At 69.2% G+C, this 48,267-nt stretch carries 46 protein-coding genes (1 of these 46 running past the window's edge); 24 read left to right on the top strand and 22 right to left on the bottom strand.

All coding sequences use genetic code 11. The annotated features are described in order from the left end of the window. Positions 1-230: 230 nt before the first annotated feature. Both rho and VLK66_RS21870 read right to left on the bottom strand, forming a co-directional pair. The gene (gene rho / locus VLK66_RS21875; protein ID WP_325311612.1) at positions 231-1,484 is read right to left on the bottom strand and encodes a transcription termination factor Rho; all 1,254 of its coding nucleotides are present in this window, start codon (positions 1,482-1,484) and stop codon (positions 231-233) included. Between the two features lie 591 nt (positions 1,485-2,075). Further along, positions 2,076-2,783, bottom strand: a complete 708-nt coding sequence (locus VLK66_RS21870) for a queuosine precursor transporter (RefSeq protein WP_325311611.1) — start codon at positions 2,781-2,783, stop codon at positions 2,076-2,078. Between the two features lie 252 nt (positions 2,784-3,035). Here VLK66_RS21870 and VLK66_RS21865 point away from each other — a divergent pair, with 252 nt between their 5' ends. Then, positions 3,036-3,812 carry a gamma-glutamyl-gamma-aminobutyrate hydrolase family protein gene (locus VLK66_RS21865; protein WP_325311610.1) on the top strand — a complete coding sequence of 259 codons (777 nt, stop codon included), beginning with the start codon at positions 3,036-3,038 and terminating at the stop codon, positions 3,810-3,812. 169 nt (positions 3,813-3,981) lie between these two features. On the opposite strand, the gene VLK66_RS21860 is transcribed toward VLK66_RS21865, so the two are convergent. Together VLK66_RS21860 and VLK66_RS21855 are read right to left on the bottom strand one after the other, a co-directional pair. Continuing rightward, positions 3,982-4,857, bottom strand: coding sequence for an alpha/beta hydrolase (locus tag VLK66_RS21860; protein ID WP_325311609.1), 876 nt, complete (start codon positions 4,855-4,857; stop codon positions 3,982-3,984). A gap of 15 nt (positions 4,858-4,872) precedes the next feature. Then, complete coding sequence (locus VLK66_RS21855; RefSeq protein ID WP_325311608.1) at positions 4,873-5,553, bottom strand: HAD family hydrolase; 681 nt, start codon at positions 5,551-5,553, stop codon at positions 4,873-4,875. A 138-nt stretch (positions 5,554-5,691) separates the two neighbouring features. On the opposite strand from VLK66_RS21855, the gene VLK66_RS21850 reads away from it, so the two are divergent. Both VLK66_RS21850 and VLK66_RS21845 read left to right on the top strand, forming a co-directional pair. After that, complete coding sequence (locus tag VLK66_RS21850) at positions 5,692-6,435, top strand: hypothetical protein (RefSeq protein ID WP_325311607.1); 744 nt, start codon at positions 5,692-5,694, stop codon at positions 6,433-6,435. Positions 6,436-6,469: 34 nt separating this feature from the next. Beyond that, on the top strand, positions 6,470-6,784 hold the full coding sequence (locus tag VLK66_RS21845; protein ID WP_325311606.1) for a hypothetical protein: 315 nt from the start codon (positions 6,470-6,472) through the stop codon (positions 6,782-6,784). Between the two features lie 147 nt (positions 6,785-6,931). Here VLK66_RS21845 and VLK66_RS21840 read toward each other — a convergent pair whose 3' ends face one another. Genes VLK66_RS21840 through VLK66_RS21830 form a run of 3 tightly spaced genes read right to left on the bottom strand, consistent with a single transcriptional unit; the run spans position 6,932 to position 7,592 of the window. Further along, positions 6,932-7,171 (bottom strand): hypothetical protein, encoded by a 240-nt coding sequence (locus VLK66_RS21840; protein WP_325311605.1) that lies wholly within the window; start codon positions 7,169-7,171, stop codon positions 6,932-6,934. A 44-nt stretch (positions 7,172-7,215) separates the two neighbouring features. After that, positions 7,216-7,365: a hypothetical protein gene (locus tag VLK66_RS21835; RefSeq protein ID WP_325311604.1), complete on the bottom strand. Its 150-nt coding sequence runs from the start codon at positions 7,363-7,365 to the stop codon at positions 7,216-7,218. 47 nt (positions 7,366-7,412) lie between these two features. After that, complete coding sequence (locus VLK66_RS21830) at positions 7,413-7,592, bottom strand: hypothetical protein (protein WP_325311603.1); 180 nt, start codon at positions 7,590-7,592, stop codon at positions 7,413-7,415. A gap of 400 nt (positions 7,593-7,992) precedes the next feature. On the opposite strand from VLK66_RS21830, the gene fusA reads away from it, so the two are divergent. Beyond that, positions 7,993-10,101, top strand: coding sequence for an elongation factor G (gene fusA, locus VLK66_RS21825; RefSeq protein WP_325311602.1), 2,109 nt, complete (start codon positions 7,993-7,995; stop codon positions 10,099-10,101). Positions 10,102-10,188: 87 nt separating this feature from the next. Here fusA and VLK66_RS21820 read toward each other — a convergent pair whose 3' ends face one another. After that, a complete protein-coding gene (locus tag VLK66_RS21820) occupies positions 10,189-10,407 on the bottom strand; it encodes a hypothetical protein (protein ID WP_325311601.1) in 219 nt (72 codons plus the stop codon). Between the two features lie 163 nt (positions 10,408-10,570). On the opposite strand from VLK66_RS21820, the gene VLK66_RS21815 reads away from it, so the two are divergent. The 5 genes from VLK66_RS21815 (at position 10,571) to VLK66_RS21795 (ending at position 15,977) form a co-directional block, all read left to right on the top strand. Next, positions 10,571-11,461, top strand: a complete 891-nt coding sequence (locus VLK66_RS21815; RefSeq protein WP_325311600.1) for a DUF72 domain-containing protein — start codon at positions 10,571-10,573, stop codon at positions 11,459-11,461. Positions 11,462-11,529: 68 nt separating this feature from the next. Beyond that, positions 11,530-11,841 (top strand): type II toxin-antitoxin system Phd/YefM family antitoxin, encoded by a 312-nt coding sequence (locus VLK66_RS21810; RefSeq protein WP_325311599.1) that lies wholly within the window; start codon positions 11,530-11,532, stop codon positions 11,839-11,841. Beyond that, complete coding sequence (locus VLK66_RS21805; protein ID WP_325311598.1) at positions 11,834-12,271, top strand: type II toxin-antitoxin system VapC family toxin; 438 nt, start codon at positions 11,834-11,836, stop codon at positions 12,269-12,271. The genes VLK66_RS21810 and VLK66_RS21805 overlap by 8 nt, the downstream gene beginning before the upstream one ends. Next, a complete protein-coding gene (locus VLK66_RS21800) occupies positions 12,258-12,941 on the top strand; it encodes an oxidoreductase (protein WP_325311597.1) in 684 nt (227 codons plus the stop codon). The genes VLK66_RS21805 and VLK66_RS21800 overlap by 14 nt, the downstream gene beginning before the upstream one ends. Positions 12,942-13,184: 243 nt before the next feature. Continuing rightward, a complete protein-coding gene (locus tag VLK66_RS21795; protein ID WP_325311596.1) occupies positions 13,185-15,977 on the top strand; it encodes a M14 family zinc carboxypeptidase in 2,793 nt (930 codons plus the stop codon). A 105-nt stretch (positions 15,978-16,082) separates the two neighbouring features. On the opposite strand, the gene VLK66_RS21790 is transcribed toward VLK66_RS21795, so the two are convergent. Further along, positions 16,083-16,271, bottom strand: coding sequence for a hypothetical protein (locus VLK66_RS21790; RefSeq protein ID WP_325311595.1), 189 nt, complete (start codon positions 16,269-16,271; stop codon positions 16,083-16,085). 162 nt (positions 16,272-16,433) lie between these two features. On the opposite strand from VLK66_RS21790, the gene VLK66_RS21785 reads away from it, so the two are divergent. The 7 genes from VLK66_RS21785 to VLK66_RS21755 all read left to right on the top strand — a co-directional run bounded on the left by VLK66_RS21785 (position 16,434) and on the right by VLK66_RS21755 (position 25,088). Next, a complete protein-coding gene (locus VLK66_RS21785) occupies positions 16,434-18,236 on the top strand; it encodes a D-arabinono-1,4-lactone oxidase (RefSeq protein ID WP_325311594.1) in 1,803 nt (600 codons plus the stop codon). Positions 18,237-18,326: 90 nt separating this feature from the next. Continuing rightward, a complete protein-coding gene (locus VLK66_RS21780; RefSeq protein WP_325311593.1) occupies positions 18,327-18,917 on the top strand; it encodes a phosphoglycerate mutase family protein in 591 nt (196 codons plus the stop codon). Between the two features lie 639 nt (positions 18,918-19,556). Then, positions 19,557-20,636, top strand: coding sequence for a cytochrome c oxidase subunit II (coxB, locus tag VLK66_RS21775; RefSeq protein WP_325311592.1), 1,080 nt, complete (start codon positions 19,557-19,559; stop codon positions 20,634-20,636). A 116-nt stretch (positions 20,637-20,752) separates the two neighbouring features. Next, positions 20,753-22,699, top strand: coding sequence for a cytochrome c oxidase subunit I (gene ctaD / locus VLK66_RS21770; RefSeq protein WP_325311591.1), 1,947 nt, complete (start codon positions 20,753-20,755; stop codon positions 22,697-22,699). Between the two features lie 97 nt (positions 22,700-22,796). Beyond that, complete coding sequence (locus VLK66_RS21765) at positions 22,797-23,438, top strand: cytochrome c oxidase subunit 3 (RefSeq protein ID WP_325311590.1); 642 nt, start codon at positions 22,797-22,799, stop codon at positions 23,436-23,438. An 8-nt stretch (positions 23,439-23,446) separates the two neighbouring features. Further along, positions 23,447-23,848, top strand: coding sequence for a cytochrome C oxidase subunit IV family protein (locus tag VLK66_RS21760; protein WP_325311589.1), 402 nt, complete (start codon positions 23,447-23,449; stop codon positions 23,846-23,848). 346 nt (positions 23,849-24,194) lie between these two features. Next, entirely contained in the window at positions 24,195-25,088 is an 894-nt protein-coding gene (locus VLK66_RS21755; RefSeq protein WP_325311588.1) for a cytochrome c oxidase assembly protein, read from the top strand. Positions 25,089-25,513: 425 nt separating this feature from the next. Here the strand turns inward: VLK66_RS21755 and istB are convergent, their stop codons facing one another. From istB to VLK66_RS21735, 4 genes are all read right to left on the bottom strand, one after another. Further along, the gene (gene istB / locus VLK66_RS21750) at positions 25,514-26,338 is read right to left on the bottom strand and encodes an IS21-like element helper ATPase IstB (protein ID WP_325311587.1); all 825 of its coding nucleotides are present in this window, start codon (positions 26,336-26,338) and stop codon (positions 25,514-25,516) included. After that, the gene (gene istA, locus VLK66_RS21745; RefSeq protein WP_325311586.1) at positions 26,335-27,360 is read right to left on the bottom strand and encodes an IS21 family transposase; all 1,026 of its coding nucleotides are present in this window, start codon (positions 27,358-27,360) and stop codon (positions 26,335-26,337) included. The genes istB and istA overlap by 4 nt, the downstream gene beginning before the upstream one ends. A 388-nt stretch (positions 27,361-27,748) precedes the next feature. Next, complete coding sequence (locus VLK66_RS21740) at positions 27,749-29,068, bottom strand: pitrilysin family protein (RefSeq protein ID WP_325311585.1); 1,320 nt, start codon at positions 29,066-29,068, stop codon at positions 27,749-27,751. Continuing rightward, entirely contained in the window at positions 29,061-30,422 is a 1,362-nt protein-coding gene (locus tag VLK66_RS21735) for a pitrilysin family protein (protein WP_325311584.1), read from the bottom strand. The genes VLK66_RS21740 and VLK66_RS21735 overlap by 8 nt, the downstream gene beginning before the upstream one ends. A gap of 457 nt (positions 30,423-30,879) precedes the next feature. Between VLK66_RS21735 and asd the strand changes: the two genes are divergently transcribed. Continuing rightward, on the top strand, positions 30,880-31,827 hold the full coding sequence (asd, locus tag VLK66_RS21730; RefSeq protein ID WP_325311583.1) for an archaetidylserine decarboxylase: 948 nt from the start codon (positions 30,880-30,882) through the stop codon (positions 31,825-31,827). Between the two features lie 91 nt (positions 31,828-31,918). On the opposite strand, the gene VLK66_RS21725 is transcribed toward asd, so the two are convergent. Then, the gene (locus tag VLK66_RS21725) at positions 31,919-32,092 is read right to left on the bottom strand and encodes a hypothetical protein (RefSeq protein ID WP_325311582.1); all 174 of its coding nucleotides are present in this window, start codon (positions 32,090-32,092) and stop codon (positions 31,919-31,921) included. Between the two features lie 306 nt (positions 32,093-32,398). Here VLK66_RS21725 and VLK66_RS21720 point away from each other — a divergent pair, with 306 nt between their 5' ends. Continuing rightward, on the top strand, positions 32,399-32,698 hold the full coding sequence (locus tag VLK66_RS21720; RefSeq protein ID WP_325311581.1) for a hypothetical protein: 300 nt from the start codon (positions 32,399-32,401) through the stop codon (positions 32,696-32,698). Between the two features lie 73 nt (positions 32,699-32,771). On the opposite strand, the gene VLK66_RS21715 is transcribed toward VLK66_RS21720, so the two are convergent. The 6 genes from VLK66_RS21715 to VLK66_RS21690 all read right to left on the bottom strand — a co-directional run bounded on the left by VLK66_RS21715 (position 32,772) and on the right by VLK66_RS21690 (position 39,559). Further along, positions 32,772-33,347, bottom strand: coding sequence for a hypothetical protein (locus VLK66_RS21715; protein WP_325311580.1), 576 nt, complete (start codon positions 33,345-33,347; stop codon positions 32,772-32,774). 21 nt (positions 33,348-33,368) lie between these two features. After that, positions 33,369-34,124 (bottom strand): hypothetical protein, encoded by a 756-nt coding sequence (locus tag VLK66_RS21710; RefSeq protein WP_325311579.1) that lies wholly within the window; start codon positions 34,122-34,124, stop codon positions 33,369-33,371. A gap of 211 nt (positions 34,125-34,335) precedes the next feature. Next, a complete protein-coding gene (locus VLK66_RS21705; RefSeq protein WP_325311578.1) occupies positions 34,336-35,073 on the bottom strand; it encodes a MerR family transcriptional regulator in 738 nt (245 codons plus the stop codon). 326 nt (positions 35,074-35,399) lie between these two features. Continuing rightward, positions 35,400-36,068 (bottom strand): glycoside hydrolase domain-containing protein, encoded by a 669-nt coding sequence (locus VLK66_RS21700; RefSeq protein ID WP_325311577.1) that lies wholly within the window; start codon positions 36,066-36,068, stop codon positions 35,400-35,402. A 504-nt stretch (positions 36,069-36,572) separates the two neighbouring features. Then, positions 36,573-38,204 (bottom strand): M2 family metallopeptidase, encoded by a 1,632-nt coding sequence (locus VLK66_RS21695; RefSeq protein WP_325311576.1) that lies wholly within the window; start codon positions 38,202-38,204, stop codon positions 36,573-36,575. After that, complete coding sequence (locus tag VLK66_RS21690) at positions 38,201-39,559, bottom strand: dipeptidase (protein WP_325311575.1); 1,359 nt, start codon at positions 39,557-39,559, stop codon at positions 38,201-38,203. Before VLK66_RS21690 ends, VLK66_RS21695 begins: the two co-directional genes overlap by 4 nt. A 285-nt stretch (positions 39,560-39,844) precedes the next feature. Between VLK66_RS21690 and VLK66_RS21685 the strand changes: the two genes are divergently transcribed. After that, positions 39,845-41,029 carry a peptidoglycan-binding domain-containing protein gene (locus tag VLK66_RS21685; protein WP_325311574.1) on the top strand — a complete coding sequence of 395 codons (1,185 nt, stop codon included), beginning with the start codon at positions 39,845-39,847 and terminating at the stop codon, positions 41,027-41,029. 651 nt (positions 41,030-41,680) lie between these two features. On the opposite strand, the gene VLK66_RS21680 is transcribed toward VLK66_RS21685, so the two are convergent. Beyond that, positions 41,681-41,962, bottom strand: a complete 282-nt coding sequence (locus VLK66_RS21680) for a hypothetical protein (RefSeq protein WP_325311573.1) — start codon at positions 41,960-41,962, stop codon at positions 41,681-41,683. Positions 41,963-42,696: 734 nt separating this feature from the next. On the opposite strand from VLK66_RS21680, the gene VLK66_RS21675 reads away from it, so the two are divergent. After that, positions 42,697-42,852 (top strand): hypothetical protein, encoded by a 156-nt coding sequence (locus VLK66_RS21675; protein ID WP_325311572.1) that lies wholly within the window; start codon positions 42,697-42,699, stop codon positions 42,850-42,852. Between the two features lie 921 nt (positions 42,853-43,773). Further along, entirely contained in the window at positions 43,774-44,730 is a 957-nt protein-coding gene (locus tag VLK66_RS21670) for a hypothetical protein (protein WP_325311571.1), read from the top strand. A 642-nt stretch (positions 44,731-45,372) separates the two neighbouring features. On the opposite strand, the gene VLK66_RS21665 is transcribed toward VLK66_RS21670, so the two are convergent. Beyond that, positions 45,373-45,840 (bottom strand): efflux RND transporter permease subunit, encoded by a 468-nt coding sequence (locus VLK66_RS21665; protein ID WP_325311614.1) that lies wholly within the window; start codon positions 45,838-45,840, stop codon positions 45,373-45,375. 236 nt (positions 45,841-46,076) lie between these two features. On the opposite strand from VLK66_RS21665, the gene VLK66_RS21660 reads away from it, so the two are divergent. From VLK66_RS21660 to VLK66_RS21650, 3 genes are all read left to right on the top strand, one after another. Continuing rightward, complete coding sequence (locus VLK66_RS21660; RefSeq protein ID WP_325311570.1) at positions 46,077-46,679, top strand: hypothetical protein; 603 nt, start codon at positions 46,077-46,079, stop codon at positions 46,677-46,679. 439 nt (positions 46,680-47,118) lie between these two features. Next, positions 47,119-47,715 carry a hypothetical protein gene (locus VLK66_RS21655; RefSeq protein ID WP_325311569.1) on the top strand — a complete coding sequence of 199 codons (597 nt, stop codon included), beginning with the start codon at positions 47,119-47,121 and terminating at the stop codon, positions 47,713-47,715. 224 nt (positions 47,716-47,939) lie between these two features. Further along, a protein-coding gene (locus VLK66_RS21650) for a hypothetical protein (RefSeq protein ID WP_325311568.1) crosses the window boundary here: on the top strand, positions 47,940-48,267 show its 5' portion. The gene runs 308 nt beyond the window's last position; 328 of the gene's 636 nt are visible here — the first part of the coding sequence; the start codon lies at positions 47,940-47,942; its stop codon lies off the right edge, out of view.

Below are 48,267 nucleotides of genomic sequence, written 5' to 3'. Positions count from 1 at the left end.
GAACATCACCCGCTGCTCTGGTTCGCGTCCGCGCATCCATGCTCCCGGCCGAAGGTTACGGCAATTTACAGCCGTGCCGCTTCGACCGAAAGTGTACATTGCGATTTTTAGCAGCCTGTTAGGACTTAGGACTTAGGACTTAGGACTTAGGACTAAAAACAAGGGCCGGGCCCGCGGAAGCGGAGCCGGCCCTCGCCCGTGAAGCCCGTCGCGAAGGCAACGACCCGAAGTCATCCCCCCTTGGCCATCGAATCCAGGAAGTCCTTGTTGGCCTTGGTCTTCCGCATGCGGTTGAGCAGGAAGTCGATGGCTTCCGCCGGCGGCATGTCGGAGAGGAAGTTGCGCAGCAGGTAGACGCGCGTGAGCTCCATCTCCGTGAGCAGCAGGTCCTCGCGGCGCGTGCCCGAGCGGTTGAGGTCGATGGCCGGGAAGATGCGCCGGTCGGCGATGTGGCGATCGAGCACGAGCTCCATGTTGCCGGTGCCCTTGAACTCCTCGAAGATCACCTCGTCCATCCGGCTCCCCGTTTCCACCAGCGCGGTGGCCACGATGGTGAGCGAGCCGCCCTCCTCGATGTTGCGCGCGGCGCCGAAGAAGCGCTTGGGCTTGTGCAGCGCGTTGGCGTCCACGCCGCCCGACAGGATCTTCCCCGAGTGCGGCACCACCACGTTGTAGGCCCGCGCCAGGCGGGTGATGCTGTCCAGCAGGATCACCACGTCGCGGCCGTGCTCCACCAGGCGCTTGGCCTTCTCCAGCACCATCTCGGCCACCTGCGTGTGGCGGTCGGCGGGCTCGTCGAAGGTCGACGAGATCACCTCGGCCTTCACGTTCTCCTGCATGTCGGTGACCTCTTCGGGCCGCTCGTCGATGAGCAGCACGATCAGGTGCACCTCGGGGTGGTTCTCGGTGATCGCGTTGGCGATCTTCTGCATCAGGATCGTCTTGCCCGCCTTCGGGGGCGCGACGATCAATCCGCGCTGTCCCTTGCCGAGCGGGGCCACCAGGTCCATCACCCGCATCGACAGGTCGCCGCCCGTGGTCTCCAGGTGCACGCGGTCGTCGGGGTAGCGCGGGCGCAGGTTGTCGAAGGCGATGCGGTGCTTGGCCTTTTCCGGCTCGTCGCCGTTCACCCGCTCCACCTTCAGCAGCGCCAGGTAGCGCTCGCCCTCCTTGGGCGGGCGCACCTGCCCCAGCACCGTGTCGCCGGTGCGCAGGTCGAACCGCTTGATCTGGCTGGGGCTCACGTAGATGTCGTCGGGCCCGTACAGGTAGTTCCAGTCCTGCGAGCGCAGGAAGCCGTACCCCTCGGGAAGGACCTCGAGCACGCCCTCGCCGCGCAGCACGACCTCGGAGTCGAGCAGGTTCTGCTCGATCCGGTAGATCAGGTCCTGCTTACGGAGGCCGGAGTAGTTGGAGATGTTGAGCCCCTCGGCCATCTCGTGCAGCTCGGAGATGCTCTTCGACTTTATGGAGGTGATGTCCACGACTGGCTCCGATTACGTTATGCTGGCAGTCCGCGGCCGCGGGGCCCGGTGCCGCCGCGTCCGCTGGATTGTTCCGATGTAGCAGGGAAGAAAAACCAGGGAGGAGGCGCGGCACGCGCCCTGGAACCGGCAAGACTGATTTGTTCGTTGGGATCTGTGGCCCAACGTAACTGCCGGTACAAGCCGACGCAAGAGAAAACATCTGGCTACGCCAGCGTTTTCCCCGCTTCGGGGCACCGGCCCCGCGCTGCTCCCTGGCAGTGGTTGCGCGGGCGGGGCGCACGATCCGGGCCACCCTCGTTGCTCCCCGCCGCCATCCTCTGCCGAGTTGCATTTCAATCGCACGCCCTCCCCACCCGTCCGCGGCCGCGCGGTCCCGTTGCTGGTGAGGCATACCCTGCCGCCATCCACTTGTGCCCTGAGCCCGGCTCAGCCGGATTAGCGGAAGATGAAGCCACGGCGCGGGTTCCGCTGTGCTCCCGCACCTCGTAGCAGCGCGTTCACTTTCTGCATACCGGGCAGATAGAGCGCCGTGCCGTCCGAAGAAGAGACGCTCCGTCCGCACGGCGTTAAGGCTCGCGCGGGAGCGGGCTACTCCACCGAGAGCGAGAACGGGGTGAAGTCGGTGTCGCGGTCGAACCAGTCCTCGTGCTCGTGGCGCTTCAGGAAGGCGACGATGCGGTAGGTGAGCGGCGTGGCCACGGCCTCCCACGCGACCTTGATGACGTAGTTGGAGAGGACCACCTTCACGACCGTGGCCGTGTCCCACACGCCCAGGAAGGCGGCGGGGTAGAAGATGAGCGAGTCCACCGCCTCGCCCACGACGGTGGAGCCGATGGTGCGCATCCACAGGAAGCGGCCGCCGGTGCGCAGCTTCATCTTGGCCAGGGTGAACGAGTTGGCGAACTCCCCCGCCCAGAAGGCGACCAGCGAGGCCAGGACGATGCGCGGCGTCTGCCCGAACACCGCCTGCATCGTCGCCTGCCCCTGCCACCCCGGCGCCGCCGGCAGCGCCAGGATGATCCAGCTCATGAGCGAGGCGAAGATCAGCGCGCCGAAGCCGGCCCACACCACGCGCCGCGCCCGCGCGTAGCCGTACACCTCCGTCAGCACGTCGCCGAACAGGTAGCTGATGGGGAAGAAGAGCACGCCCGCGCCGAACACCACCGGCCCCACGTGCGTCGGCTTGCCCACGCCGATCAGGTTGGAGCACAGCAGCACGGTCACGAACGCCGCCATGATCAGGTCGTAGTACCGGTACCTGCGCGGCGCGTGCGGGGCGGTTTCGGAGCGGGGCATCTGCGGGCGATGGAGACGGAGATGGGGAGCGGTGGGTGTGAGAGCGTGCATCTTAGCCATCCCGCGGCGGGGGGGAAACGGCGGCCGCCCTGGCCCCCGCGTCCACGGCGCGCGAATCCCGGGAACCGATGGCGCCGCGGATCGTATACAGTCCCGTTGTGAAATGGAGACGGATGCGCTAAGTTGCTGCGCGGTCCCGATCTTGCTCCCGCAGGCGGGACCGTTTTCATATCCGTTGAAGAGGTTTTGAGGATGCAGCAACGTCCCGTCATCGGCATTCCCACGCAGACGCTCCAGTCCATCGACCGCATCCCCGAGGACCTTCCGGCGTCCTGGGTGATGAACCAGCGGTATTTCCACGCGTGCACCGAGGTCGGCGCGGTCCCGTGGATGGTGCCGCTCCTGGACGACGACCCGGAAACGCTCCGCGCCATCTACGACCGCCTGGACGGGATCTTTCTTCCCGGCGGCGTGGACATGGACCCGCGCTCGTACGGCTGCGCGGCCCACGAGCTGTGCGGCCGCACCGACCCGCCGCGCGACGCGGTGGAGCTGGCGTTCGCGCGCTGGGCCATCGAGGACGGCAAGCCGGTCTTCGGCGTGTGCCGGGGGATGCAGGTGCTGAACGTGGCGGCGGGCGGCAGCCTGGTGCAGGACTGCGGCACGCTGTACCAGGGCGCCATCAAGCACGACTACTTCCCCGGCGCCGGCTGGGCGCGCGACTACCTGGCGCACCCCATCCGCATCGCCGAGGGGTCGCGGCTGCACCAGGCGTTCGGGGTCACGGAGGCGCCCGTCAACTCCATGCACCACCAGGGGATCTGCGACCTGGGCGAGGGGCTGGTCGCCACCGCGTGGGCCACGGACGGCCTGGTCGAGGCGCTGGAGTCGGCGCGCGAGGACCACTTCCTGGTGGGTGTGCAGTGGCACCCCGAGATGCTGCTGGACACCGACGAGGGCACCCGCCGCCTCTTCGAGGCCTTCATCGAGGCCGCCAACCAGTACCACAACGCGGCGATGCTGGCCTGATCGCCGTCTCCGGACGATCGAACGACGAAGGGGCGCGAGCGAATCGCGCCCCTTCGTCGTTTCTCCAACCTCGCCAGATCTCACGCGGAGACGCATGGCCGGGCAACTCCGCGTCTCCGCGTCTCCGCGTGAGATCCAGCGATGCGGAGGAGTCGCGGAGAAGGATCGCCTACAGCTTGGAGTACTGCAGCTTGGGCGCGGGCAGCCGCGGGGGGACGGCAAGGAGGAAGCGCAGCGCCTGGTGAAGGCGGCGAGCCCAGGCGCGCTCGTTGTGGCGGCCGCCCAGCTCCACGTAGAACAGCAGGTCGTGGCCGCCGCGGTAGCCCTTCTCCTCGAGCAGCGCCTTCATCCGCCGCGTGTCGTTCAACTCCTCGCGCCCCTCGCCCGTCCCCACGTCCAGGTAGATGCGCCCCGGCGCGAACGGCCGCTCGCGCACCCAGTCGTAGATGCGGTGGCCGCCGAACCAGAACGCCGGGCTCATCACCCCCGCGAAGCCGAAGACCTCGGGGTTGCGGAAGAAGGCATAGAGGGAGATGAGTCCCCCCATCGACGAGCCGGCGACGCCCGTGGCCGCGCGCTCGGGGCGGGTGCGGAAGTCGGCGTCCACCATGGGCTTCACCGTCTGGACGATGAAGTCCACGTAGGCGTCGCCCTTCCCGCCCTGCTTGTGGCCGGCGTCGCGGAACGGGCTGTACTCGTCCAGCCGCGCCGGGGTGTTGGGAATGCCCACCACGATCGCCTCGATCCCCTCGGCGCTCACGTCCTCGAGCGTCTGGTCCACTTCCCACTCCTCGCCGAAGCTGGTGGCGCGGTCGAACAGGTTCTGCCCGTCGTGCATGTAGATGACCGGGTAGCGCCGGTCGCCGCGCGCGTACGACGGCGGAAGGTAGACCAGCAGGTCGCGCGCGTTGCCGAGCTGCGGGCTTTCCACCCCCGCCAGCACCTTCACGGTGCCGACCACGGTGTGCCCCTCCTCGGCGATCATGTGGTAGTCCTTCCACGCCCGCCCGGCGGACGCGTCCCGCGCCGTATCTTCCTGTGACATCTATCCTTCAGCCTTTCAGCACCAGCGTGCGAACGTCCGCGTGAGGTCCGCCGGATGGCGGAAGATCCAGTCGGGCGAAAGGGAGGCGATCCTGTTCACGAACCGTTCCGCCTCGCCCTCACCCGTCTTGGGCCAGAGCACGGCGGCGGTGCGCATTCCCGCCGCGCGCCCCGCCTCCAGGTCCACCGTCGAGTCGCCGACGTAGACGACCTCCGCGGGGCTTACCGCCATCTCGCGCGCGGCGGCCAGGAGGCCGCGCGGGTCCGGCTTGGGCGCTTCCGCATCGTCCTCCGTCACCACCACGGCGAAGGGGCCCAGCGCCATCTCCCGCTCGGTGACTTCCCAGGCGTGGCGCCCCTTGCCGGTGACGATGCCGAGCGGGTAGCCGGCGGAGCGCAGCGCGGCCAGCATCTCGCGCACCCCGTCGTACACGCCGTCGGCCAGCGCGCCGTGCAGCTCTTCGTAGTGGCGGCGGAACTCGGCATGGCAGGCGTCGCCGCGCTCGGGGCCCAGCAGCTCGCGCAGGAAGCCGCGCTCCGAGGTCGGGCGCAGCCGGGCGACGTCCTCGTCGGTCAGCCGGTGGCCCAGGAACGGCTCCAGCGCGCGCTGGTAGCTTTCCCCGTACAGCCGCCAGGTGTCGATGAGCGTGCCGTCCAGGTCGAACAGGATGGCGCGCGGAAGCGGTGCGGCGGTCATGTCTCCACCAGTTCTGGGGATGGGGATAAAGGTATCCGGCGCCGCGTCCGGCTGCGAGAGGGGCGCCTTGCCCGCATCCCCCCGCCTCGCCATCGTTCGGATGCCCGATCCAGACGCCCAGTCCGTCGACGTGCCGAGATGCGAATCATCCCCCCGCTTTCCATGCTCTTCCTTGCCGCCGCGCCCGCGCTGGCCCAGGCGCCCGTGGAGGTGCGCGCGGGCGACGCGATCGTGAACGCGTGGCGGGTGGAGGCGCGCACCGACACCTTCGCCATGGCGTTCGAGTCCGGCGGCGCGGCGCTGCTGGTGATCCGCACCGCGCACGCGGGCGAGGCGGCGGCGCCCACGCTGCTGCGCGTGGAGCGCATCTCCACGCTGGAGGGAACGGAGGTCAGCATGGACTCGTTCGCGGCGCGGCGGACGTCGCTGGTGCCCGTGTACGACGTGGAGCACCATCGCCGCAGCACGCGGACGCTCACCTTTCCTCCCGGGTCGGTGACGGGGAAGAAGGAGACGGGCGGGGTGCGCACGCCGGTGAACGCCACGCTCGACCCGCCGGCGTTCTACATGAACACCACCGACCTGATCCTGGCCTCGCTCCCGCTGGAGCAGCGCCGCGAGTTCCGTGTGGCCATGTGGGACCCGGACCACGGCGCCTACACGCTGCGCCTGCACCCCGCCGCCGCCGAGACCACGCGCACGGTGGACGGCGGCACCTGCGATGCCTGGAAGGTGGAGGTGGACGAGAGGAACGGCCGTTCCACGTATTGGGTGGAGCGGCGGACGCAGGCGCTGCTGGCCTACGTGGCCGAGGGGATGGAGATCCGCATCGTGCGCCACGCCGCGTGCCCGGCGTCGGACGGGCGGCGGGAGTCGCGCTGACGAATCGAACGAAAACCACGGGGAGGAGGGGACGATGGGGTTCGACCAGTATCACGAGCCGCCGAACGAGCTTCCGGACGAGGTGCGCACCTTCGCGCGCATGATCCTGTCGCTGATCGAGGAGGCGCAGGCCATCGACTGGTACGAGCAGCGGATGGCGGTGGAGAAGGACAAGGAGGCAAAAGCCATCATGCGCAACGCGCAGAAGGAGGAGTTCAAGCACTTCGGGATGGACTTGGAGTTCCTCCTGCGCAGGAAGCCGCAGTGGCGCGAGATCCTGCAGGGCATCCTCTTCCAGGACGGCGACATCGTGGAGCACGGCGAGGAGGCCGAGGAAGCGGTGGACTGAGCGAGGCCGGCGGAACGGGAAAACGGGCGGGGGACGGTGTGCTTGCCGTCCCCCGCCCGTTTTCGTCTGGCAGACGAGTTTCTCCGCGTGACGCCGTCTTTTCCTGATCGTTGGGCTCACCCGCGGTTCGGGCGAATCCAATCGGCGTCAATCGCAGGTGGCGTACGGGCCGGTGTTCGCACACTCCGGGCAGGTGCGTTGCGGCCGCGTGGTGACGATCTCCGCCAGCGCGCAGGTGGCGTACGGCGAGCTGTTGGCGCACTCCGGGCAGGTGTACGGCCTTCCGGTGACGTGCCCCGCCACGGTTCCGCGGCCGGCGGCCGGCACCGCCCCGGTGGGGAACGACTCCACGCGCAGGTGCTCGGGGCTCAGGGAAAGCTTCTTCATTTCGGTTCCTCGCTGGAAAAGAGGCGTCGGTCCGCCGAAGCGCGTCAGTCGTTCACCGGCGACGCGCACTCCGGGCAGGTGTAGCGGGGCACGGTGGTCACGATCCCCGGCGCCATGCCGTCGCGCGGCAGCTCCTCGGTGGGGAACGAGTCCACGCGCAGGTGGTCCGGCCTCAGCTTCATCGTCTTCTTCATCCCGGCTCCTCGTGGTGAAGGTGTGTGGACCGTCCGGAAGCGCCGCCTCAGACCACCGGTGGCGTGGCGCACTCCGGGCAGGTGTAGATCGGGTAGCAGGTGGGGTTCCCCGCCCTGGTGAATGTCACGTGCGCGTGGACCGTCCCGCGCTCCGGGGCGGCGTTGGAAGTGGCGGCGAACGATTCGACGCGCAGCGCGTCGGGGTGGAGACGGAGCTTGGCCGGCATGGAGTTCCTCCGTGAGCGGGATGGATGCGTCCGCCCTCGTGCGGTGGGATCACGACGGCTGGATGGACGCTGCGCGATGGCGCGAGGAGAACGCGTATCTCCGAAGAGTGCCGCGTCGCGCGCAGGACGTCAACCCCTGCCGGATCGATGTTAATCGGCCAGTGGGACGAGGCGGGGGAGCCCGGCGTGGACGTATGTTTTTTGCATCACGGGGATGCGAATCCGGCGGGGCGCGTCGGGTGTTTCCGCACGTCCGCCGCGCGTTTGCGTGGGGCGTGCTCCGCGGGCGCGCGGGCGGCGGGATCATCTCCCTTGACGCGGCAAGAGCGATGTAGACACGTTGCGTTTCCATCCCCTCGCGGGGACCTTCCAACCTTCTCCCCCCAAGCAGGAGGTGCACATGGCGTCAGCGCCCAGTTTCACAACCGACCGCATCCGCAACGTGGTGGTGGTGGGCCACGGCGGCAGCGGCAAGACCACGCTGATCGACGCCTGCTGCCACACCTCGGGCGCCTCGCGCCGCCACGGCTCCAGCGCCGACGGCACCGCGCTCACCATGTTCACCCCCGAGGAGGTGTCGCACGGCATCTCCATGAACACCTCGGTGGCCTACGCCACCTGGAACGACGCCAAGATCAACTTCGTCGACACCCCCGGCTACCTGGACTTCCTGGGCGAGACCAAGGCCGGCATCCGCGTGGCCGACGGCGCGCTGATCTGCCTTGCCGGCCCCAGCGGCGTGGAGGTGGGCACCGAGCGCGTGTGGGAGCTGGTGCAGGAGCGGCATCTTCCCGCCATGCTCTTCGTGACCATGATGGACCGCCCGAACGCCGACTTCGAGCGCGTATACCAGGATGTGAAGGAGCACCTGACGGCCAAGGTCATCCCCGTCGAGGTGCCCATCGGCTCGGGCGAGGGGTTCAGGGGGATCGTGAACCTGTTCGCCGACAGGGCCTACTTCTTCAAGGGCGACGGGAGCAGCGACGAGTACGACGAGCGCGACATCCCGCCCGAGATGAAGGAGACCGCCGACCGCTACTACGCCGAGCTGATCGAGACCATCGCCGCGACGGACGACACGCTGCTGGAGCACTACCTGGAGGGCGACACCATCACCCGCGAGGAGGCGATCCACGCCCTGAAGCAGGCCATGCTCCGCGGCGAGCTGTACCCGCTGCTCTGCGGCGTGCCCACCGCCGAGTGGGGCACGCGCGCGCTGCTGCAGCGCCTGGTGGAGCTCATGCCCAGCCCGCAGGAGCGCCCCGCCGAGGAGGCGCAGGGGCGCACCGGGAACGTGATCGAGCTGCGCAACCTGAACAGCGACCCGTTCGCCGCGCTGGTGTTCAAGACCACCAGCGAGCCGCACGTGGGCGAGCTGTCGTTCTTCCGCATCTTCGGCGGGAGCGTGAAGAACGGCGGCGAGGTGCTGAACGCCAGCCACGACAAGGCCGAGAAGCTGGCCCACCTCTCCATCGCCCAGGGAAAGGAGCGGGTGGAGATCGACGAGCTGCGCGCCGGCGACATCGGCGTGGTGGCCAAGCTGCGCGACACGCACACCAACGACACGCTGAGCGCGCCCAGCCACCCGCTCACCCTGGCCGGCGTCGACTTCCCCGAGCCCGACATCGCCGTGGCGCTCGAGGCGGCCAACCGCAACGACGAGGACAAGCTCTCGGTGGGGCTGCACAAGCTGCACGAGGAGGACCCCTGCTTCGCGGCCGAATACAACGCCGAGCTGGGGCAGACCATCGCGCGCGGCCTGGGCGAGCTGCACCTGGAGGTGCAGATGGAGCGGCTGAAGCGGAAGAACGGGGTCGAAGTGGTCATCAAGGCGCCGCGCATCCCCTACCGCGAGACCATCCGCGCCGCGGCCGAGGGGCACGGGCGGCACAAGAAGCAGACCGGCGGCCGCGGCCAGTTCGGCGACGCGCACCTGCGCCTGAAGCCGCTGCAGCGCGGCGGCGGCTACAAGTTCACCGACTCCATCGTGGGCGGGGTCATTCCCGGCAAGTACATCCCCGCGGTCGACAAGGGGGTGCAGGAGGCGGCGCAGCGCGGCTTTCTGGCCGGCTTCCCCATGGTGGACTTCGAGGCCGAGGTGTACTTCGGCAGCTACCACTCGGTGGACAGCAGCGAGATGGCGTTCAAGATGGCCGGCATCCTGGCCTTCCACGCGGCCGCCGAGAAGGCGCAGCCGGTGATCCTGGAGCCGATCATGGAGGTGGAGGTGTTCAGCCCCGACGAGTACGTGGGCGACGTGATCGGCGACCTGAACCAGCGCCGCGGGCAGATCCTGGGGATGGAGCCGGCGGGGCGCAGCCAGAAGGTGCGCGCGCTGGTGCCGCAGGCCGAGCTGTACAAGTACAGCACCACGCTGCGCTCGCTCACGCAGGGACGCGCCACGCACACGCGCAAGTTCCACAGCTACCAGGACGTGCCGCAGCACGAGGTACCCAAGCTCATCGAGCACGTGAAGAAGGAGCGCGAGGAGCTCGCCGCCGCGAAGTAGTCATCGCCGCGGGTTGGACGCGAGAAACGAATCGGGGTGCCCGTCCGCGGGCACCCCGATTTTCGTGGGTGGAGATTGGATTCGCGCTCAGCTGCCGCCGTCCGGCTCGGCCTCGCCGTTCTCGCCAGGGATGGGGACGTCGAAGGGGTCTTTCAGCACCACCGTGCCGTTTTCGCTGAAGACCATCGGCACCCCAGCGGCGCGATGGCGGCGCACAGCATCCGCGAAGGCGCGGCCGACCGCGCGGTCGATTGCGCGGTGCTCGCGCATCAGACGGTTGATGTCCACCTCGGTGCGCTTCGGCATCTCACTCACCTCGCTCGTACGCAAGTACCTGCCGCTGCAAGGCACGGCGGATCGGTTCGGGGCGGCGGGTGCGGAATCGTAAACGCAGCCCGATGCCGGACACAACAGCGCGGACCCGAACCTGCAACGCTTCCGCCACCGCATGACACCGGGCGGAGGAGCGATGGCGCGACAGAAGCGGGGCACGGGGCGGACGTTCGTGGGGATCTCGGGGTGGACGTATCCCGGGTGGCGGCGCGTGTTCTACCCCGAGGGGCTGGCGCACCGCCGCGAGCTGGAGTACGCCAGCCGGAAGCTGGACTCCATCGAGATCAATGGCTCGTTCTACTCCCTGCAGCGCCCCACCAGCTACGCCAGGTGGTACGACGAGACGCCGCCCGGCTTCGTGTTCGCGGTGAAGGGAAGCCGTTTCATCACCCACATGCTCAAGCTGCGCAACGTGGAGACGGCGCTGCCGAACTTCTTCGCCTCGGGCGTGCTGCGGCTGCGCGAGAAGCTGGGCCCCATCCTCTGGCAGTTCCCCGAGCGGATGCCGGCGGACTTCGAGCGCTTCGCCCGCTTTCTCGAGGCGCTGCCGAAGACCTCCGGCCAGGCGGCGGAGATCGCCGAGCGGCACGACGGTCGCCTCGACGGCCGTGCGTGGACGGAGGCGGAGGCGGAGATTCCGCTGCGGCACGCCTTCGAGATTCGCCATCGGGAGTTTCTCGGCCCCGACTTCGTCGCCCTGCTGCGCGAGCACAACGCGGCGCTGGTGTTCGCCGACACCGCCGGGCGCTGGCCGTATGCGGAGGACGTGACCACGGACTTCGCGTACGTGCGCCTGCACGGCGCCGAGCAGCTGTACGCCAGCGGCTACACCGACGAGCAGCTGGACTGGTGGGCCGCGCGCATCCGCGAGTGGCGGCGCGGCTGCCAGCCCGCCGACGCCACCTGCGTCGCGGACCTCGCCCTCGACACCGCCGCCGGGCGCGACGTGTACGTCTACTTCGACAACGACGCCAAGGTCCACGCGCCCTTCGACGCCATCCGGCTGAAGGAGCGTCTGAGTGGTTGAGTTGCGAACGAAGAGCTTGCGCTATTTCGAGGTAGTCATAAATTTATGTACAACATTTCTGAGGACGCATGTACGAACGAGATCCGAGTTCCAAGCCGCGCCGCGTGCGTGAGGCGGCGGCGCGTTGGGAAACACTTCCTCGGGAGCAGGAGTGGGTGTCCGCTGCCGACTTCAAGGCCCAGTGCCTTCGCCTCATCGAGGCGGTGCGGCAGGGCCAGCGAGAAGTTGTCGTCACGCGCTACGGAAAGCCCGTGGCCAAGCTCGTCCCGTATCCAGACGAGACCATGTCCTTCATCGGCCATCTGAAAGGTACGGTCGTCTCCCACGGCGACATCGTCAGCCCAATCGGCGAGGAGTGGGAGGCAGACACCGATGCGTAGTCTTCCCGAGCCTCCGCTGCTGCTCGACACGCATGTGTGGATCTGGGCGATGACCGGGGCGGAGGGAGATCTCGGGCAGAACGCACGATCCGCCATGACCGCCGCAGCCCGGGCAGGGCGGGTGCTCGTCTCCGTCATCTCCGTCTGGGAGGTGGGGATGCTAGAGGCGAAAGGACGAATCCACTTCTCGCTGGAGGTGGGCGAATGGGTACGCCGCGCGCTCGCGGCGTCCGGAACCACGCTCGCGCCGCTGACACCCGAGGTCGCGCTCGACAGCTCGCGGCTTCCCGCGCCGCTGCATGGCGATCCGGCGGACCGCATCCTCATTGCCACCGCGCGGCGGACAGGAGCGACCCTGGTCACGCGCGACGCCAAGATCCTCGAATACGGAGAGCAGGGGATGCTTTCGGTGATCGATGCCGGCCGCTGACGCCGCGCGTGGCCGCACGGCGCTCGTGCTCGGCGCGACGGGGCTCGTGGGTGGGCACTGCGTGGACCTGCTGCTGGCCGACCCGGCGTGGGAGCGGGTGACGACGATCGGGCGGCGCAGTATCGATCGCGAGCATCCGAAGTTGGTGCAGCGGCTGGCCGACCTGGGGCGGCTGGAGGAGGAGGCGGGAGATGCGTTCGCGGTGGACGACGTGTTCTGCTGCCTGGGCACGACCATCCGCAAGGCCGGCTCGCGCGAGGCGTTCATGCGCGTGGACCACGACTACCCGGTCGCCGCGGCCACGCTGGCCAGCCGGCGCGGCGCGCGCCGCTTCTTCCTGGTCTCCTCGCTGGGCGCGGACGCCGGGTCGCGCGTGTTCTACAACCGCGTGAAGGGCGAGGTGGAGCGCGACGTGGCCGCGGTGCCGTTCGAGGGGGTGGCGCTGGTGCGCCCGTCGCTGATGCTGGGCCCGCGCATCGAGCGCCGCATCGGAGAAAGGGTCGCGCAGGTGGTGATGCCGCTCTTCTCGCCGGTGATGCGGGGACCGCTGCGAAAGTACCGCGCCATCGACGCGCTGGCCGTCGCCCGCGCGATGGTGCGGCTGGCGCGCGCGAGCTTCACCGGCGTGCGCATCGTCGAATCCGACGAGCTCCAGCGGCTGGGCGGCTGAACCCCTTCGCATCTCCATCTACCGAAAAAGAAACGGATCTCACGCGGAGACGCGGAGACGCAGAGAACGCACCCCGGCGATGAGTTCTCTGCGTCTCCGCGTCTCCGCGTGAGATAACAGCAGCATCCGGATCGCGAGCGGCAGTGGACGGATTCGCGACGGTTTCTTGACACGCGGAAACACACCTTCGATTCTTCGCCCCACACAAAATCTCCCGACCGACCCCACTCTCCAGGAGAGCCGATGCCGAGAGCGTTCCGCGCGGCGGCCGTCACGGTACTGCTGGCCGCGTCCGGCCTGCACGCGCAAGTCCGCCTCACCACCCCGCAGGAGCAGTTCGGCCACGCCATCGGCGCCGACTACCAGCTCCCCAACTACACGCAGCTGGTGGCGTACTGGCAGAAGCTGGCGCAGCAGAGCGACCGCATGAAGCTGGTGGACATCGGCCGTACCGCCGAGGGGCGCACGCAGTACATGGCCATCGTCAGCAGCCCGCAGAACCTGCGCAATGCCGAGCACTACCGGCAGATCGCCGAGCGGCTGGCGCACGCGCGCGGCGTGGACTCGCTGGAGGCGCGGCGGCTGGCGCAGGAGGGGAAGGCGATCGTGTGGATCGACGGCGGGCTGCACGCCAGCGAGGTGCTGGGCGCGCAGCAGCTGATGGAAACGCTCTGGCAGCTCGTCTCGCGCAACGACCCCGAGACGACAAGGATCCTGAACGACTGTATCGTCCTGTTCGTGCACGCCAATCCCGACGGGATGGAGCTGGTCTCCAACTGGTACATGCGCGACACCGATCCGCAGAAGCGCACGCTGAACTATCTTCCCCGCCTGTACCAGAAGTACATCGGCCACGACAACAACCGGGACTTCTACGCCTCCACGCAGCCGGAGACGGAGAACATGAACCGGGTGATGTACACGCAGTGGTTCCCGCAGATCGTCTACAACCACCACCAGACGGGGCCCACGGGAACGGTGATGTTCGCGCCGCCCTTCCGCGACCCGTTCAACTACCTGTACGACCCGCTGGTCCCCGTGGAGATCGACCTGGTGGGCGCGGCCATGCACTCGCGCTTCGAGGCCGAGGGGAAGCCGGGGGTGACGATGCGGAAGGGGTCCAGCTACTCCACCTGGTGGAACGGCGGGCTGCGGACCACGGCGTACTTCCACAACATGATCGGGCTGCTGACCGAGACCATCGGCAACCCCACGCCGATGGACATCCCCTTCGTGGTCGGCCAGCAGCTCCCGCGCGCCGACCTGCCGATGCCCATCGAGCCGCAGCGCTGGCACTTCCGGCAGTCGATCGACTACTCGGTGACGGCGAACTACGCGGTGCTCGACGTGGCCAGCCGCTACCGCGAGACCTTCCTCTACCGCATCTGGCGGATGGGGGCGAACTCGATCGACCGCGGCAGCCGCGACAACTGGACGACGTACCCCGCGCGGCTGGACGCCATCGCCGACAGCATCCGCGCGCGCCGCGGCAACCCGGGCGCCAACGCGGTGATGGTGCCCGGCGGCCAGTTCCAGGGCGCGCCCAACCCGCAGGAGTCCGCCCGGCTGCTGGCCATGCTGCGCCGGCCGGAGCTGCGCGACCCGCGCGGTTACGTGATCCCCGCCGACCAGGCGGACTTCCCCACGGCCACCAAGCTGGTCGACGCGCTGCTGGAGAACGGAATCGAGGTGATGCGGGCGACCTCGTCCTTCACCCTCGCGGGGAAGACGTATCCCCGGGGCTCGTACGTGATCCGTGCGGACCAGCCCTTCCGGCCGCACCTGCTGGACATGTTCGAGCCGCAGGACCATCCGAACGACTTCCTGTATCCCGGCGGCCCGCCCATCCCCCCGTACGACGTGGCGGGGTGGACGCTGGCGTACCAGATGAACGTGAAGTTCGACCGCATCCTGGACGGCTTCACCGGCCCGTTCGAGCGCGTGCAGGGCTTCGACGCGCCGGTGCCGCCCGCGGAGGTCCCCCAGCCGCGCTACAACCCGGAGGGCTACGTCCTTTCCCCCACGCAGAACGACGCGTTCACCGCGGTGAACCGCCTGCTCGCGGCCGGCGTCCCGGTGAGCCGCATCGAGGCCGAGGGGCCGGGGAACGGCCTTCACGCGGGCGACTTCTACGTCCCGGCGCACGGGCGCGCGGTGCTGGACAGCATCGACGCGATGGCGCGCGGCCTGGGCGTGCACTTCCAGCCGGTGTCGCACGCGCCGCGGGGGATGCGCCCGCTCCGGCGGCTGCGCGTGGGGCTGTGGGACCGCTACGGCGGGTCCATGCCCAGCGGGTGGACGCGCTGGATCTTCGAGCAGTTCCGCTTCCCCTACCAGCTGGTGTACGCGCCCGAGCTGGACGCGGGGAACCTGAACGCGAAGTACGACGTGCTGGTGTTCGTGGACGGCGGCATCCCGGCGGCCGACCGGCAGGGCGGCGGGGGCGGGGGATTCGGGGGGATGCCGGATCCGGCGACGGTTCCCGCGGAGTTCCGCAACCAGATCGGCAGCGTGACGGTGGCGCGGACGGTGCCGCAGCTGCGCGCCTTCCTGGAGAACGGGGGGACGGTCGTCACCATCGGCGGATCGACGGCGCTGGCGCGGCACCTGGGGCTGCCGGTGTACGACGCGCTGGTGGAGCGCGCGGCCGACGGCACCGAGCATCACCTGCCGAACGAGAAGTTCTACATCCCCGGCTCCATCCTGCGCGTCGCGGTCGACCCGTCGCAGCCCGCCGCGTGGGGGATGGACGACCACGCCGACGTGATGTTCGACGAGAGCCCGGTGATGCGCCTGGGCGACGACGCGGCGGCGAGGGGGGTGCGCCGCATCGCCTGGTTCGACAGCGAGCGGCCGCTGCGCAGCGGGTGGGCGTGGGGACAGCAGTACCTGAACGGCAACGTGGCCGCCGCCGAGGCGGACGTGGGCCGCGGGCGGCTGTACCTGTTCGGCCCGGAGATCGCCTTCCGGGGCCAGCCGCACGGCACCTTCAAGCTCCTCTTCAACTCCCTCTACTCCGCCGCCGAGACGCGCTGACCAAGGGCGGGGGATGAAAGACGAGGGGCACGCGGCGACATTCGCCGCGTGCCCCTCGTCTCTTGATCATCATCGGGAGAGGGTTCGGCTCGCCCCACGGGTCTTTCACGGCCACTCGCACACCCCGATCGCGCGCCCGACCGGCTTCATCCACTCCCGGCTGGCCGGGTCGCGCTCGTGGAAGCGCGTGGTGCTGAGCAGCAGCTTGTACTCGCGCGAGGAGAGCGGGAGCTGGTCGAAGCCATGTTCGGCGTCCGGAAGAAAGGAGTAAAGGGCGGGGCGATGCAGATCCACTCACAGGAGTTGGTTGGCCGCGCGAGAAGCGTTTTCCCTCGGAGACGAAGTTGTCGGAAATGGAGTGGCTCAGGCTGAAGCTCCACGTTATCCTACGGACTCCTCCGTCCCACCCGCCGCGCTTCCGCGGCGCCTTTCATCGGATCACCACCGGAGAGGTTCATGAGCACGGATTGCATTACGAAGGGCAGCGACGGCTTCTACCATCCCGCCAGCGAGGACGAGCTGGTGTGCCTGGTGAAGCAGGCGTACCACGAAGGGCGCGAGCTGCGCGTGCGCGGCGCGGCGCATTCGGTGTCGCACGCCATCTACACCGACCCGCTGGGCACCCTCCGCAACCACGTGGAGCAGCAGACCCCGCCGCCGGGCGACAACCTGAACGTGATGCTGGACCGCTACATCGGCTTCCGCGTGGTCGACCGCGAGCGGCGGCTGGTGGAGTGCGACGCGGGGATCCACCTGGGGCGCGACCCGTCGGACCCCACCGGCACCTCCACGCAGGAGAACAGCCTGCTCTACCAGCTCTGGAAGGACTACGGCTGGACGCTGGGCGACACCGGCGGCATCAGCCACCAGACGGTGAGCGGCTTCACGGCCACCGGCTCGTCGGGCGGCTCGCTGCAGTTCTCCGCCAACGAGAACCTGTACGGCTTCCGCATGATCGACGGCACCGGCCAGGTCTACGAGGCCAGCCGCGACAGCGACCCCGACCTGTTCTGGGCGATGAGCCCCAACCTGGGGCTGCTGGGCGTGGTGTCGAAGATGACGCTGCAGTGCGAGGAGACGTTCAACATCAGCGGGCAGGAGGCCATCACCACCATCGACGACTGCGCGGTGGACCTGTTCGGCAAAGGCGACGGGCGGCCGACGCTGGAGCGGTTCCTGAAGGAGGTGGAGTACACACGGCTGGAGTGGTGGCCGCAGCGCGGCGGCGAGCGCATCCTGGTGTGGCAGGCGCAGCGGATGCGGCCGCAGCTGGGCTTCATCCCCGCGCGCTACGAGGAGTTCACCAACCGCCCCGCGGCCGCCGAGCTCGGCATCTCCATCTTCTACACCATCATCGGCAACCTGGACGACCTGTCGCGCGCCAAGGTCCTGCTGAAGCCCACGTGGGCGGAGCTGGGCGAGGCGCTGTCGCTGGTCGTGGAGGCGTTGCACCTTCCCGAGTGGGTGGCCAGGGCGGCGACCGCGGCGGCCGCGCTGGGGGTGGACGCGTTCATCGACGTGCTGATGCCCTTCGCGCACGAGATCAAGAGGAAGCTGCCGGACATCTTTCCCAAGGTGCTGGAGATCTTCGAGCCGCTGGACAGCACCAGGAAGGGAATGCAGAAGGGTGAGCCGCAGAGCTTCCGCGACTGGGCGTGGCAGGGGCTGCCGATGGACAACCAGGCCAGCGACGTGCTGGTGCCCACCGAGTTCACGGAGATGTGGCTTCCGGTGCAGCACGCCACGCGGGTGATGCAGCTGCTGAACGGCTACTTCACCGCCCCCGCGGGCGGCGACGAGGCGCTGGCGCGCACGGGCACGTACGCGTGGGAGCTGTACGGCGCCGAGCCCACGAAATTCTGGATGAACTGCTCGCACAGCGACGGCGCCGACGAGTGGAAGGACGGGGTGTTCCGCGTGGACATCTACTGGTTCGCCAACAACCCGGGCGACCCGGCCGAGACCTTCTACCCGCAGTTCTGGCAGCTGCTGCGCGACAACGGCATCCCCTTCCGCCTGCACTGGGGCAAGTTCCAGCCGGTGTACGCCGCCGGCGACCGCGGCTGGGTGGACTTCTTCCGCGCGCAGTTCCCGCGCTGGGACGACTTCCTGGCGCTGCGGGCGAAAAAGGACCCCAACAACATCTTCCTGAACGAGTACTGGCGCGCCCGCTTCGGGCTGTGGGACGCGCCGCGCCCGCGGCCGGTGCCCGAGGCCGTCTCGTTCACGGGGGCCGGCGAGGCGGGCCGGCCGGCTTGACGCGGGGGTGATTGCATGGGCGCGGGCGCGCGGCATACGTTACGTGCCCGCGCCTTCGCTTTCCATCCAGCCTTCCGACCCGGACCGACGATGAAATTCTTCCGCACCACGATCGTGGCGCTGCTCGCGGCGATGCTGGCGGGCACCGCCGCCGCGCAGCAGCCGGGCGAAACCACGGTGATCCTGGTCCGCCACGCCGAGAAGGCCGCCCCCGCCAGCGCGATGGACGGCGATCCGGCGCTCTCTCCCGCGGGCGAACAGCGCGCGCGGGACCTGGAAGCGCTCCTGCGCGGCCGCCACGTCGATGCGATCGTCACCACGCAGTTCAAGCGCACGCGGATGACCGCGCAGCCGCTCGCCGACTCGCTGCACCTGGTGCCCGAGGTGGTGCAGGCCGGCGCTCCGGACCACGTGGCCGCGGTGGCCGAGCTCATCCGCACGCGGCACGCGGGGCAGACGGTGCTCGTGGTCGGCCACAGCAACACGGTGACCGCGATCATCGCCGCACTGGGCGGGCCGGCGCTCGGCGACCTCTGCGACAGCGCGTACGGCAACCTCTTCACGCTCGTCATCCCCGCCTCGGGCGCGCCGCGGCTGAACCACGCCCACTACGGCGCCGCCGATCCCCCCGCCGCCGGCTGCGAGAACGGCATCCAGTCCGCCCACCCGCCGCATCCCTGATCGCCTCGAACCGGGGAAAAGCAGGGATCACGCAGAACGTGAAATCACTCTTCCAGGTCGGTAGCAAAGTCGTTGTCGACTTTCATCGTCGCTCGCCCGCTACATTCTTGATCTCACGCGGAGACGCGGAGACGCGGAGGATTCGTCACGACACGAAGTTCTCCGCGACTCCGCGTCTTTCGCGTGAGAAATCACCGTTGGGGAGACGCGGAGATCGAGGAGATCGCACTGAGTTCACCGGGTAGCGAGGATCGCTTCTGCCGAATCGACAAAACTTCTGGCTACTTACTTTGCGGGTTGGGATGAGGACACGGCGCCGGTCAGCCGAGGTGCCGTTGTCTGTACGCACTCACGCACTCACGCACCTCCGTCAGGCGTTCCCCCACACGCCCGTCCTCCGCCTCCCCACAGACGGTCCGGCCGCGCCCGGCGTAGATTCCCGCGCGCGCAAAGCCCGCCGCTGTGCCACGCGCGGCCCTGTGATTGCGTGGCGCGGGCCGGGACTGGCGGCCCACGGGCGCGGATTGTAGAATGCCCGGCTTCCGACGACCCGTCCCCCTCCGCCGTCCGTTTCCGGGCGCCCGAGTGGGGGCGGGCCGGACGCGTGCGCCGAAGACGAACGCCGAGAAACGACCGCCGATGAAGTCACGAGCGACCCTCGCCGGACCCCCCCGGGCAGCCGCCGCGCCCCCGCGCCCCTGGCGCGGCGCCTGGACGGCCGCGGTCCCGCTGCTGCTGGCCGGCTGCGGCGAAGACCACCTGCGCAAGTACCCGCAGACGACCTTCCACCCCACCACCGAGTTCGCCCGCATCTCCGACTGGCTGTTCATGCTGTCGCTGTACCTGGGCGTGGCGGTGGGGATCGCGGTGCTGGGCATCCTGGCGTACTTCCTGTGGAAGTTCCGCTACCGGCCCGGCGCGCCCGAGCCCAAGCAGATCCACGGGAACACGCGCCTGGAGGTGGCGTGGACGCTGATCCCGGCCATCATCCTGGCCGTGATCGCCATCCCCACGGTGAAGGCCATCTTCGACACACAGCCGGACCCCAGCACGCTGAAGGACGCCGTCACCATCGAGGTGATCGGCAAGCAGTGGTGGTGGGAGTTCCGCTACCCGCAGCCCAACGGCGACACCGTGATCACCGCGAACGAGATCCACGTTCCGGTGGGGCGCACGGTGCACCTGATCCTGAAGACCGACAACGTGCTGCACTCGTTCTGGGTGCCGCAGATGGGCGGCAAGCGCGACCTGATCACCAACCGCGTGAACCACCTGGTGTTCAAGCCCGAGGAAGCCGGCGTGTACTTCGGGCAGTGCGCCGAGTTCTGCGGCACCAGCCACTCGCTGATGCGCATGCGCATGGTGGCGCACGCGGGCGACGGCTACCAGCAGTGGCTGACGAACGAGAGCCATCCCGCGGTGGAGCCGGCGGCGGGCGACAGCGCGGTGCAGCTGGGCAAGCAGCTGGTGACCACCGGCGCCTGCGCCGGGTGCCACTACATCGAGGGCACGCCCATGGCCGCGCACATCGGGCCGGCGCTCACGCACTTCGGGCGCCGCCGCACGCTGGCCGCGGGGATCCTGGACAACAACGCCGAGAACCTCCACCGCTGGCTGGCCAACCCGCCGGAGGTGAAGCCGGGCTCCAAGATGCCCAACCTGAACCTGACGGACCAGCAGATCACCTACATCACCGCCTACCTGCAGTCGCTGCAGTAGGCCGCGGATAGCAGACGGCGAGCACCAGCGCGGCGGGGAGAGATCCGCCCGCGGACCCAGTCCGGCGTGGCCGGGGGAACCCACCCCCGGCGGCGCCCGAACCCGATGGAGCAGGAATGGCATCGACAGCAACGGTGGCCGCGCCCCACGCCCCGGCCGTGCACCACAAGGAGCCCACCGGGCTCTGGAGCTGGATCACGACCGTGGACCACAAGCGGATCGGGATCATGTACGGCGTCACCGCGTTCCTCTGGTTCCTGATCGCGGGGGTCGAGGCGCTGATGATCCGGGTGCAGCTCTTCGTGCCCAACAACCACTTCGTGAGCGCCGAGACGTACAACTCGCTGTTCACGATGCACGCGCTGACCATGATCTTCGGCGCGCTGATGCCGCTCACGGCCGCGTTCTTCAACTTCATCGTGCCGCTGCAGATCGGCGCGCGCGACGTGGCCTTCCCGCGGCTGAACGCGCTGAGCTACTGGCTGTTCCTGTTCGGCTCGCTCTTCCTGAACTTCGGGTGGCTGCTGAAGGCGGCGCCGGACTCGGGGTGGTTCGCGTACGCGCCCATCACCACCATGGCGTACTCGCCCGGGATGCACATGGACTTCTACGTCCTGGGCCTGCAGGTGCTGGGGCTGTCGTCCATCATCGCGTCGCTGAACTTCATCATCACGATCATCAACCTGCGCGCGCCGGGAATGCGGCTGATGCGCATGCCGATCTTCACCTGGATGACGTTGATCACCTCGGTGCTGATCGTGACGGCCATGGCTGTGTTCACCATCGCCGTGACCGAGCTGATGTTCGACCGGCTGTTCGGCACCAACTTCTTCAACACCGTGAGCGAGGGCGCCGACCCGCTCCTCTGGCAGCACCTGTTCTGGATGTTCGGCCACCCCGAGGTGTACATCCTCATCATCCCCATCATGGGAATGATCAGCGAGGTGCTTCCCACCTTCAGCCGCAAGCCGCTGTTCGGCTACAACGTGATGGTGTTCAGCGGGGTGCTGATCGGGTGGCTGGGGTGGGGCGTGTGGAGCCACCACATGTTCGCCACCGGGATGGGGCCCATCGCCGACAGCTTCTTCTCGCTGTCGACCATGCTCATCGCCATTCCCACCGGCATCAAGATCTTCAACTGGCTGGGCACGCTGTACGGCGGCAGCATCCGCTTCACCACCGCGCTGCTCTTCTCGGTGGCGTTCATCGCCATGTTCACCATCGGCGGGATCAGCGGGGTGATGCACTCGTCGGCGCCCAGCGACCTGCAGCAGAGCGACACCTACTTCATCGTGGCCCACATCCACTACGTGTTCTTCGGGGGCACGGTGCTGGGGCTGTGGTCGGCGCTGTACTACTGGTATCCCAAGGTGTTCGGGCGGCTGCTGGACGAGCGGCTGGGCCAGTTCCACTTCTGGGGCACGCTCATCGGGATGAACCTGACCTTCTTCCCCATGCACTTCGTGGGGATGTTCGGGATGCCACGCCGCACCTGGACGTACGGGCCGGAGCAGGGCTTCACCGCGTACAACCAGCTGGAGACGATCGGCGCCTTCATCATCGCCCTGGCCACGCTGGCGTTCGCGGTGAACCTGTTCACGGCGTGGAAGCGCGGCCGCATCGCCGGGCCCAACCCGTGGGGCGCGGCCACGCTGGAGTGGAGCATCCCGTCGCCGCCGCCGGCGTACAACTTCCGCGAGATCCCCGTGGTGCACTCGCGCATGCCGCTGTGGGAGGACGACCCCACCAAGCAGGGCGGAATCCCGCACGGGCGGGTGGAGGAGGAGACCGACGAGGTGACCATCGCCGGCCGGCAGGTGGCCGCGGTGCGCGACGTGCGCGACGAGAACAAGATGAGCGCGCACGACCTGGGCATTCACCTGCCGCCGCCGTCGTTCTGGCCCATCGTGCTGGCGGCGGGGATCAGCGCCATCTTCATCGGGCTGATCTTCCGGCAGGTGCCCGACACCTCGCCGTGGCACAACGCCTGGTACCTGATGTTCGCCGGCGTGGCCACGACCATGCTCTCGATCTACGCCTGGGCGTTCGAGCCGGGACACTGAGATCAGGGGACAGGGGACAGGGGACAGGGACGGCAAGGTTGTCCCTCCCCATCGTCCCCGCGGTCCCTGTACCCTGTAACCTGTACCCTTCGTGGTCATGGATTCTTCGCACGCGCTCGGCGCGCACGCCGCCAGCCCGGCGCACATCGACACCAGCACCGGGCTGGACAGCCGGAAGATGGCCTTCTGGACCTTCATCGGGTCCGAGTGCCTTCTCTTCGGCTCGCTGATCGCCACCTACATGGCGTACAAGGGGCGCAGCATCCACCCCCCGTACCCGCACGACGTGGTCATCAACGGGAAGGCCTACGAGGGGATCCTGAACATCCCGTTGACCTCGTTCAGCACCTTCGTCCTGCTGATGAGCTCCGTCTGCATGGTGGTGGCGCTGTACTACGTGCAGCGCGGCGAGCGGGGGAAGGGCACGCTGTGGCTGCTGATGACGGCGCTGGGCGGCTCGATCTTCCTGGGGTGCCAGGTCTACGAGTTCACCAACTTCTACCACGAGGGGCTCACACTGAAGAGCAACCTCTTCGGCAGCACCTTCTTCGTGCTCACCGGCTTCCACGGCGCGCACGTGACGGTGGGGGTCATCTACCTGATCACGCTGGCCACCATGTCGGCGCGCGGGCGGCTGGGCCCCGAGCGGGCGCTGAACGTGGAGATCGCGGGCCTGTACTGGCACTTCGTGGACGTGATCTGGATCGTGATCTTCCCCCTGGTCTACCTCATTCGCTGAGCGGCGAGATGACGAGCGAAACGCGCGAGATCGTGCACGACCAGCACTCGCACCCCGGGCTGGGCTTCTACATGGTGATCGGGGGCATCCTGATCGGCTTCACCGTGCTGGAGATCCTGGGGTACATCGGCGAGACGAAGCACATGTACTCGTCGGGGACCGCGGCGGCCATCATCCTGGTGCTGAGCGCGGTGAAGTTCTTCAGCGTGGTCGCGTACTACATGCACCTGAAGTTCGACAACAAGCTCTTCACCGGGATCTTCGTGTTCCCCGCGGTGCTGGGCACGCTGGTGATCGGTGGGATGATCCTGCTCTTCCACGTCGTCCACGGCGAGGCCACGCAGATCCACGGCGAGTTCGAGCTGAACGCGCAGAAGCCCACCGGGGTGGCGGCTCCCGCGGCGCACTGAGCGGAACCGCGGCGGGCCGGGGGTACTGGGGACGGGGGACGGCCTGCCGGCATGATTGGCGGGCGGTCCCCCGTCCGGTTCTTCCGGGCCCGCGCCGGGCGAATGAATTCGCGGCAGCAGGGCACAAGTCCGCCTTCGCGGACTCGGGCCTCGGCTTCCGGGCGGATGGCCGAACTCAGTGCCGGCCGAGGTGGAGCTGGCCTGTCGCACGAATGCCGGGGCGCAGTCCCGCAGGGACTTGGTGCTGTTGTTGCCGCGAATTCATTCGCCTTTCCCAGCCGGCTGGTCAGATGACTTCCCGGCCCGGGTAGCAGCGAAGCAACATCCTGAAGGAGCAGTCGATCCGATGCACGCCGTTTCCACCCTGGCCCTGCTGCACGCGCAGTCGTTCGACTGGCGGGTGTGGAAGCTGTACCCGAGCTTCATGGTGGGGTGGCTGCTGTTCGCGGCGCTCTACTTTCTCTGCATCGGGCCGCTGCGGCGGCGCTTCGAGGGGGCGGTGCCCGCCACGCCGCGGCAGGTGGCCAGCTTCTCCTTCGCGCTGGCGATGATGCTGCTGTCGCTGCAGGGGCCGCTGCACGAGATCTCCGACTACTATCTGTTCAGCGCGCACATGGTGCAGCACCTGGTGCTGATCCTGGCCATGCCGCCCTTCCTGCTGGCCGGCATCCCGGACTGGATGCTGCGGCCGGCGCTGAAGGTGAAGCCCATCCGCGTGTTCGCCCGTGCCATCACGCTGCCGCTGATCGCGTTCTCGCTGAACAACGTCATCTTCCTGGCCTGGCACTTTCCCGGGCCGTACGACCTGATGATGCGGCAGCACAACGTGCACATCGCCATGCACCTGATGATCATGGTCACGGGGACGATCATGTGGTGGCCGGTGATGAGCCCGCTGAAGGAGCTGCCCCGGATCGCCGCGCCGCTGCAGATGGTCTACCTCTTCCTGGTCGGCATCCCGATGATGATCTCGGCGGCGCTGATCACCTTCTCGGGGACGGCGCTGTACCAGTGGTACGTGCAGGCGCCGCGCATCTTCGGCATCAGCGCGCTGGACGACCAGCGCCTGGGCGGGGTGATCATGTGGGTGCCGGGAGGGCTGGTGCTGTGGATCGCCATCACCGCCGTGTACTTCCGCTGGACGCAGCGCGAGGTGGCCGAGGACGAGCAGGGCGTGCGCATCCGCCCGCCCGTGAGCCGCGCCGGGATGATCGTCCCCCCGCCGTATCCGAATCCCTGACGGCCGACGAAATCACGATCGCACGACGGACGACGACGTCATCCTGAGCCCGGCCATTCCGCACCTGGTCAGACGCCACACCGACGTCATTCTGAGTCGGACACCGCGCTTCGCGCGACCACGATGGATGAAAGGGAGGCGTCCTCCAGAGCGGAACCGGCTGCCGGGCCCAACAGCCTCGCGCAGTTTGCGAGGCTTCCCGTAGTTGTTGCTGCGACGCTGCGACTTCAGTCGCCGGTGGGGGCCAGGCCGCGAACTTTCTGTTCGGACCGGGCACGACGAAATCTGCCTCCACGCCGAAGCCGGCAGGCCGAAGGATCCATAGCCGGCGCCGCATGTCAACGCCGGGTGAAAGTCTGACACTTCTGGCGGCCGAAAATCTGACAGCCGGGAGTGGGTGACGAGCCCGAGTCGTCGCGTCGAAATCAGAGGGTGGAGGTGCTCGCGGTGGGAGTCGGGGCGGAGCCCCGACTCCCACCGCGTTCGGCCGCCTGGCCGGCGGTGGCGTGGTGGCGCATCCGGTAGCTGTTGCCGCGTACGTTGACGATGTGGCAGTGGTGGAGGAGCCGGTCGATCAGTGCCGCCGCCATCACCTCGTCGCCGAAGATCTCGCCCCACTCCTCGAAGCTCTTGTTGCTGGTGAGCACCGTCGAGGCGCGCTCGTACCGGCGGCTCATCAGCTGGAAGAAGAGCATGGCGCCGGTGCGGCTGATCGGCAGGTACCCGATCTCGTCCACCACCAAGAGTGAGGGATAGGTCAGCGTCTTGAGCCGAGGCACCAGCTTGCCCGCGGCCTGCGCCTCCTCCAGCGAGCGGATCAGCTCGGCCAGGCTGCCGTAGTAGACCCTGCGGCCGTTCTCCGCCGCGGCGATGGCGAGGCTGATGGCCAGGTGGCTCTTGCCCACGCCGGGCGGTCCGAGGAAGACCACGTTCTCCTTCCTCTCCACGAAGCCGAGCTCGTGCAGGCTCTCGATCTGCTCACGCTTCAGGCTGGGCTGGAACGCGAAGTCGAAGCCGGCGAGGGTCTTCACCGCGGGGAGCCGGCTAGAGCGCATGGCGGCCTCCAGGCGGCGCGCGTTGCGCAGCGCGATCTGCGCACCCAGCACCCGCTCGATCGCTTCGGCCGCGGTCACCGCGCCGGCGTCGATCCCGCTCAGGATCTCGTCCAGCGACTCCAGGGCGCCAGGCATCTTCAGGTCCGCCAACTGGGCACGGATGCGGTCGCGGCGCGACAGGGGTGCGCCCCTCATGCGGCACCTGCCGCGGCTGCGTACTCGGCCAGCGAGCGGCGCTGCACGTGGATCTCGGCTGCCACGGGCGCGGCTGCCTGCGGATCCGGCACTGGCGCGGGCTTCTGCGGCAGGAGGACGAGCGAGCGGTAGGCCCGCTCGGCCAGAGGCTGCAGTACGTGCCGCTCGTCGCGCTCGAAGCGCTCCCTCGGCTGCTCCTTCGTGGTCGCATGCAGGCGCACGTTTGCCGTGCGCTCCTGCCAGCGCTCGCGCTCCGCGTCCAGGTGATCATCGCCCAGGAACTCTCTCCCGTAGACGAAGTTTTCGCGCACGTAGCGGATCGGCCGCTCCACCTTCCCCTTCGTCTTCGCCCGGTAGGGCCGGCAGGCGCGCGCCTTGAAGCCCCAGTGCTTCGCGAAGCGCAGGAACTCCTCGTTGATCACCAGCTGCCCACCCAGCAGCCGCAGGTCCCGGGTGATCACCGACTTCATCTGGTCGAACAGCAGCTCGCGCGGCACACCGCCGAAGAACGCGAACGCCTCTTCCAGCCCGCGGAACAGCGTCCGCATGTCCTGCCGCTCGAAGAAGCGCAGCCACAGCAGCCGGGAGTACCCGAGCACCACCACCAGTGCGTAGCGCTTCCCCCAGGGGAACTTGAACTCGCCGAAGTCCACCTGCGCCTGCAGCCCCGCCGGCGTCTCGAAGCGCACCACCGGCTCCGGCGCCTCCCGCGGGCGCACGGTCCTGACAAACTCCTTCACCTGCGTGTAGCCGCCCGCGTATCCGGCGGCCCGCACCTCCTCGAGCAGCCGCACCGCCGACAGCCGGGGATACGCCTCCAGGCGCGCCACGATCATCGCCCGGTACGCCTCCAGCTTCGTCGGCACAGGCGGCCGCGGCTTGTACCGCACCGGCTCCGCATCCAGGTCGCGCTCCAGCTGTCCTGAACGGATCAGCTGATGGATGGTCTGGCGGCTTATCGCCAGCCGGCGCGCTATCTCGCTCTTGCTGAGTCCTTCTTCCAGATAGTGTCTGAGCAGCATCCGCTTCTCTCGTCCGATCACGGGCTCCTCCGCTTGGGGTGGAGGAGCCAACCTGTGGGATCGGCCGCCCGCGCGCTCACCTCACGCGCAGACCGCCACGAGTGCGATGCCGACTGTCAGATTTTCGCCCGCCGAAAGTGTCAGATTTACGCCCGCCGCTAAAACCCTCACCCCGCGCCGGAGGGCGCGACCCTCTCCCGTCCCGGGAGAGGGTGGCTCTCCAGCATCCCCAAGATCCCGCAACTTCTTCGCACACAAGTGCTTGTGGCAGCGCGCCGATGCCGGCCAGCCACCTCTCCCGGTACGGGAGAGGTGGACGGCCTGAGCCGGCCGGAGAGGGCGCGGTGCCAGTCCAGGCGCGCCTCCAACCTTCCATCCTCCGCGACCGCTACCCCTCCATCCCTCCGCCCACCACCACCCGCACCAGCCGCTCCGGATCGAAGTGTTCGCGCGCCATCCGCGCCACGTCGGCGGTCGTCACCGCCTCGACGGCGGCGGGGAAGCGGTCCCACCAGTCGTGCGGCAGCCCGAACGCCTCGATCGTGGACAGGCGGCTGGCCACCCCCGCGGGCGTCTCGAACATCCGCGGAAGGGAAAGCATCAGCGCGTCCTGGGCGCGGCGGAGCTCCGCCTCGTCCACCGGCTCCTCGGCCAGGCGCCGCATCTCGCGCAGCATCTCGCTCACCGCGTCGGCGGTTACGCCCACGTCGACGGCCGTCTCCGCCACCCATCCCCCGGCGACGATCCCGGCGGAGAACGACGAGCGCACGCCGTACGTCCACCCCTTGTCCTCGCGCAGGTTGGCGCCCAGGCGGCCGGTGATGGTGCTGCCGCCCAGCAGGAAGTTGGTCACCCCCGCGCGGATCCAGTCGGGGTCGCGGCGCGCCATCCCCCCGCCCGCGATGCGGATCTCCGACTGCGCCGCATCTTCCCAGGGCTGGTAGACCAGCTTTCCGGCCATCGGCGGACGGGGCGGGGCGGGGGGGTACACCACCGGCGGCGCATCTCCCGTCCACCCCGCGAACCCCGCCTCCAGCGCCTCGCGCAGCTCCCCCGCATCGAACTCCCCCGCGGCCACCAGGAAGGCGCCGCCGGGGCGATAGCGCTCCGCGTGGAAGGCGACCAGCGCCTCGCGCGGCACGGCGCGGATCCCCTCCTCGGTGCCGAACGAGGGGATGCCGTACGGGTGCCCGGCGCCGAACACCTCCAGCGCCGCGCGGTCGTCGGCCACGTTCGCCGGCTCGTCGTGGCGGGCGACCAGCGCGTCCAGCGACTCGGCCCGCACGCGCTCCACCTCGTGCTCGGGGAACGACGGCCGGCTGGCGATCTCCGCCAGCAGCCCCACCCCCTCGCGCAGCGTCTCCGACAGCAGCACCAGCTCGATCTCGGCGAAGTCGTGGCCCACGTGCGGATGCACCGCGGCGCCGAGCAGGTCCAGCCGCGCGTGCAGCTCCTCCGCCGCCAGCGACGCCGTTCCCTCGGCCACCAGGTGGCCGACGAGCGAGGCGGTGCCCGCGTACCCCGGCGGGTCGGCCATCGCGCCGGCGGGAAGGACGAGGCGCAGCACCACCTGCGGCACGCCGTGGCGAGGCGCGGCGATCACGCGCAGCCCGTTCGCCAGCGTCCACCGCTGGGGGACGGGAACGCGCGGCGCGGGCGGCGGCCCCAGCCGCGGCGCGGCGAGGACGGCGAGCGTCGATTCACTCATCGCCATCCTCCTCGTCGTCGAAATCGTCATCTCCATCATCATCGTCATCCGGCGCGGCCGAGCCGGGCGCGGGGACGACGGCCAGGGTGGCGCCGCGCTCCGCGTCCAGCCACTCGGCGGCGGCGCGGCGCACCTCGTCGGGCGTCACCTCGGCGTACAGGTCGAAGACGCGCTCCAGCGCCTCCGGCTCGCCCAACACGGTGGCGGCGTAGGCGAGCGATTCGGCGCGCTCCTCCACCGTGGCCAGCTCGCCCACCTGGTCGCGGCGCACGCGGCGGACGGCGCCCAGCACCTCGTCGTCGGTCACGCCGTTCGCCGCCACATCGTCCAGCACGCGGCGGATGGCCTCCTCCAGCGTCTCCGGCGCCACCCCCGTCCGCGCGGTGGCGACGACGCCGATCACCCCGCAGACGGCGGTGGGATAGAGATAGGTGTCCACCTCCTGCGCCAGCCGCCCCTCGCGGATCAGCGCGCGCTGCAGCCGCGAGCTGTCGCCGTCGGCCAGGAGATAGGCCAGCACGTCGAGGGCGACCCACTCGCGCGTCCCGTACGGCGGCGTGGCCCACGCCTGGTAGACGCGCGGGAAGCTGACCTCGTCCTCCATCACCTCGCGGCGCACGGCGGCGGCGGGCGCGGGGTCGGGCGGATGGATGGGCGGGGGGATGGGCGGCCCGTGCGGCAGGTCGCCGAAGTAGCGCTCGGCCAGCGCGGCCGCCTCGTCGGCGCCGATGTCGCCGGCGAAGACCAGCACCGCGTTGCCGGGCGTGTAGTAGGTCGAGTAGAATCCGCGCGCGTCGTCCAGCGAGATGCGCTCCAGGTCGGCCATGTAGCCGATGGTGGGCCAGGCGTACGGGTGTCCCTCGCCGAAGAGCATCTGGTGCAGCCGCTCGTCGGCCAGGCCGTATGGGCGGTTCTCGTACGCCTGCTTGCGCTCGTTCATCACCACCCCGCGCTGCACCTCCAGCATCTCGCCGGTGAGGCAGGGGAGGAAGAAGCCCATGCGGTCGCGCTCCAGCCAGAGCGGAAGCTCCACCGCGTGCGAGGGCACGGTCTCGTAGTAGTTGGTGCGGTCCAGCCAGGTGGAGCCGTTGTTGGTGCCGCCCACGCGCTCCAGCAGGTCGTCGAACTGCCCCTTGGGCGCGTGCAGCGAGCCCTCGAACATCAGGTGCTCGAGGAGATGCGCCAGGCCGGTGCGGCCGGGGGTCTCGTGGCGGCTGCCCACGCGGTACATCAGGTGCACGGCCACGATGGGCGCCGCGCGGTCCTCGTGGCAGACGATGCGCATCCCGTTGCCCAGCGTGAGCGTGCGCACGGGAAAGCGCAGCGCGGAAGTCGGTGCGGTGGTGTCGGTCACGTGGTCCAGTCGTTCTCGTTCGGTGTCGCCGGAGGTCCGGGCGGAACCCGCAAGAGCCGGGCGCGCGAATCTAACACCCGCCGGGCGGCGGCGCGCGGGAACCGAACGTGCGAGGGTGCGAAACCGAAGTGCGGGAGTGCGAAAGTGCGGAAGTGCGGAAGTGCGTTGAGGGTACGGCGAGCCGCGCTGCATTCGTGTGATGCGGGACTTGCGTGCCAGCCGCGGGCCCCTCCCCCGATAACGGGAGAGGGTAAATTCGGCGAGGCGCGCGGGCCGTTGCGCATCGTCGCGTCTGGCGCGATGCGTGGCCCGAGGCAGCTTCGTAGCGCGCTCCGCGGCTTCCCTCGCGATGAGTTCTCCCCCTCCCCCAGTCGGTTTGGGGGGAGGGGGCCGGGGGGTGAGGGCGGCGGCGCCAGGCGAACGCGAAATCCATGGTCCTGTGAAGAATTCGATCCCGATGCCCGAGTCCGACCGTCCCCACCCCGCGCCCGCCGAGATCGCGGAGAACCCCGAGGTCCCCGGCGCGCGTGCGCGGGCGATGCTGGGCGCGCTCCGGCGACTGCCGCAGGGCGCGCTCAGCCGCGCCTTCGGCCGCCTGGCGGACGTGCCGCTTCCCAAGCCGCTGCGCAAGCCGGTGCTGGGCGGGTTCGCGCGGATGGTGGGCGCCGACGTGGGCGAGGCCGCGCAGCCGCTGGAAAGCTTCGGCTCGCTGAACCGCTTCTTCGTGCGCGAGCTGAAGCCCGGCGCGCGCGCGTGGCCGCACGACCCGCGCGTCGCCGCGTCGCCGGTGGACGGGGCGACGGGGCAGATGGGGCGCGTTTCGGGGGGAAAGCTGATCCAGGCGAAGGGGCGCGACTACTCGCTCCGCGACCTGCTGAACGAGGACGGGCAGTGGGAGCGCTTCGACGGAGGCGCGTTCGTCACCCTGTACCTGAGCCCGAAGGACTATCACCGCATCCACGCGCCCTGCGACGGGACGATCCCGCGCGCGCGCCACGTCCCCGGCGCGCTGATGCCGGTGAACCTCCCCGCGGTGATGCACCTGCCCGACCTGTTCGCGCGCAACGAGCGGCTGCTGTGCTACCTGGACGGGCCGCTGGGGCGCGTGGCGGTCGTGGCGGTCGGTGCCTACAACGTGGGCCGCATCTCTGCCGCGTTCGACCGCGAGTGGAACGCCGCGCCCGGCACCGGCGGGTGGATCACCAACCGCCGCGGCATGGAAGCCGCGACGAAGACGTACGATCCGCCTGTCTCCATCCGCCAGGGCGACCACATCATGACCTTCCACCTGGGCTCCACCGTGGTCCTCGTCTTCGAGCCGGGACGCGTGGAGCTGTCGCCGGAGCTCTCCCTCGGCAGCGCCGTACGCCTGGGGATGGAGATCGGGCGCGCGCCGGGAAGCTGAGCCGCGCCGGTGGACGGATCGCCAGATCGCGAAAAGAAGCACCCCGGCGGATGCACGCCGGGGGGCTTCTGCTTTCATCGCGCAACGGGCCTCAGATCTCGCAGTCGACGTTGTTGCTGCTGGGCTTGCAGCAATCCGCCGTGTGGCCGGCGCAGGTATTGATGGACTCGCACTGCCAGTTCCCCGTGGCGCAGTAGGGCCAGCACTCGGTGCCGATGTACGAGTTGCAGCTGTCGAAGGTCGGGTCCGATTCAGCATCGCGCACGGTGCCGGCCTCCGCACGCGCATCGGAGGGAGCCGAACGTGTCCACGTTCAGCGATTCGAGCCGCAGCGTCAGCTTCTTCTTCATGCGATGGTCCTCCGGGTGCGGTGGATGCCGGGATGACGATTGGCCGCCGCGTGAGGGCGACGGAGGCGAGCGGCCGGACATCTGGCCCCGGCTATGATGCCGCGCGTGCGGTGACGGTGCAATTCTTTTGCATCTGGACCATCGCTCTTGTTGGCGGGAAGCGTAAGCGGAAGATTGGGAGATGAGGAGCGGCCCCCCATCTCCCACCCTGGAGCAGACCGATGAAAAAGCTGACGCTGGCGCTGGAGGATCTCGCCGTCGATTCGTTCGACACCGCCCCGGTGCGTGGCGGGCGCGGGACGGTGGAGGCGCGTTCGGGGACGACGTACGCGGACGAGAGCTGCAACGGCACGTGCGCGTGGACGTGCTACCCCGCTACCTGCGCCACCTGCGATTACGCGTGCGGCGGCTCGGGGGTGAGCTGCGGCGGAGGATGCGGCAGCGGAGGCGCCACCTGCGGAAGCACGTGCGACTATGCAACGTGCGCGCAGCCCGAGAGCTGCTGGATGAACATCTGCTGACACCGCGGTTCGGCGTCATACGAGGGCGCCCTCTCCGGACCGCCGGGAGAGGGCGCCTTCGCCAGCATTGCGCTCATTCTTCGGCGCGTGAGCCTGCCGGGTGCACGGGTGGCCGGCCATGATCGGGCAGGGGTCCCCGCTTCCACCTTCCCTCGCGCCGCCGCCGCAGTATCCCCCACCGCCAGCGGACGCTTCGGCGCTCCTCCGCTTCGGCCGCGGCACCCGCCAGCGGAACGATGTCGAGCACGACCCGGGGATGAGCTCGGAGCGCGGCCGCCGCGGCGCCCGGCGATCCGGGCGCCAGGGCGTGCGGGAGCACCCGGATCCCGAACACCAGCATGGCGAACGTGCCGGCAAGGAACGAGATGAACTGGATAGCCGAGAACGCGCGCGCGAGCCCGCCGATGTCGGCCAGCTCCGGCTTGAGCCCTCCACCCGGCATGAGCTGGCCGGTGAGCGCGCTCATGGCACAGACGCCGGCCACGGCCGAGATGGTGTGCGAAACCCAGGTGGCGATGAGCCACTGCCTCCAACGCGCGGTCAGGAACGGCCGGCTCCCCAGGAACGTGATGGTGATGGCGAGCACGCCGGTGGAAAGCGTGATCAGCTGCTTCGCGTGCTCGTTCGCCAGCTGGAAGCCCAGCTCCACATGCGGGTTCACCATCGAACGTCAGCAGAACGGATAGAACGGGCAGAACTTGCCGAGCGCGACGTTCAGCTCCTGCTGGCCCACGGCACCGGACTGCCGGGAGCGTGAGGCGGCAAGGCTCGCGACGAATCGCGAAAGTCCCTGTTCCGCACTGCCCACCTGCGCCTCGGTTCCGTCCGATGCCAGCCGGAGCGCCGCCCTGTCCACGATCTGCTGGAGCTGCGCGGCCGCCGCGGGGTCCAGCACCAGGCGGTAGCGGGTCAACTCGGCCGACGCGGTGCCCCGCAGGCGCGAAGCTGTGCGCTGGGCGCCGCCACCCTGTCCGCCCCCGGCCGCGCCCGCCGGCGCGGACATGCCGGTCCCGCCGCTCATCGCGCCGCTGCGGTCCCGCGGCGGCGCCTCGATGATCCGCGCCACGAGCATGGCGGCGAACTCCTGGTCCCATTGGCCGTTGCCTCTGCGGACCGTGGCCTGCACCACGGTCGCCTGGCCGCGCGGCCGCACCTCCACGCTCACGCTCCCGTCCGCGGCCGCGCCGCGGAACACGGCGCTCGAGCCGCTCGCCTGGCGCCCCTGGAATGCGATGCCCGTTTCCGCGAAGGCGCGGCGGACGCGCAGGTCGGTTTCCGCCATGGAGCTCCACGTCCATCCGGCCGCCCCGCTCTCGGTCAGAGAGACGGACGGCGCGCTGGACTGTGCCGCCAGGCACCCGGCCAGCGGCGGCGTGGCCAGGAGGATGCCTGCAAGGGCGATGGGGAAGGTCGATCGGTGAAACATGCGTCCTTTTTCCCGCGAAATGAATGAGCCGATTTACCACGGCAAGGATGCGCGCGTTCGTTCCCGCGGTCAAGCATTCCTTTCCGATGTTTAGCGTCGTTGCAGTGGCACCGATTGCCACGTCCGAGGCTTGACGATGGCCGCGCGCACGCCCCGGCGGGAGCAGCTCCCGCCGGGGCGCCGTCGTATGCGCGTGCCCAGGCAGGAGTCGCTACGACTGCTTCCCCGCCTCCAGCGCGCGCTGCACGTAGGCCATCATCTCGCGCACGGGCGCCGTCTCGATGCCGTGGATGGTGGTCTCCTGCTGCCACATGGTGTTCAGCGACCCCAGGATCTCCGGGTTGCCGCCGGTGAAGCCGCGCACCAGCTCCATCCAGCGCGCGGCCAGCGCCTGCACCTTCGGGTCGGCGGGGTCGGTGCCGCGGTCCATCTCCGCGCGCACCTCGGCCATCAGCCGCTCCCACTCGCCCTCCACGGCGCGGATCTGGTCCTGCCCGATGGTGTCGGCGCGGGTCTTCAGCTCCTCGCGCTGCTCGGGGGTGAAGTACTTGTCGAACATGGTCGTTGCCTCGATGGTTCGGATGAGCTCGTCGGCGGAGACGGTCTCCGCGCGGTCCAGCTGGGCGGCGATGCGTTCCAGGCGCTCGCACAGGCGGCGCTGGGCGTCCATCTGCTCGCGCAGGCGCTTCAGGTGGAGCGCGATGGTTTCGCGCGGCGAGACGGCGCGGCGGTCCAGCATCCCGCGGATCTCCTCCAGCGGAAACCCCAGCTCCCGCAGCGACGTGACCTGCTGCAGCCGCGCGACGTCCCGCTCGGCGTACAGCCGGTGCCCGGACGGCGTGCGGCGCGACGGCCGCAGCAGCCCGATCTCGTCGTAGTGGTGCAGCGTGCGCACGGTCAGCCCCGTGGCGCCCGCCAGCTCCCCCACCTTCCATCCATCCCGCGCCATCCCGCCCTCCTTCGGTTTTTACTGCGTCTCGTGGCCACGACGGAAGGCTAATACCTCACGCCACGTGAGGTGCAAGGGGGATGATGGCTGAGGGCGAAAATGCGACTGAAGTCGCGGCTGCAACGGCACACACTCCGCCTGCGCGGAGTCCCTCTCACGCCCGATGCCATGGGTGTCGAACCGAACCATCCCGGCAGTCCGCGAAGGCGGACTTCGGGCCGTTGTTGCCGCGAATTCATTCGCCCTTGGATGCAGGGCATGTCACGAACGCACGAAGCCCCGGCAGGATTTCTCCCGCCGGGGCTTCCGGTCTCCGCCGACGCCGTTCAGCCGAGCGGCGACAGCCAGACGGGCACGCCGCCCATGTGGTCGCCGGTGATCACGTCCTCGTCGAAGGTGGACGGGTCCAGGCCGGGGAGCGCGCCGTGCGAGCGCTGCGTCATCTGCGTGCCGCGGTTGGCCGGCACCTGGTCGTTGTTCAGGTTGAACGAGCGCCAGTAGTGCTGGAAGGGCAGCTTCCAGAGCTGCGTGGGGTTCAGCCCCGGGTTCCAGCCCACGTACAGGCCGGGCACGTACCCGGCCGCCTTCACCGCGGCGTACCAGGCGCGGCAGTACGCGTCGGTCTCGCTCGCCGGCGTGCTCGTGGCCACGCCCTCCAGGTCGCACCACAGGTTGATCCCCGGCGGCAGGCCGATGCTCTTCGCGTAGGCCACGCCGTTGTTGCCGTTCTGCGTCCCCTTGGCCGCCGAGGGTGTCCACGCGTTCTCGCTCTCCACGTACTGCACGGCCATCAGCGACAGGCCGGCGTTCAGGATCATCTGCGCCTCGGTCTGCGTCAGGTCGCCCGCGTGGGCCACGGCGCGGCGCACGTAGCGGATGGCGAAGGTGTAGTTGCGCTGTTTGGCCGCCTGCAGGGCGGCCTGGGTGACGGTCGAGGCGGTGTCGAAGCCGACCTGCCCGACCGCCGCGTTCGTGACGGTGCCGATCAGAGACATGGGATGATAGGGGGATGGAGGATGAGATCCCGCGCCTTCGATCCGTCCGGGGTGGGGGAGACGGATGGGGATGAAGATGCGCGGTGGCAGATACTACGCTGTCGCCCTCAATCAAACGCCCGCGCGGCCCGGACGGAAGGGATTCGATGCAGACCTTCCTCCGTCGCCGATCGGCATCGGGGAGAATCGATCGATCCGCGGCGGGTTCGGTGCGAAACCAGCGGCGGCGCGACGCCTCCTGCATCGCGCCCTCTCCGGCCGGCCGAGGCCGTCCACCTCTCCCGTACCGGGAGAGGTAGCTTCCCAGCATCGGTGCTTCAATCCAGCATCAGCGTGAGCCAGGTCTGCTCATTGCCCCGATGGCCCGGGAGCCACCCTCTCCCGGAACGGGAGAGGGTCGCGCCCTCCGGCGCGGGGTGAGGGCGCGATGCCGCGGAAACGCGAAGTGCGCCGCCCCCGAACCGGGGCCAGCGCACTCACGCACTTCCGCACTTCCGCACTTCGTCACCCGCCCACGAACTCCTCGACGAAGTAGCGCGGCGACAGCGGCTCGCCGGTGGCGTGCACCAGCAGCTCGTTCCAGTCCAGCGACGCGCCGGGGGCGAAGATCTTCTCGCGCAGGAAGGCGCCCACCTCCGCGTGCCCGGCGATGCTGCGCCCCGCAGGCACCCCGCGCCGCGCGCGGGCGGAGATCTGCGACGCCATCAGCTCGCCCAGCAGGTAGTTGTGGTAGTACACGGGCGACAGCGACAGGTGGATCTTGCTGGCCCAGTCCGGCGCGTCGCGCCCGTCCGGCCGGCGGATGAGCTGCAGCCGCTCCACCAGCTCCCACCAGACGGCGTTCAGGTCCGGCCGGTCCGGGTCGCGGTACAGCTCGCGCTCGAAGTACGCCATCACCAGCATCCACCGCGCGGACACCAGCATCGCCGCGCGCTGCTGCGCCTCCACGTCCTTCGCCTCGCCGGGCGCCAGCCGCGCGGCGGGCACCTCGCGCAGCCACGCCGGGTCGCGCGTGAGGCGGCCCATGTACATGGCGATGGCCTCGGTGGAGAGCGTGTGCGAGATGGTGCGCAGGAAGAAGGGCAGCTCGCGCGGGACGTAGCGGTCGTACGCGGCGTGCCCCAGCTCGTGCAGGATGGTGCTGGTCCACTTCTCGTTCGGGCGCATGTTGCACAGCACCCGCACGTCGCCCTCGCGGTCCAGGTCGATGCAGAAGGCGTGCTGGTCCTTGCCCTCGCGCTCGTACAGGTCGCTGTTCGCCAGCACCTCGTCCACCGGCAGCCCGATGCCGCGGAAGAACTCCCGCGCCAGCGCCACCGGGTCCAGCGCGCCGAAGTACGCGTCCAGGTCCACCGAGCCCGTGATCGCCGGCGCCTCCTGGGCGAAGAAGTCGTCCCAGTGCCAGGGGCGCAGTTCGTCCGGCCGGACGCCGAAGCGCCGGGCCAGGTGCCCGTCCATATCCGCGCGGAAGCGGCGGAAGGGCTCGTCGGTGCGGTCGCGGAACTCGTCCAGCACCGCGAAGAGCCGCTCTTCCCCCAGCTCCTGAAGGTGCAGCTCCATCGCGTAGTAGTTGGGGAACCCCTGCGAGCGCGCGGCGGCGTTGCGGCGGCGCACCAGCTCCAGCAGCGGCCCGGCCACCTCGCGCCCGATCTCCTTCGCCGCCTCCCACGCCTCGCGGCGCACCCCCGGGTCCTCCGCCTCCTGCAGCGCCTCCAGCAGCTCGTTGTTGGAGAGCCGCCGGCCGCGGAGCGTCGACCGGAAGGTGTGGAACACGTGCTCCAGCTCGGCGCCGCGGCGCACCAGGTCCTCGATGGTCTCGCGCGGGAGCTGGTTGCGCGTGAACTCGTGGTCCAGCAGCACCAGCTGGCGGCGGAGCAGGGCGTCTCCCACGCGGGCGGCCAGCCACTCGCGCACCTTCCTCGCGTCCCCGGCGTCGGCGAACACCATCGCCACGGCGGCGCGGGCGCGGGTGGCGCGCTCCAGCGCGTCGTCGCCGGCGCCGACCGCCGCGTCCCAGCTGGCCAGGTGCGACTCGCGCATCAGAGGCGCCACGCGCGCCTCCAGCTCCGCCACGAAGGCGCGCGCCTCGCCGTCGGCGGACGGGGCCAGCGCCGCGGTGGACTCCGTCTCGGTCATCTCAGCTCGTCGTACAGCGCCGCGATGGCCTCGGCGCCGCGGTGGAAGTTGTCGACCGACATCCATTCGTTGGGCGCGTGCGCGTTCTCGCCCGGCAGGCCGAAGCCGATCAGCACCACCGGCGCGTGCAGCGTGTCCTCGAACGCCTTCACGATGGGGATGGAGCCGCCCTCGCGGATGGTTACCGGCTCGCGCCCGTACGCCTTCGCCAGCGCGCGGCGGGCGGCCTCGAAGACGGGGCCGCTCGGCGCCGCGTACCAGGGCTGGCCGCCGTGCAGCGCCTCGACCTCCACGGTCACGCCCTCGGGGGCGAGCGACTTCACATGGTCGGTGAACATCCGCTCGACCTCCTGGTGGTCCTGGTCGGGAACCAGGCGCATGGAGATCTTGGCCATCGCGCGGCAGGGGAGCACCGTCTTCGCCCCCTCGCCGGTGTAGCCGGAAAGGAGGCCGTTCACGTCCAGCGTCGGGCGCACCCAGATGCGCTCCAGCGGGCCGTATCCCGCCTCGCCGCCCAGCTTCGGAGCGCCCACCTCCTCGCGCAGCCCTTCTTCCTTGAACGGCAGCCCGGCGATCATCCGCCGCTCGGCGTCCTCGATCTCCATCACCCTGTCGTAGAAGCCGGGGATGGTGACGCGCCCCTGCTCGTCATGCAATTGGGCGATGATCTTCGCCAGCGCGTTGGCGGGATTCACCACCGCGCCGCCGTACGCGCCGGAGTGGAGATCGACCGACGGCCCCTGCACGCGCACCTCCATGTACGCCAGCCCGCGCAGGCCGATGGTGATGGACGGCAGCCCGGGCGCGAACATCGTGGTGTCGGAGATCATCACCGCGTCGCAGCGCAGGCGCCCGGCGTTGGCCGACAGGAACTCGGCCAGGTTCGGCGACCCGATCTCCTCCTCGCCCTCCACGCAGAAGACCACGTTCACGGGGAGCGAGCCGTTCGCCGCCAGGTGCGCCTCCACGGCCTTCATGTGGAGATACACCTGCCCCTTGTCGTCCACCGAGCCGCGCGCGAACAGCTTGCCGTCGCGCACGGTGGGCTCGAAGGGGGGCGACAGCCACTCGTCCAGCGGCTCGGGCGGCTGTACGTCGTAGTGGCCGTAGATGAGGAGCGTGGGCGCGCCCGGGGCCCCGCGCCACTCGCCCAGCACCACCGGATGGCCCGCCGTGGGGACGACCTCGACGGTGGTGAGGCCGATGGCGCGCATGCGGCCGGCCAGCCACTCGGCGGCGGCGGCGGTGTCGGCCCTGTGCTCGCTCTTGGCGCTGATGCTGGGAATGCGCAGCAGCTCGTTCAGCTCGGCTACGCTCTGCTCGCGGTTCTGCTGGAGATAGTCGTTGACGGACATCCGGCTCCGTGCGTCGGCGAAGGTTCGCTCGCTCGCCCGCCGCTTTCCGGCGGGTGATGGGGAGACGGCGAATATAACCGGCTGTAATCGATCCGCTACGTGCGTCCGGGTACGGGTAGCGAACGGCGGCGGCCGCGGGGGCGCGGCCCCGCGGCCGAGCTCACATTCCGTACGGCGGAACGATCCATGCTCTTCCCGGGGGTGACTCAATATCGCCACTACCCGATGAGGAGGAAGCTTATGATATCGAGACGGACAAGGCCCCTGCTGCGATCCCTGGCCCCGGTGCTCCTGGCCGTGCTCTCCGCGACCGCCGCCGAGGCGCAGGCCACCGCCGCGGGGAGAGGGCGAGTCGTGCTGCCGGAGGGGAGCGTGATCATCGTGCGGACCACCGCGCCGCTGGAATCGAACACGGCGCGGGTGGGGCAGGCGTTCGAGACCATCGTCGCGGACACCGTCCGCGCCGACAACTTCACGGTGATCCCGGCCGGGAGCCGGATCCGCGGGGTCGTCACCTTCGCCCAGCCGGCCGATCGCCAGCGCTCGGGCGTCATCGAGGTGAACTTCGACCGGCTGACGCTGCCGGACGGCGCGGTGCTCCCGCTGAGCGGGAAGCTGACCAGCACCGACGCCGCCGAGCGGCGCCAGATCGAATCGGACCCGAACGCGCGCGTCGTGCTGGTGGGCGGACGCGGCGGAGTGGGGGCGACCATCGCGGGGGCCGGGTCCGAGAACACCCCGGCGTCCGGCATCCTGGCGGCGCTGGGCACGCTGCTCTCGCAGGCCCGCGACGTCCGCGTGCCCCGGGGCACCCCGCTGGCCGTGCAGCTGGAGCAGAGGCTGGTGCTGAGCCGCCGCGGCGCCGCGCGGTCGCCCGATTCCTACACCATCTACACGGCGGAGGACCGCATCCGGGCGGCGCAGCAGGCCCTCGCGCGCCAGAACTACTATCGCGGCGCGGTCACCGGGCAGCTCGACGATGCCACGCAGCGGGCGCTGTTCGAATTCCAGGTGGACAAGGGGATCATCGCCACCGGGAACCTGGACGGCCGCACCGCGCAGGCGCTCGGCATCAACGCCACCGCGCCCGGCGGCGCCACGGGGAGGGCGGTTCTCTCGGCCGAAGAGGCGTCGCTCCTGCGCCGGGCGGGGCAGGCGCTGGTCGGCCGCTACCGGCAGGACATGGCGGTCTCCACCACGGGGCGGCTGGATGCGGGCCGCGCCTACGACGAGGGCGACATGGAGCTGTGGTTCGCGCTGTCGGCCTTCGCGGACAACAGCTCGCTGTACGAGCAGCTCGTGCGCGTGCCGGGGAACGCCTCCGGCTCGGAGGCGGCGGGCAGGGCGCTGGTGGGCGCGGCGCGGCGGGTGGACGCCGCCATGCAGGGCGCGGGCGCGTCGCAGGCGGTCCAGAGCGCCTGGGCGTCCATGCGCCGCCAGCTCGCCGAGCTGGATCCCGCGTACAGGTAGACCGCGGGGAGCGGAAGGCAGCATGACGAAGGACGGCAGCCGCGGGAGCGCTCTCCCGCGGCTGCCGTCGTATCATGGGGGTAATTCGGCCGATCGGCTGTGCATTTCTCGACCGGGCGAACAGCAGGGCATCACACGGAATCAGGGAAGGAACAGGTGCGGACGACTCGTGTCGCGCACCTCGACGGGATAGCACCGTTCAGCGCGGCCAGCACTCAAGTTGGTCGTGTCCATCAGGCTTGCGGCGTTGAGGGTCAAACAGCGAAGGCCGCAACAAGCACCAGGTCGTGTCCCACAACGAGGAGGGTAGCAAACTCGGACCCGCGCGGGGGCGCTTCGGCCACGAGGAAGTAGAATCCGCCCGCCGCGAAGAACGTGTAGGGCCGCCCGCCGATGATCCTGCGGCGGCTCGTATCCGGCTGCAGGTCTCGCTGTCTTTCGGGTCGGAGAGCGCCCGGACGTCCGCCGCGGTCGCAGTGATGGCATAACGTTTCCGCACACCCGCGACAACGTGCGAGCCGAGGAACCGCGTGAGGATTGCACGCGTCCCCGGCGCTTCGCGCGGGCATTCCCCAAGCGGCCCGGCAGCCGGGCTCGACGTCCCACCGCCCAGCAGGGCCAGCCAGATCGGCACGAGCACGCAGGCGGCGTTCACGGCTCCTCGCTCAGTTCCTGTCTTACCTTCTGCACCCATCCCGGCGCGAACATTTTCGCCGTCGCGTACGCCTGGTCCACCGCGTCGAGAAGCAGTCGCACCCCCGCGTCGGGGTTCGGAAGCGTTCCCACGAATCGGCGGAGCTGGACGGCAACCGTGGCTGGAGGCGTGCCGCCAATGCCGGTGTTGCGCTCGGCCCATGCGCGGAGCCGATTCAAAGTTTTGCCGTAGGGCTGCGTCCCCGCGACGATGAAGTTGCTCAGTCCCGTGGGCGACATGCCGAGTTCCTCAGCCACGCCGCGAAGCGTACGGGAGCCGACTGCATCCCGCAGTGCGGCTCGTAGCCGGTCCACCTCACCGGGCCTGCCCCGGTCGTGTCGATTCGCCATCGGCGTGGAACTCAATGCCGCATGGCGGGCCACTCGGCCCGAAGTTCATCCACCCATGGCGGAGGCGTAATCCCGCAGTCGTGATAAGCCGATTCCGCAACGCGGCCGAGCGACCGCAGCACATCCTCGCGATCGCCGCGACCGAGACCGGGCAGCGCCCACTCTATCAAACTGCGCGCGGCTCGCAGACTGAGTCCCGGTTCCGCCGCGCCGGAATCGGGGAAACTCATGCGGCGAGCGGCTCCGGCTCGCCAAGAACTGCGATCATGGCTCACGTTCATTTCTGTGAAGGCGGGCCGCGTACTGTACGAGGCCCGGCGGGCGTGCTCCCCGGAATCCGTCATACATCCCGAGCAGCCGGCCCACCAAGGCGCGGGCGCAGGCATCGCGCTCCAGGCTGGGCGGCCCGCCGCAGAGGCCGAAAACAAACGCCTCATAGTCCGCGGCGGTAACCCGGAAGCGTCCCACCAGACACTTCACCCGCCCGAGATGAGCCGGGCGCCGCCGTACCGAGGCGAGATCTCCGGTTCCGAGCGCCGAGGCGGCGCCGCGTTCCTGATCCGCTCGCGCAGCTCGCGCGCGTTGGCGTCGAGTTCCGCCAGCTCGGCCTCGTCGTACCGGGGATGAAGGAGAAGGCGGGCGATGCGCCGCGCTACGTGCGCAAGTTCCTGTTCCAGCTCGGAAACGGCCTCAGCCCCACTCATCGCATCACCCTGCCGCAGTTGAGTTTGGGGGCGGGCCGTTGCCAGGCATCGCGCGTCCTGCTGGCTCGGATGTGAGCAGCTGGTGAGAAGGATTCGCGACCGCGCCCCTGTCGTCCGTCCATTTCAGCAGCGGAGGCCGCCGAGCTATCCCCACATCCCCCCGCCGTTGCCTGCGGCGGGCTCACGTCTGGAGCCTCACGGGCAGTCGAACCAGCCATTCGGCAACCCCTTGCCCGTGAGCCTCATGAATGTCCGCGAACTCCCGTACGGCATCGTCACGCTGGTCCGACGGGATGTCGTCGAAAACGCCGGACAGCATCGCGGCGAGGGCGTCCGTATCGTCCCGAAGGGATTTTCGACTTGGCACCCGCGCGCCCCCGAGTCCGCCAATGGTGGCGAGCCGCTCCGAATGGTGGCGAACCGGCCCCGAAATCACGGCAGGAAAGATGTTCCGCTGTACGCCCGACAAGTAGCCGTCCGCCTTTGACGGGAAACGGGAGCGGGCGGCAAACGGCAATGGCTGAAGCAAAATCCTCCCGGAAAACGACAGTTAGCAGGGGCTTGTCCGCGAGTGTCTACAGTGCAGACTATCTCTGGCGCACGATTAATTGAGGCAGTAATCTTCGTCCTGGACGCGCATGGGTGGTCCGCTCCTACTCTGATATGCGAGATTCAACGCGAATCGTCCCTCCACTTCCTGACTGGCCGCGAACGGAGTCCGAGATTCTGAGCGAGCTGGATTTCAGGCCGCTTGGAGTCGAACTCTGGCTTGCGGTCCGTAAGGGAAGATTGTGGGCTGAAACGGCAGCTCCTGACCGTGAGCACCTATTCCCCCGGAAGCTATCCGGGGAGGCCCGCGCACGTCATCGGGCAGCGGTTTCGGGCGCACCCGAACTGCGCGAGCCGCTGCACGTTTTTCGCTGCGTAAGCGACCGCAGCGAGCGTGTAGACGCAGATGAGCTTGCTCGTGCGTGTGCGCGCATTGCTGATTGGGCCATGGATCGATCCCTATTATCAACTGCATGTCAGTTTGCGCTCGCTGCCGCGCACCTGCTGCCAGACAACCCGGAATTCAGCAACTTGGCGGGCCTCATGTTCCGGCGCTCTGGAGACTTTGGTAGGGCAGAGGCGTGCTATCCCCGTGCCATCATTTTAGGCCAGAAGCAGCGAAACTGGGTCGAGTACATCTGCGGTCACATCGGAACGGCCGCGCTCCTGTACACGACGGGAGTCAATCTCAAGCGCGCTGTTCGTCACTTGAAAACCGCAGCGCGGATGGCCCGGAAGGAGGGGATGCTGTGGCTTGCTGGTCATGCTGTGCACGACTCTATGTTGCTTATGCTGGAGCGCGGTGACTTTGAGGGAGCGGAGGCCGCCGCCGTCCGGGCGGCCGAGATGTATCCGCTGCATGACCGCCGGTTCCCATTCTTTGTTGCTGATTACGCTTTAGTGCAGTTGATGCAGTGGCGATTTTCGGATGCGCATCGGCTGTTGAAACTGTGCCTGGACGTCATCGATCAACCGGCCGCGCGTGGGGTGATTACGAGCATGTTGGCGCGAACCGCTGCGGGAACAGGCAAACGGGAAGAGTACGGCCGGTTTAGCGTGTGGGCCCGAGAGTTCGCGGAGAAGTACAGCGAGCACGCGGCTGCCGCGCATTATCATTTAGCCGAGGCGGCACGGGCATGCCGAGCTTGGCAGGAAGCGGAAGCGCACGCGCTCCGTGCTCGTGAGATTGCCACGCAAAGCAACGACAGAATGGTTTCTCGGTTGGCGGGGGATGCATTGGCGTTAGCGAAGGCGCGCGCCCTCGCGCCGGACAGGAGCGAGTGCCCACCGTCGTCTGTAAACGAAGAGTTGGGGAGAGTTCTCGGCATCCGGCTACGGCGCTGGAGCCCGGACGAGCATCGCGGACCCCAGCGCACGTTGTTCCGTAATCAGTGGGTGGCTTAGTGCCCCGAGCCGAACCCTAGCCCAATCCGCCCCATAGTGTCATCGGCCGCCGTCTCGTTCGTGACGACGGCCGTTTGCGTGTCAACTGGTGCAGCGTGACCGGACCCGAAGCCGAAGCCATTTTCCGCAGGAGGGGTAGGCCGACGAGCACTTGCAGTCGGCGACTGCGTACACGCGATCGCGCTGATGACCAGAACGACGGATGCGTAGGCGATTGTGCGAGCATGGCGCATGATGTTACTCCCCGTGAACTTCTGTGCGTGCCTGAGGCGCCAAGAGGGCGTGCCAAAAAGGTGCGCACGCCGCACTATTCCCGCCAGACCACGGGGAGTACAACACCGCTCCCATGCGGCAGGGATACGGGTGAACGTCGTATTTCAATCAGACTCTTAGTTGCGCTGAACACCCCTTCGCGAGGTCGTTAATGCTTCCGCTCTATTCCCGCTCACCGTTCTCCCCGTCTCCCCGGCGGCCCCCCGCTTGAGCCGCCGCACTTTTTCGCGTGCCGCCAGCAGATAAGACGTCACTTAGCAGGTTTCGGGCGGTTGCTGGATGCGATGGCAGCAGTGACACGGAGGGAACAGAGAACGGGCGGCAATTCTCCGTTCTTCCCGTTCCCTCCACGGGAGACACCCGCTGCCGTCAGGGCGCCTCGGCGCCGTCCAGGCGGTAGCCGCGGCCGCGGATGGCGACGACGAAGGCGGGGACCAGGAACAGGGTGATGGGGGTGGACAGCGCCAGCCCGCCGATCACCGCCAGCGCCAGCGGCCGCTGCAGCTCGGCGCCCGCCCCCACGCCCAGCGCCAGCGGCAGCAGGCCGAAGAGCATGCAGAGCGTGGTCATCAGGATGGGCCGCAGGCGGGTGCGCGCGGCCACGCGAATGGCCTCGCCCAGCGCCTCGCCGTCGTGCTTCATGCGGTGGTAGGTGAAGTCCAGCAGGATGATGCCGTTCTTCACGATCAGCCCCACCAGCAGCACCATCCCCATCAGGCTGGAAACGTTCAGCGGGGTGCCGGTGACCAGCAGCAGCGCCATCGCCCCCACGAACGAGAGCGGCGCGGCCAGCGTGATGATCAGCGGCTCCACGAACGAGCGGAACTGGATCACCATCACCGCGATCACGTCCGGCCGTGCAAGGTTCGTGGCGCGCGGTTATCGTGCGGTAAGGTAGCGCGGATAGCTTGCACGCACGCGGGGGCGCCTGCATCCGCGCGGCGCCCCGCCGCCATCCCCACGAAACCGGGAAGACGAAATGACTCGCCGCTCCGCCCGCTCAGCCGCGGTGCTCGCGCTGCTCCTCGCGCTCGCCGGCGCGTCCGCCGCCGCGGTACGGGCCGTCCGCGCGGATGGCCCGTACCGCGTCCTCCACCGCACGGTCACGGGGGGAGGGGGGATGGGACTACCTGACGGTGGACGGGGCGGGGCGGCGCGTCTTCGTCTCCCGCGGCACGCACGTGATGGTGGTGGACCTGCGGCGCGACTCGCTGGCGGGTGACATCCCGAACACCCCGGGCGTGCACGGGATCGCGCTGGCGCCGGAGCTGGGGCGCGGGTTCACCAGCAACGGGCGCGACTCCACCGTCACCGTCTTCGACCTGCGCACCCTCGCGCCGCGGGGAACGGTGCAGGTCACCGGCCGCGGCCCCGACGCCATCCTGTACGACCCCGCCACGCGGCGCGTCTTCACCTTCAACGGCGGCAGCGGCAACGCCACCGCGATCGACGCCGCGCGCGCCGCCGTGGCGGGAACGGTGGCGCTGGCCGGCAAACCCGAGGCGGCGGTGCTGGACGGCGCGGGCCACGTGTGGGTGAACATCGAGGACCGGGGCGAGATCGAGGAGTTCGACGCGCGCACGCTGCGCAGCCTGGGCCACTGGCCGCTGGCGGGGTGCGAGGAGCCGAGCGGGCTGGCGTTCGACCGCGCGCACGGCCTGGTGTATCCGATGTAGAAGATGCGGTTTGGGTGCGCGAAAATGCGAGTGAACTCGCGGCTACAAAGGCACACAGTCCGTCTCCGCAGACTTCGATTCGTCGCGTGATCGGCGCCGGTGTGCGCCGCATCCGTCGTCGCCATCGCGATGCATGGGCATTGGCGTGGACGGCGGGGCGGGGAAGTCCGCGAAGGCGCGACTGCGTGCAGTTGTAGCCGCGAGTTTACTCGCATTTTTCGCGACCCACATCTCCCGAAACTCCCGAATCCCCCGAATTTCACTCGATCTTCGACGGCCCGAATCAGCGCATCCCATCCCCCCGTCCTTGGCGGCGCCGCGTCGCGCATGGTATCCTGTGAATCGATCGGTAGCAGGGACGCCGATGCATCGGGATCAGCTTCGTCTTGCTCGCCGCTGCCGCCATTCGCCCCATCTCCATCCCTCGCCCCACGATCCGATGCGACTGCAGAGGAGAATCGCCGCGCTGCTTCCCGCCGCGCTCGTGCTGGCCGCGTGCCCGGGAACCGCGCCGTCGCCCGCGCCCGCGGGGCCGCCCGTGAACGCCGACGAGCTTGCCGTCTACGCGACGGTGATCGACAGCGTGCTGGCGGACACCGCGCAGCCGTTCGTCATCATCGCGGACAGCACCTCGGTGTCGCACGTGGAGGCGGAGGCGGTCCGCAACTTCGTAGTGGAGCTGGACTCAGCGTTCCCTGCGAGCGCCATCGCCGACTACCGCGAGAAGAACGGCACCGGGTGGCTCCTCCCCGCCGCCATCCCCGCGGGCACCACGCTGCGCATCTTCGCGCCGCGCACCGTCTTCGCGCCCGACGGCAACCTGCGCGAGCAGTACGCCGAGTTCCAGCGCCGCTACGCGCCGGCGACCAGCTTCCACACCCTGTCGCGCCCCGGCTTCGACGCCGAGCGCCGGCACGCGGTGATCGTCACCGGCTCGCACTGCGGCGCGCTGTGCGGGCACGGGCAGATCGTGCTGCTGGAGCGCGGCCCCGCCGGCTGGCGCATCGTCCAGCGCCGCACCACCTGGGTGAGCTGAGCCCGCGCTTCGCGCGGAGTACGAGAGTGCGGAAGTACGAGAGTACGGGAAGGGATCGGACGGATGACGAAGGGCCCGCGCACATCGCTGCGGGCCTGTCGTCGTATCGCATCGCTGCAGGGCGGGATCACATGTTTGCTTGATCCCACACGCGTTTTACGCAACTCTTCTCTCGCGCAGTTCATTTTCGGTCTTCATGATCATCCCGTTCGGGAGAATGCCGCATGCTGAAACCAGTCATCCTCGCGGGGATCCTCATTGCCGTGGGCGGGTGCGCCCCGCAGGACGCCGAGTCGCTCCGGGCCGATTCCAGCCAATCGTCCGCCGCCGAGCTCGCGCACCAGGCGGAGATCGCACAGCATCAGGCCCGGATCGCGGCCATACAGTCCCAGATGGAAGAGCTCGGCCAGTCGCGTAACCTGATCTTCACCAGCCTGAACGGCCATCAGCAGCGGATCCAGTCGCTCCGCGGCAGCTCCTCGGAGCTGTCGAACGAGCTGGAGACGCTGAACAACGACGTGGCCGCCTACCTGATGGACCACAAGATCGCGG

The sequence above is a fragment of the Longimicrobium sp. genome, assembly GCF_035474595.1.
Taxonomy (GTDB): domain Bacteria; phylum Gemmatimonadota; class Gemmatimonadetes; order Longimicrobiales; family Longimicrobiaceae; genus Longimicrobium.
The sequence above is the reverse complement of the archived record's forward strand: the minus strand, read 5'-3'. Positions and strand labels throughout refer to the sequence as shown.

Bases quoted from the DNA above. Each gene is read 5' to 3' on its own strand.
- VLK66_RS21800 (WP_325311597.1), top strand. From the start codon at position 12,258: ATGCCGGCCGCTGACGCCGCGCGTGGCCGCACGGCGCTCGTGCTCGGC.
- VLK66_RS21700 (WP_325311577.1), bottom strand. From the start codon at position 36,068: ATGTCTCTGATCGGCACCGTCACGAACGCGGCGGTCGGGCAGGTCGGC.
- VLK66_RS21760 (WP_325311589.1), top strand. From the start codon at position 23,447: ATGACGAGCGAAACGCGCGAGATCGTGCACGACCAGCACTCGCACCCC.
- VLK66_RS21675 (WP_325311572.1), top strand. From the start codon at position 42,697: ATGAAGGAGAAGGCGGGCGATGCGCCGCGCTACGTGCGCAAGTTCCTG.
- VLK66_RS21695 (WP_325311576.1), bottom strand. From the start codon at position 38,204: ATGACCGAGACGGAGTCCACCGCGGCGCTGGCCCCGTCCGCCGACGGC.
- VLK66_RS21785 (WP_325311594.1), top strand. From the start codon at position 16,434: ATGAGCACGGATTGCATTACGAAGGGCAGCGACGGCTTCTACCATCCC.
- VLK66_RS21850 (WP_325311607.1), top strand. From the start codon at position 5,692: ATGCGAATCATCCCCCCGCTTTCCATGCTCTTCCTTGCCGCCGCGCCC.
- VLK66_RS21795 (WP_325311596.1), top strand. From the start codon at position 13,185: ATGCCGAGAGCGTTCCGCGCGGCGGCCGTCACGGTACTGCTGGCCGCG.
- VLK66_RS21845 (WP_325311606.1), top strand. From the start codon at position 6,470: ATGGGGTTCGACCAGTATCACGAGCCGCCGAACGAGCTTCCGGACGAG.
- istB (WP_325311587.1), bottom strand. From the start codon at position 26,338: ATGAGGGGCGCACCCCTGTCGCGCCGCGACCGCATCCGTGCCCAGTTG.
- VLK66_RS21840 (WP_325311605.1), bottom strand. From the start codon at position 7,171: ATGAAGAAGCTTTCCCTGAGCCCCGAGCACCTGCGCGTGGAGTCGTTC.
- fusA (WP_325311602.1), top strand. From the start codon at position 7,993: ATGGCGTCAGCGCCCAGTTTCACAACCGACCGCATCCGCAACGTGGTG.
- VLK66_RS21780 (WP_325311593.1), top strand. From the start codon at position 18,327: ATGAAATTCTTCCGCACCACGATCGTGGCGCTGCTCGCGGCGATGCTG.
- VLK66_RS21765 (WP_325311590.1), top strand. From the start codon at position 22,797: ATGGATTCTTCGCACGCGCTCGGCGCGCACGCCGCCAGCCCGGCGCAC.
- VLK66_RS21720 (WP_325311581.1), top strand. From the start codon at position 32,399: ATGAAAAAGCTGACGCTGGCGCTGGAGGATCTCGCCGTCGATTCGTTC.
- VLK66_RS21740 (WP_325311585.1), bottom strand. From the start codon at position 29,068: ATGAGTGAATCGACGCTCGCCGTCCTCGCCGCGCCGCGGCTGGGGCCG.
- VLK66_RS21855 (WP_325311608.1), bottom strand. From the start codon at position 5,553: ATGACCGCCGCACCGCTTCCGCGCGCCATCCTGTTCGACCTGGACGGC.
- VLK66_RS21660 (WP_325311570.1), top strand. From the start codon at position 46,077: ATGGCCCGTACCGCGTCCTCCACCGCACGGTCACGGGGGGAGGGGGGA.
- VLK66_RS21655 (WP_325311569.1), top strand. From the start codon at position 47,119: ATGCGACTGCAGAGGAGAATCGCCGCGCTGCTTCCCGCCGCGCTCGTG.
- VLK66_RS21810 (WP_325311599.1), top strand. From the start codon at position 11,530: ATGTACGAACGAGATCCGAGTTCCAAGCCGCGCCGCGTGCGTGAGGCG.
- VLK66_RS21670 (WP_325311571.1), top strand. From the start codon at position 43,774: ATGGATCGATCCCTATTATCAACTGCATGTCAGTTTGCGCTCGCTGCC.
- VLK66_RS21815 (WP_325311600.1), top strand. From the start codon at position 10,571: ATGGCGCGACAGAAGCGGGGCACGGGGCGGACGTTCGTGGGGATCTCG.
- VLK66_RS21805 (WP_325311598.1), top strand. From the start codon at position 11,834: ATGCGTAGTCTTCCCGAGCCTCCGCTGCTGCTCGACACGCATGTGTGG.
- VLK66_RS21755 (WP_325311588.1), top strand. From the start codon at position 24,195: ATGCACGCCGTTTCCACCCTGGCCCTGCTGCACGCGCAGTCGTTCGAC.
- coxB (WP_325311592.1), top strand. From the start codon at position 19,557: ATGAAGTCACGAGCGACCCTCGCCGGACCCCCCCGGGCAGCCGCCGCG.
- VLK66_RS21820 (WP_325311601.1), bottom strand. From the start codon at position 10,407: ATGCCGAAGCGCACCGAGGTGGACATCAACCGTCTGATGCGCGAGCAC.
- VLK66_RS21860 (WP_325311609.1), bottom strand. From the start codon at position 4,857: ATGTCACAGGAAGATACGGCGCGGGACGCGTCCGCCGGGCGGGCGTGG.
- VLK66_RS21680 (WP_325311573.1), bottom strand. From the start codon at position 41,962: ATGTCGCCCACGGGACTGAGCAACTTCATCGTCGCGGGGACGCAGCCC.
- VLK66_RS21870 (WP_325311611.1), bottom strand. From the start codon at position 2,783: ATGCCCCGCTCCGAAACCGCCCCGCACGCGCCGCGCAGGTACCGGTAC.
- ctaD (WP_325311591.1), top strand. From the start codon at position 20,753: ATGGCATCGACAGCAACGGTGGCCGCGCCCCACGCCCCGGCCGTGCAC.
- VLK66_RS21835 (WP_325311604.1), bottom strand. From the start codon at position 7,365: ATGAAGAAGACGATGAAGCTGAGGCCGGACCACCTGCGCGTGGACTCG.
- VLK66_RS21705 (WP_325311578.1), bottom strand. From the start codon at position 35,073: ATGGCGCGGGATGGATGGAAGGTGGGGGAGCTGGCGGGCGCCACGGGG.
- VLK66_RS21710 (WP_325311579.1), bottom strand. From the start codon at position 34,124: ATGTTTCACCGATCGACCTTCCCCATCGCCCTTGCAGGCATCCTCCTG.
- VLK66_RS21865 (WP_325311610.1), top strand. From the start codon at position 3,036: ATGCAGCAACGTCCCGTCATCGGCATTCCCACGCAGACGCTCCAGTCC.
- istA (WP_325311586.1), bottom strand. From the start codon at position 27,360: ATGCTGCTCAGACACTATCTGGAAGAAGGACTCAGCAAGAGCGAGATA.
- VLK66_RS21665 (WP_325311614.1), bottom strand. From the start codon at position 45,840: ATGGTGATCCAGTTCCGCTCGTTCGTGGAGCCGCTGATCATCACGCTG.
- asd (WP_325311583.1), top strand. From the start codon at position 30,880: ATGCCCGAGTCCGACCGTCCCCACCCCGCGCCCGCCGAGATCGCGGAG.
- VLK66_RS21830 (WP_325311603.1), bottom strand. From the start codon at position 7,592: ATGCCGGCCAAGCTCCGTCTCCACCCCGACGCGCTGCGCGTCGAATCG.
- VLK66_RS21690 (WP_325311575.1), bottom strand. From the start codon at position 39,559: ATGTCCGTCAACGACTATCTCCAGCAGAACCGCGAGCAGAGCGTAGCC.